The sequence below is a fragment of the Mesorhizobium sp. M0664 genome (assembly GCF_040320565.1).
Taxonomy (GTDB): Bacteria; Pseudomonadota; Alphaproteobacteria; order Rhizobiales; family Rhizobiaceae; genus Mesorhizobium.
Genome location: NZ_JAMYPW010000055.1, coordinates 1 through 40,449 on the forward strand (window position 1 = coordinate 1; position 40,449 = coordinate 40,449).

The following is a 40,449-nucleotide window of genomic DNA, read 5'->3' on the forward strand; positions in this document are numbered from 1 at the left end:
CCGGACATATGGACGCAAGCGATCGAAAACGACGCAAAACAACCGTTGCAGGCAGGGCGCCGTCCACATATGGATCCCAGGGTCTGCGCGACGTCGCTTCGCTCCTGCTCCGCCCTGGGATGACGAAGGTGTGGTGTCATATGCTAATCGCCAGCGTCGGAGATTGGCGGATGTAGCTGGTCGGCAGCGAACGTTTGCAGTTGCGACACTCCCAGGCGTTAACCCCAACGTTCTCAGATCGCCTGCTTTTTGCCATCCCTGGTCGGCATCAGGTCGACGCCGTTGACCTTGCCGATGTGCGTCGCCAGCATCGGCACGTACTGATCGGCGGGGCCGGTGGCGAAGGCGCCGGCGAAGGCGTTCTTGGTGGCGTTGCCGAGCGGGTTGGCGATGCCGGCAGCACCCGCCATCGATTCGAGATAGGTGAGATCCTTGAAGGCGTTGGCGATGGTGAATTTGTGCGCGTCGCGGTCGCCTTCCAGCGTCCAGCGCATGAAGGTCTGGTAGAAGCCGCAATCCATGCGGCCGTTGCGGATGACGCTGTCGAAGCGCGGCGGCGAGATGCCAACCTTCTGCGCCAGCGCCAGCGCCTCGGAATAGATCGCGGCGTAGCCGAGCGAGATGAAATTGTTGAGCAGCTTCATGCGATGGCCGTCGCCGGTATCGCCGATATGGACGATGCGCCCGGCCCAGGTTTCGAGCACCGGCTTCAGCCGGGCAAAGACCGCATCGGGCGCGCCGACCATGGCGTCGAGCGTGCCTTCCCAAGCCTCCTTCGGGGTGCGGCTGAGCGGGGCATCGACATAATCGACGCCGAGCCCCTTGATCTCGGCGGCCAGCGCCACCGTCGAAACGGGATCAGAGGTCGAGCAATCGACGACAACCGATCCCGGCTTCAGGCCTTCCTTGAGACCGCCTGGGCCGCGAATGATGGCTTCGACCTCGCGCGAGCCGGTGACGCAGATGAAGACGATATCGGATGCCGCCGCGACGTCGCGCGAGGTTGCCGCTTCCCTGGCGCCGCGGCCGAGCAGGTCTTCCGCCGGCTTGCGGTTCTTGCGGCCGAGAAACGTCAGCGGATAACCCTTGTCGACGATGTTCTTCGCGATCCCATGCCCCATCAGGCCAAGCCCGATGAAGCCGATCTTTTCGCTCGCGGCGGTCGTGTTCATGTCGTTTCGTCCTATTTGCAGTGATGGATGACGGCGCTGCACATTGCCGGCGAATTGTTGAAGCGGGTTTTTGCCGCATGCCATGGCAGGCGATTGCAGAGTTCGGTATTGTCTGACAATACACATGAATCTTAGGGAGAGCAAAATGACGAAGCGGATCATGTTCACCGGCGGCAGCGGCAAGGCCGGGCGCCACGTCGTGCAGTATCTGGTCGAGCAGGGCTGCCAGGTGCTCAACATCGACACCAAGCCGCTCGACAATCCCAAGGTGCGCACGCTGATCACCGACATCACCGACAGCGGGCAGGTGTTCAATGCGCTGTCGAGCTATATCGGCCTGCATGAATTCGACCCGTCGCTGCGTACGCAGCCGGTGGATGCCGTGGTGCATTTCGCGGCGATCCCGCGCATCATGATCACGCCCGACAATGAGGTGTTCCGCATCAACGCGCTCGGCACCTATAACGTCATCGAGGCCGCGGTGAAGCTTGGCATCCGCAAGGTGGTGATCGCCTCCAGCGAAACGACCTACGGCCTGGTCTTCGCCAACGAACCGCGCAACCCGACGCATTTTCCGCTCGACGAGCCGTACGACGTCGACCCGATGGACAGCTACGCGCTGTCCAAGGTCGTCAACGAGAAGACGGCGCGCGCCTTTGCGCTGCGCAGCGGCTTCGACATCTACGCCTTGCGCATCGGCAACGTCATCGAGCCGCATGAATATTCGCTGTTTCCGAAATGGTTCGCCGATCCAGGTTTCCGCAAGCGCATCGCCTGGAGCTATATCGACGCGCGCGACCTCGGCCAGATCACGCTGCGCGCCATCGAAAAGGACGGGCTCGGCTACCAAGTGTTCAACGCCGCCAACGACGACACCTCGTCCGATCTTCCGACAGCCGAACTCCTGAAGCGGTTTTATCCCGACGTGCCGGTCCAGGGTGAACTTGGTGAATACGAGACGCTGCTCTCCAACCGCAAGGCGCGGGACATGCTCGGCTTCCGGCCGGAGCACAGCTGGCGGAAATACGTCAAGACGGCCTGACGGGGGCAGCTGACGCGAAACCGGCACTGGGCCGGCCCCGAATTGCTCGTCATGACTCCAGGCTCACACCCGCTACTACCGATGCGCGCACACCCTACGTTCAGGTGTTCGCCGTCGGGTTCATCCATACGATTTCCCAGACGTAGCCATCCGGGTCTTCAATGTGGCGGTTATACATGAAGCCAAGATCCTGTGCTGGGTTGGGATCGGCGCGACCGCCCGCCGCGACCGCGCTGGTCAGTGTTGCATCGACGGCATCGCGGTTATCCACCGTGAGGGCGATCATTGCCTGGCTGTCGCGCCGTGCGTCGCCGATTGGGCGTGTGGTGAATTCGCGGTAGTGGTCATGGGTCAGCAGCATCACCCCGATCGTGTCCGAGAACATGAGCGAGGTGGATTTCTCGCCCGAAAACTGCGGGTTCACGGTGCCGCCTAGCGCCACGTAGAACGCCGTCGACGCCGACAGGTCACGGACAGGCAGGTTCACGAAAATCATTTTGGGCATCGATTTCGCTTTCTCCAGGGCTGCGCGCTGCGCTATTGTCTTGCTGCAATGTTAGTAGATGCAATGTATCTTGATTGCAAGATACATTTTGGCGAGGGAATATTTGCCATGGATCGCGCCGAGGCCGCAGCTAAGCAATGGGCCCGCGAGCGCCCCGATCTTCCGTCGTTACCTGTTGAAACGGCAGGTCGTCTGCTTGATGCCGCCGCGCGGGTCATCCGCGATCACATGAACCCGTTGCTCAAAGAAGCAGGCCTGAATGTTGGTGAGTTCGATGTGCTCACGCCGCTCAGGCGCGCCGGTGAACCCTATATGCTTTCACCTACTCAGCTCTACGAATCGGCAATGATCTCCTCGGGCGGCATGACCAGCCGCCTGGACCGGCTGGAGCGCGCCGGGCTGGTTGAACGACGCCCCGATCCCAACGACCGGCGTGGCAAGCAAATTGCGCTGACGACCGGCGGCAAGCGCGCGATAGACGATTTGATCGGTCCAATGGTGGCGCTCGAAGAGCAATTAATCTCCGTGCTGACGCCGGCGGAGCAGGAAACTCTTAATGCTCTACTTAAGAAATTGCTGACAGGCCTCTAATGCGACGCGCACCTCGCGCATCGTCCTACATTAGGTATAGCCTGGACTGTCGGATCCGAATATCCCCAGTCTGCAATCTGTCTAGAATCATAAACGTACTCTTGTGGGTCGTCTGGCGTCAAAGCTCTAAAGCCATCTCCATCCGGTTATACATCGAGAAAGCCGAAGCTATCAGCACAGACAGCTGGACATCTTGATCAGACGCGCCAGCACTGAGCGCAGCATCGATGTCACTCTTTGTCACGCTGAGCGCTTTGGCATCAAGCTTAACTGCAATCGCAATTAGCGTCGCGGGTGTCGCGGCCAAGCCGGTCGAGCCGGGCGACGACCAGCTCGTCGCCGGGTCGGAGAAAGTCGATGATAGTGGCAAGTTCGGCTCGCCCGTCACGGCTGGCACCGGAGACCTTTTCCGACCGAATGATGCCGCAGCCTTCGGCCGTCAACTTGGCGGTGTGCGTTTCGAGGTCCTGGTCGGGGTGCTGACGCGGGCGTAGCCAATTCGGCTCATGGGTGTCACCTCAAGGTTTAGGCCCGAGGGTAGACTGTCACAAATAGTCGATGTCAACCCAGATGTTACACAGGCTTTGCAGCTAGGTGTTACGTCACCTCAGGGCATATCCTGATCTTACTGTAAGCTGCTATGCGTCGGCTACCTCAAGAAGTCCGGCATGAATAGCGGGCACAATTAGCTTACTGGGACCACGAGCCTTCTCACCGATAATCTCCACTCGGTACTTGGCGCGGCTGACGGCCACATAGAGGCGGTTGTGGGCAGCATAGGACAAGAAATTTTTACTGCTTTCACTTTCGTCTTTGGAAGTCGGTGGAACACGGCCCCCGTCGATGCCCACTGCCACCACAGCATAAAACTCCAGTCCTCCCACATAGTCGGCATGGCCTATTACCACCTGACCGGATCGATTGGCAGCCTCTACCGCGCGCAAATCCCCGCGGCGTTTGAGGATAATGTAGGGTTTGTTCCGTTTCTCGGCGAACGCCGCTAAACTCTCCACAATCTTTTCGTCGAGTGACACAATCAGTATGTCACTCCGCCGACAACTCAAATCACTCTGGAGAATCTCGGTGCGGGCGAAAGCCGCCTCAATGAGAGCCTCGTCATTAGCCACGTTGAAATACCGCGGAATGGCAGCTAGCTTTTCATCGACGTCTGTAAACGCGGAACCAGCGGCCTCAACCGGATTATCAAAATTCGTGAAAAGCATCGCCCCCGAGGCAACAATAGAAAAAGACAAATTGACGATCTGAGTTGAAGATCGAAAAATCGTCTTGAATTGATTGCGTTCCTCCGTTCGATTCTCCTTAGACTGGGTTATGGCCGTACCAATCTCAGTCGTGGTCCATCCTCGATCGCCAACCGCCTGAGAGCGGTCTACCGAATATATAATTGGATAAGGTCCCTCAGTCTTGGTAAAATAGTGGAATAGATGCAACTCATTAATGTTAAATAGGTGGGTTTCGTCTACGAATATCGAATCGTAGCCATCGCGTACCCGCCTCCTGCGCCAAATAGGTGTATCTAGCTGTCCAATCGCAGTTAAGACGACGTCATCAGTATCGAACTGCCCAGCATCACCCAGTCTGGCCTGATACTTCTTAAAAACTGTAAATATAAATCCCTTGTCTGCTTCTGTTGAGACCGGTATTCCATACTTAAGCGGCAGGATTTTCTTATATTTGTCGAGGTCCTCCGAGGCGCGACCTTTGATAATAACACTAATTTCGTGCTGGAGCATCTCGGCGATTTTCCAGTTGTCTTCATCTCTTAAGAACGTCGTCAGTTCCGGCGACAGGAAGCGCTGATGTGAAGGGAGATCAATGGTTCTGGCTTCCTCGAAGGCTTCCGAGACGTAGAGAAGCTGAAGCTCTTTCGACTCCATCGCGTCTCGGTCGATAAACTCAGATTCGCTAATGTGCTGCCGCAACTGTTCTGCGCACAGGTCGCTTAGGGTACAAACCTTCAGCGAATGATTTGAGGACGACCGATCCCGCTCTGCAAAGTTAAACGGATCGATGACCGATAGAAACTCCTTCACCGAACTTCGCGTAGCATCGCTGTGAGTGACAAATACGATATGATTTGGCTCTTGGGCGCTTTCAGCTCGTGCAAGGGCGTGGATTGCCTTTAACATCAGGCAAAGCGTCTTGCCGGTGCCTGCGGCCCCTTCAATTCGGTGGGCACCGATGATGGGGGCCTCCACGAAAGCGCGCTGTTGAACTGTTAAAAGGGGCTGCCAATCTCCATAACTGCGAAATATGGATGTCGTCGCATCCCCATTGGCCTCTCCCAAATCAGACACCTGAAGTTGGTCGACCTTAGGCCCGTTGGGAACAGCGGCTCCTGCTAACACCCGTGACTCTTCCTTTATCGACGGAAGGTCGTCATAGGCCTTGCGGAAATTGGTGAGTTCGGCCACTTCCCGGACAGCATCCCCGGCTTCGTACCCCGCTTTGTATGCCAGCAGGAATTTCCCCGCACCACCGCGCTTAGCTAAGCGTTCAGCCATCGGTTCCCGCTCGATAACAACCCGGAAAGGAGTGGGCTTATACTGAAAAGGAAACAATACGACCTTGCTACTGCCGGATATTATCTTTTCAGAAAATGTTAGGCTCAGACCCTGCCAGAGTTTTTTTGCAAGACGAAGCAACTTCTGCACCGCAAACAGAGCCTCGAAATCATTTAATTGCTTGAAGAAATCTGCGGACTCTGCATCAACTACAAGGAATCTCGCGTCTCGAGAAATATCGGGAGAGACTATTGCCAACCCGTCCGCACTGCGGATCACTTTGATGTTCGCCGAAATGGCAAACTGGCTATCTCGACCGGCGAGAACGTTCAGAAATTCTTTTCCCTGCTCAAATTCTGAAGACTGAAGAAATCGGCTTGCGACGATCTCATCGATCGCCCCGGAGTCGAACATTATGTATTTCATCCAACTACCCTTTGGGAATCTGGAATGCGCGAACACACCGCGTTTATGTAGTCCCGATCGGCATCGGTCACGCCGATCCGACCGAACATCAGAGAAAAAGTTTGCAGAATATGCTCGATATCAGGCGAGGCGATTTCACTAATTGGCATAGAGAAATCGTCAACTTGAAACGAAATATAAGACGGCCAAGACAATGGACCTTGCGCGTCTAAGGTGCGGGCATCAGCACCCCGAGCTATAGTCATGGCTAAGCTGCGAGGAATAAAAGTGACTTCCCGCATAAGCGCTACATATCCGCGCGGCTCTTTCACCATCGAACACTCGTGACAAAAAATAATGACCACTCAGATTGTGGCGGATTAATTCTTCCAGCAAGCGCTTTTTTTGCGCGTCAAATTGCTTGTAGAGGTTATCGATACAAAGAGAGATATTTCTTTGGAAGGAGGCTAAAAATTCACAAACTTCGACGATGTCAAAGAATTGCTTCGCTGGCTTTTTCCCCTTGGAGTAATCATCCAAAAAAAAGCTATCAAATATCTGCCGTGGAGATTGAGAGTTCAAAAGACTCTCTGCAATTCCGGCCGTTTTAAGTGCTCCTTTCAATTTTCCGGTCGTATCGGCTGATGCACGAGAAAGCATTAAATCTAAACCATCAGTAACAAGCCAATCGTCCAAAGAGACAACCGGGACATAGTTCAACATAGGGAATTTCTCTTGGGCAAGGTCGCAGCGCGCGGTGATTATCAAGCCGAAAACTTGACGCCCGTCGTAACGTTCTGCTTTGGCGCATGTGAAAATTACGCCTTGGTTCAATCGACCGATTTTGGGGGAACGAAGTTCCATTGCCTTTGATAAGCCTCCGGAGATTCTAGGGATTTGGAATTTGCGACCGTGTCTAGACTATGTCAACGACTGCGCCGCCTAGTACCATGGGTGTGCCAATCCATTCCTACCGAAGGGACCGAGATCTAGAGCGCACTAGTTTTCCTGAAGTGCACTTTTCTTGCAATGAGCTGACGATGGGAAGTACGGCGACATGGCAGACCAACCAAAATTTCATCACTATCTACCCAGCTTCTATCAGGCCCAATTGGGCGGCGAAGACGGTCGGCTATTTCGGTACAGAAAGGTCTTTGGAGACAAAATCGACCGCTGTGGGTGTATCCGACGCAGTCTGGCGGTGAGGACAACCTTTATTCGGATTCCGCAAAAGCGCCCGACGGGGCGACAATGGGTTGAGAAGACCTTTATGTCGCCCCTCGATTCACAAGCGCACAAAGCCCCAAGAATGATTGGGACCGCGCCTCTGCCTCTGAATCAATGAGTCCTGACCCTACTTGTCTTTCCAGAATTCGGCCTGGAGTTGCGCCGCTTCATCGGCAAGCAGCGGGCCGATGACTTCAGTCGGACGCTGCCCGGCTTCGAAGACGATCCTGCAGGGCAGGTCGAGTGTGGGGTTCTCGACATGTGCGCCCGTCACCCGCTTGAGGTCGTGTTCGCTCTGGCCAAAGACGACCCGTCCAATGCCCGCCCAATAGATTGTCCCGGAGCACATCGCGCAAGGTTCGGCCGAACTGTAGAGCGTGCAGGAGGCCAGCTTTTCGAGGCTGACATTCATCCCTGCCCACGAGGCCAGCAGCCTTTCGGCATGAGCGGTGCGGTCGCCGCCGCCGGCTTTGTAAGCGTTGGGCTGCTCGCGCAACACATTGCCGTCCTTGTCAGCGAGCAGCGAACCAAAGGGATGTTCGCCGGCATCGCGGGCCTTGCGCGCGACTTCGAACGCCTGACGGAGCAGGCGCTCATCATAGGGGCGTTGTGGCATCGGCAGATCCTCCGGCAGCTGCAGCGGGATCTTTGCCGTCGTCAATCACTTCGTCGGCTTCCTCGCCTGTCGCAATGCGCATGACATGGACTGCGTTGCCGATCACATCGGAGGGCGCTTCTGGCCTCTAGGACCGGTTGGCATAGGCTGGCTTCCCAAGTGTCCGGGCATCATTCATGCAGTCGGCCTTTATAGCCTCATAGTCCGGGCCCTGCCGTTCAACCGAGCGTCCGTCATAATGGCGACCGCTAAATCGGTACACGCCAGCTGAGACCTCGCCAGAGGTAAACGTCCAACCTTCCAATGCGTCTTGATTGTGATCGCTCACGATTGCTCCCATGCTTTCCGGTAAGCATACAGGAGCTCAGCCCGATATGGGAAATGCATGTTGCATTCCGTCAAATTTCAAACTGAGACACTACCGGCCCCTGGCGTCACTGGCAAGCGTTGGGAAATCAGTGATATTGTCGCGCTGATCCAAGCCAAAGAGGCAGAGAAGCCTATGGTTCGCGGCCAAAAGCAGGGAGTGAGGACATTTGAAGTACGAGTGGGCGAACAATCCTCACTTGTTTATTCCAATAACAGCATGTGTCGTTGTCTTGGCCCTGAGTTTCGCAGCCATGTTCGTCGCACTCCTAAGCATAATTCTGCGCACCGATTTCTATGGGTCAATCGATGACCAGAACCTTCCATGGGGCGAACGACTGGGGAAGCGAGACGCAAGGCTTCGTGCTGGATTTTGGTCAGCGCGCTTCCTGATACCGCGCCGGGTGATTGCATATGGTGCTGTGGTGTTCTTCTGCAGCTTCGGTGCGGTTGAGCTTATTTTAACCGTCTTCGGCCATCCGTCTTGATCGAATTTTCAAACTGACCCACTCCCGCCCAGGCTCAAGCCTCGTTGCGGCTAGGGCGTTGAGCCAGCCAGATGCTGCCGATGACGAAAACGACGCCGGCGATTTGAGGCAAGGTCAGCGTCTGATCCAGGATTACCCATCCGAGCAGCACGGCGGTCACCGGGCTGAGGAAAAGCAGCGATGACACCACCGAAGATTCGAGTCGCGCAATGCCCCGGAACCAGAGGACATAGGTCAGCGCCGCACCGATCAGGCCGAGCCACACCAGTCCAAGCAGGTTGGCCGCGGTAGGGAACGGGATGGGTGGTTCGAAAAGCAGGACAACCGGAACGAGAAGGAGACCACCGGCAGTCAGTTGCCATGCGGTAAAGGCGAGCAGCGATGCTGGCGGCTGCCACTTGCGGCCCAACACGCTGCCGAAGGCCATTGAGGCCGCCCCGGCGAGGCCGGCGGCAACGCCGACCGCATCGAGCGTCGCGTTCGGGGTCAGCACCAGCAACGCGACACCGGCGATCCCGACAAGGGCGGCGACGATCGCCAACCGGCGGACAGGGCTGGCAAGCAGGGCAGCAGCGAGGAAAATCACAATCAACGGCTGGACCGACAGCACGGTCGCCGCGACCCCGCCCGGAAGCCGGTAGGCGGCGACAAACAACATGCTCAGGAAGATCGAGATGTTGAGGGCTCCGAGGACGAAACTGCGCAGCCACCAGATGCCCGTCGGCAATTGCCGGACGATCGCCAGCAGCAGCAATCCGGCGGGCAGGGCTCGCAGCATTGCGACCGTCATCGGCGAGAAGTTCGGCAGGAACTGCGTGGTGACGATATAGGTGCTGCCCCATATTGCCGGTGCGATGGCTGTAAGCAGCAGATCGGAACGGTGCGTCTTCATAAGATTTCCAGAACTTCGGCAAGAGGGCGGCGCGGCTTTTGCGGCCAGTTTCCGGGCGCGGCGCGGCCGACCGCGATGAGCATCACCGCCATTTCATTGCGCGCAAGGCCAAACTCGCGGGCCACGCCTTCGGCATCGAAGCCTGCCATCGGACCGGAGACGAGCCCCAGCGCTTCGGCCGCGAAAATCAGCGTTGCGGCGCCAAGCGTTGCCGAGCGCACGGCTTCGTCGCGGGCCGCTAGAGGATCGGCATATTGGGCGCGGGCGCCCTCCCGCCACCCCGAAGCCATATCCGCCGGCATGAAGCCGGCTTCGACGAACGGACGGAGCCTGGCATCGAGGGCAGCGTGGTCGGGCAGTACGCCGCAGATGATGAAGGTGACGGCTGCCTCCTGCACCTTGGCCTGGCCATGGGCGAGGCTGCGCAATCGTGCCTTTGCTTCCGGCGTCCGCACCGCGATGAACCGCCAATTCTGAAGGTTGTAGGCGCTTGGCGCTCGCGTTGCGAGACGTGCCAGCTCCTCGATCTCGGCGTCCGTCAATTCGTGCGAGGCATCGAACCGATTGGCCGACATGCGCCGCTCGATAAGGGAAATTGCGGGGTTGGTCATCATGTCATTCCGAAACTGAGAAAGTCGTTCGGGAAGCAGATAGAGAATTTACCAAGGAGCGATAATATGCAACAATTGCAAGACATTATTTACTGGAAGAGAATGGTGCGATGGATCGCCTGACGGCGTTGCAGGTTTTCCGCCATGTGGCGGAACTGAACAGCTTTGCCGAAGCCGGACGGCGGCTCGGTCTCTCGCCTCCCGCTATCAGCAAGAACATCGCCGAGCTGGAGGCGCATCTGGGGGTGCGGCTCATCAACCGGACAACGCGGCGCATGGCGCTGACCGAAGAGGGCAGGATCTACCTGGAGCATGTCACGCAGGGGCTCGATGCGCTGGCGAGGGCCGACCAGGTGCTCGGCCCGATCAAGACGGCGCCGAGCGGCACGTTGCGGGTCAGCGCGCCGATGACTGTCACGTTGACGCGGCTTTCGGCTGCGATCCCCGCGTTTCTATCGCGCTATCCCGATTTGAAACTCGATCTGCATCTTGACGACAGACGCGTCGATATCGTGCGGGAGGGATTTGACCTGGCCATTCGCGGCAGCGACAATCTCGAGGATTCCAGTCTGGTCGCCAGAAAGCTTGCGGTCATGCCGCACGTGCTTTGCGCAGCTCCGTCCTACTTCGAGGAGCATGGCCGGCCCAAAACGCCTGCCGATTTGAAGACGGCCAATTGCATCCGGTTCAGCCTCTCGGGGCATGCGGACATATGGGAATTCCGCAAGGACGGCCGCGCCGAGCGGATCGCCATCGACGGACGATATACGGTCTCGTCAAGCCTTGCCGTGCGCGATGCGCTGCGCGCCGGCTTCGGCGTCAGCCTGATCCCTTATCCCTATGTCGAGAGCGACCTTAAAGCAGGCCGGCTGCAATCGGCTCTGGATGATTGGGACAAGGTCGAAACCACGCTCTACGCGATCTATCCGGCACGCCAGCATCTTGCCCCGAAAATCCGCGTCTTCCTTGATTTCCTGATCGAGGAATTCAGCCGGAACAAAGAGAAACCGTTCGTGCCTCCCCGGCGTGAACGCTTGGCAAAGCGCGGTGTCGGCGAGGGGACGGAGGCGGAAAATCAAGCTGAGATATTGCCGTCGATTTCATCTCCTTGACACGCCTCCAAATCCGGACTTTGTGGAGCTATGCAGGACGCGAAGCCGAATAAGGGAAAGACAGCGGCCGAGGCGTTCGCCGAACGCACGAGCGGTATTCGCCGGGCCGATGCGGCGCGCATGCCGGGATCGAGCGTGCATGCGTCGCTGGCCAACGAGATCGGGCTGAGGATCGTGCGCGGCGATTATCCGCCGGGAACCATCCTGCCCAACGAAGCCAAATGGTCAGAGACCTTCGACGTCAGCCGCTCGGCGGTGCGCGAAGCCATAAAAATGCTGATGGCGAAGAGCCTGCTGTCGTCACGTCCCAAAATCGGCAGCTGGGTCGAGCCTAAGGAACGCTGGAACCTGCTCGATCGCGACGTGCTGGCCTGGTATGCGACCTCGCCGGACCGCGAGGTGTTCCTCAGGACCGTGCAGGAATTCCGCCACATCATCGAGCCGGAGGCCAGCGCCTTTGCCGCCATGCGACGCACCGACGAGCAGATGGCCGAGATCAGCCAGGCCTGCCGCGAGATGGGCGAGGCGACCAACCTGCAGGAGCGCACCCGCGCCGACACGCGGTTTCACCTCGCCATCCTGCGCGCCTCGGGCAATGATCTGCTGGTGCCGCTCGGCGTGCTGATCGAATCGGCATTCGATCATCTGTTTGCTTATACCACGCGGGAACTCGACGATTTGCAGCATGCGCAGAGGCTGCATGAGGCAATCGAGAAGAGCATCCGCCTGCAGCGGCCGGACGCGGCGCGCAATGCGGTGCGCAAGCTGCTGGCCAATACCGACAGCGTCATCAAGTCCAGATAGCCGCCGCCACACATTCAAACAGTCGGATTGTGTCGGTGCGGCCGCCGATGGTGCGCGCTTGACCAATGTTTGCCGGCGAGGTTTCGGCACGAATGGTTCCCGTCAATCGATACGAATGGGTCTGTTTGACGAACCGGCTGCCGATTAGCTTCCAGATGCGCAAGTCGCTTGGGTCGACCTTAACAACAAGCATAGGGGAAATCGGCATGAGCATGAAAAATGGGCTATCGAAAATTGGCTTCCACGTCAGCCGGGTTGTCGCCATTTCGGCGGTGGCCTTGCTGCCGGTCTTCGGCGCAGCGGCCATGGCGCAGGACAAGGATATCTCGATCTATTTTGTCGGCTGTGCCGCACCGACGGGCTTTCATGGCTATCTGGCACGCGGCGCCGAGGAGGCCGGCAAAAACCTAGGCGTGAAGGTCACCTATATTTTCCCGGATCAGCTTACCATTCCAAACCAGGTGCAGAAGATCGAGGAGGCGATCGCCGCCCAGGCCAACGGCATCGCCATCTGCGCCTTCGCCGAGGATTCTTCCTATGCCGATGTCGCCGCGCGCGCCAAGGAAGCCGGCATTGCCTTCGGCAGCGCCGCCGCGCCGCCGTCCGGTTCGCAAGTGCGCGATCCCAACGATTTCTTCCTGTTCCGCACCGGATCTGATGAAGCGGCGGCGGGCAAGTTGACGGCGCAGCGACTGGTCTCGATGGGCGTCAAGGGCCGCGTCGTGGTCGCCAATCAACAGCCGGGCGACGCGAGCTGCCAGCTCAGGGCGACGTCGCAGATCGATGAGCTCAAGAAGGCCGGCATCGAGGCCGACTTCCTCGAACTGACCATGGATCCGGGCCAGCAGGCGGAAGCGCTGTCAAATTACCTGCGCGTGCACCCCGATACGGCCGCGGCCACGAGCACATGCGACGTGATCGATGGTTTCCTCTCCGCCAAGGCAGATAGCGGCCGGGACGACCTGGTGCTCACCGGCTACGACATCGTCGCGCAATCGCTCGATGCGATAAAGGATGGCCGGCAGGCGTTCACCATCGACCAGCAGCAGTTCTGGCGCGGCTACATGCCTGTGCTGCTCCTGACCCACTACCTGAAATACGGCCTGATCGAAGGTAATTACTTCCTGACCGGTCCGACGGTCGTCGACAAGGACAATGTGGAGCGCGTCTCGGCATTGGTGAAGGAGGGCTATCGCTGATGCACGCCGCCCAAAAGTCCATCAGTGGTTTTTGGACGACAGCAAAAACCTAGCACGCGTCCAGGACGGGCGGCCAAGCCGCCCGTTCGCCATCTTCGTGGCCACTCTTGTATCGGGGTGACGGCATGAACGAACAGCCCGGGCCGAATGCGGCCAACAAGCCTTCCTCCCGTGTGGTCGCCGGCGAGGCGCTGAGACGGCTGATGCTGCGGCCGGAGGCGACGTCGATCGCGGCCGTCGTCATCCTGTTCCTGGTCTTCACCGCGCTCAGCCCGCAGCTTTTCCCCACCAGGCTGTCCTACATCAGCATCATGGCCGTCGCGGCCGAACTCGGTATCGTCAGCGTCGGCGTCACGCTGCTGATGATCGGCGGTCACTTCGACTTGTCGGTGGGCGCGGTGCTCGGACTCACCTCGTTCGTCTGCGTGGTGCTGATGCGCGACTTCGGCCTGCCACCGATCGTAGCCGCGCCGGTCGCGGTGGCCGTCGGAGCCGCGCTTGGCTGGGCCAACGGCATGATCGTGGTCAGGTTCCGCATCCATTCCTTCGTCGTGACGCTCGGCACCATGCTGATCTGGCGCGGCATACTGATCGCGCTGACCGGCGGCTTTCCGATGACGGTCGCCATTCCGCCTGGATTCAAGGCCATAATGGCGGGTCCGCTGCTTGCCGGCTTTCGTATGTCGATGCTGTGGTTCCTGGCAATCGGGCTGGCAGGCACCTTCCTGCTGGCGCGCACCAGGTTCGGCAACTGGATCCAGGCACGTGGCCAGAACGAACAGGCGGCGCGCAATCTCGGCGTACCGGTGGACCGCGTCACCGTCATCCTGTTCATGATCACATCGGCGCTGGCAGCCATCGCCGGCGTCATCCAGGTTGCCCGCTTTTCCTCCGTCGACGCGTTGCGCGGCGAGGGCATCGAACTGCAGGCGGTAGCCGTTACAGTTATCGGCGGGACGCTGCTGGCCGGCGGCTACGGCAGCGTCATCGGCACCATTCTCGGAGCCGTCACCTTCGGCATGATCCAGGTCGGCCTGGTGCTGGCAGGCGCTCCCGGCCATTTCTTCCGCACGCTCACCGGCGTCATTGTCGTCGGCGCGGTCATCCTCAATACCTCGGTGGCGCGCCGCATCGCCAAATCCAGGCCGATGGGCGGCTTCAAGCGCGACAGCAGTGCTGCCGACGCGGCGATTGCCGGCAACGCCGCAACGGCGGAGACACGCCCCGCCGGCAGCCTGGCGAAGGAGAAGACGCGATGAGCGAGCCGTCTGGCCTGGATGCCCAGCGCGGGGTCCGGCTGCCGGCCGGCAGCGGCTCCGACGACCTGATCCTTCGCCGCCCTCCGGTCGAGCCGGTCGCTGCCGGCGCGGTGCCGGTGATCGAGGCTGTCAACCTGTCGAAAGGGTTCGGCGCCACGACCGCGCTGGTCGACGTGTCGCTAAGCGCCTATGCCGGACGCATCCTGGCGCTGCTCGGCGACAACGGCGCCGGCAAATCGACCTTGATCAAGATCCTGTCCGGCGTCTTCCCGCCGGACAGGGGAGAATTGCGCTTCAACGGCGAGAAGGTGGCTTTCGCCAACCCGGCTCAGGCGCGCGAACGCGGCATTGCCACGGTGTTCCAGGACCTTGCCGTCTGCGAATTGCTGTCGGTCACACGCAATGTCGTGCTCGGCCGCGAACCGCTGAAAGGTTTCGGACCGTTCAAATGGCTCGACATGAAACGCGCCGACGACATGGCGCGCTCGGCGCTGCATCAGCTCGGGGTGCGCTGGGAACGCGGCCTGGACGAACGCGGCGTCAACATCTCCGGCGGCGAACGCCAGTCCCTGGCAATCGCAAGAGCCATGTTCTTCGGATCGTCGCTGCTTGTGCTGGATGAGCCTACGTCGGCTCTGGCCGTGCGTCAGGCAGGCCGGGTGCTCGAGCACATTCTCAGGGCACGCGAGCAGGGCCAGGCGGTCATCCTGATCACCCACAATTTCCGTCACGCGCTCTCGGTGGCCGACGATCTGGTGGTTCTGGCGCAGGGGCGCGTGGCGGGCCGGTTCCGGCGTGACGAGATCGAGCTCGACGAATTGACCGACCTCGTTGCCCGTGTCGGGTGAGATGACAATGCAGCAGTTCAGGAGCAGGAAATGACCGTAAAGACCGCAAGGAAGCGTGTCGTCATCCACGAGGACGACGTCGGCATGAGCCATGGCGCAAATGTCGCGTTTTTCGAACTGTCGAAGTTCGGCACATGCAGTTCCGGTTCGGTGATGGCGCCATGCCCGTGGTTCCCGGAAGCCGCTCAGATCGCCGTCGCCAATCCCGATTTCGACCTCGGCGTGCACTTGACGCTGACCAGCGAGCAGAAGCCGTATCGCTGGCGTCCGCTGACCAACCCGCCCAAATCGGCTGCGATAACTGACGAGTTCGGCTATTTCTGGCCGACCGTACCGCAGGCGCGCAAAGCCCATCCCGATGCGGTGGAAGCGGAACTGCGTGCGCAGATCGAATGCGCCATCGCTGCCGGCATCGACATCACCCATCTCGACGCTCACATGGGCACGGCGCAGATGCCGGAATTCATCGCCATCTATCGCAAGCTCGGCCGGGAATACCGGCTGCCGGCGCTGCTGGTGAAGGACCTGTCGGGCTACAACCCGGCGAGCTATGCCGGTGAGCTGGACATTGCCCGCTACGATGCCGAAATCGTAAAGGCGCAAGCGGCAGGCGAACCGGTGTTCGACATCGTTTTGGAAACGCCTTGGGCGCGCAAGACGGATGCGCAGACGGCCTACCACGCGATGTTTGCCAGAATCCCGGAGGGGTTGAGTTTCCTGTCGCTGCATTTCAACACGGTAGGCGATTTCGAGGCGATCAATCCTCCGGATGCCCATCTGCGGACCGAGGAATACGCGTTGTTCAAGACGGCGCGCGTCAAGGCGTGGATCAGCGAGTTCGACATCGAAGTGATCGGCATGCGCGGCATGCGTGATGAACTGCGCGCCGCCAAGATCTGAAAGCCGACGATCTTATGAGGCCAGATGCCGCCGGGTCAGCCCGATCAGCAGCGCCTGGTCGCGGGCGGCGTGTTCGGGTGGGTTGACGACCGCATCGCCATTGACGATCGCTGCCCAGAAGCCACGCATCTCTTCGACGAAGGCTTCGGCGTAACCGGCACGCAAATCTTTCTTCGACAGCGTGTGACCGTCCGAGGTCGTCACCGTCAGCCGGGTCGGATGATGGTTGAGCCAGGGCGAGGGGAATTCGAGCTCGAGGCTGGCATCGTCGAAGAACAGCGTTATCCGCTCCTTGTAGTCGGCGAGCTTGGGCACGATGAGATGCGTCATGGTCCACAGTGCCTGCCCGTCCAGCAGCCTGACGGCGCCGTGGCCGCCGTCGCCATTGGCAAAGATCTGCGCGCCGGCGACCTCGCCGTCCGGCACGCCGAGCGCATCGAGCAGGCCATGTACGGCATTGACATCGTGAATCAAGGCCGAGCTGTAAGCGCCGGTAAATCCACGGAAAGCGAGATCGGTCAGATGCACGCCGACGGCCTCTTCGACCTGGCGCTTCTGCTTTGCGGCGACAGTGGCGACCATGTCTTGTGGGATATCGGTACCGCGCCTGTAGGGCTGATGGGCGATGAACGGCCAGGCGTCGGGATCGTTTACCTCCACCGAGACCGCGCGCAGCGTGCTCGATGTTCCAGGCAGCGAAGCGAGCGCCAGCCGGTAATTCGGGTCGAAGCGCTTCATATAGCCGACCTGAACGATTTTCCTGACGGCATCGCGCGCGGCGATGATCCCGGCGATTTCCGCCAGCGAATAGCAGAGCGGCTTTTCGCAAAAGACATGCAGGCCAACCGCCAGCGCCGCCAGCACCTGTTCGTGATGCAGCGGGTCCGGCGAGCCGATCACCACCGCGTCGAGGCGTTGGTCGAAGAGCTGGTCGATCGTTTCGAAATTGGCAATGCCATGGGTGTCGGTGACGAACTGCCGCGAAATTCTGGAGGGATCGGCGACCCCGACCAGCTCGAACAATTCACCAAGGCGCAGCAGATTGGGGATATGCTCGACCTGCGAGATCATGCCGGCGCCGACGACCCCGACGCGTATCCTGCTCATTGGATCATTCCCCGCAATGTCCGATTGTCTGCTCAAGCCGCCGCAGGCGACCGGTTGCCGATCTGGGCGAGCAGGCCGGCAATCTCCGCTTCGACCGCCTTCAGATCCTCACCGCCCGACATGATCGAGATGACCTCGTCGCGCGAGATTTCCGATTTGGCGTAGGTGCCGCGATTGCGGCCGCGGTTGAGCAGCGTGAAGGTGTCTCCGACCGGATAGGCATGGTGGATGTTGTGGCTGATGAAGATCACGGCCAAACCCCGCATGCGTGCTTCGATGATGAACTTCAGCACCATCGCCGCCTGGTGGACGCCGAGTGCGGAAGTCGGCTCGTCGAGGATCAGCACGCGCGCGCCAAAATGCACGGCGCGGGCGATCGCCACCGACTGGCGCTCGCCGCCCGACAGCGTGCCGACGGCCTGCGTCGGATCGCGCACGTCAATGCCGATATCGGCCATCGCCTGCCTGGCAATGGTGTTGGCGCGCTCCTTGTCGATGCGCGAGAAGGGCAGGCTGCTTTTGGTCGGCTCGCGGCCGAGGAAGAAGTTACGGGTGATCGACATCAGCGAGATCATGCCGAGGTCCTGGAACACCGTTGCCACACCGAGCTCCTGCGCGTCGCGCGGGCTGCGGAAGGTGACCGGCTTGCCGTCGACCAGGATTTCGCCCTTGCTCGGCCGATAGACGCCGGACAAAACCTTGATCAGCGTCGACTTGCCGGCGCCGTTGTCGCCGAGCAGGCAGTGGACCTCGCCCGGATAGACCTTGATGTCGATGTCCTGGAGGGCACGCACCGAGCCGAAATTGACGCTGACGCCGCGCAGTTCCATTGCCGGTTCGGTCATTTCGGCCGGTTCGGTCATTTGCCGCCTCCGCGGCCGAGCGCCTTCAGCCTGATGTAGTTGTTGACCAGCACGGCCATCAGGATGACGATGCCGAGGAAGACCTTGAACCAGTCGGTGTCGATGCCGGTGTAGAAGATGCCCATCTGCACCAGCCCGAAGATCAGCGCGCCGAACAGCACGCCATAGACGGTGCCGTAGCCGCCGGTGAGCAGCACGCCGCCGATGACGGCGGCGATGATCGCCTCGAATTCCTTGAGCAGGCCGCGCGTGGTGTCGGCGGAGCCCGCCTCCATCACCTGGATGGTGGCAAGCAGCGTCGCCGCGCAGGCGGTGTAGACGAACAGGCTGATCTTGACGCGATCGACCGGCACGCCGACGTTGCGGGCTGCGATCAGGTCGCCGCCGGTGGCGAAGATCCAGTTGCCGTATTTCGTCTGGGTGAGCACGTAGCCGGCCAGCGCCGTCAGGCCGAGCCACCAGACGATCGACATCGGAATGCCGGCGACGAAGGGAATGCCGTCGCTGCGGGTGGCTATCCAGCCTTGAGCGCCCATCCAGTGGAACAGGCCGGTGAGCAGATGGCCGTTGAAAATGCCGGCCGTCGCCGGATCCGGTGCGCCTTCGAGTATGTAGGGGATCTGCGTGCGGCCGGTGACGGCGCGGGTGATGCCGATCGACAGTCCGCGCAGGATATAGAGGGTGGCGAGCGTGACGATGAAGGAGGGCAGGCGCGTCTTCACCACGATCAGGCCGTTGAGATAGCCGGTGAGCATGGCAACGGCGAAGGCACAGGCGATGCCGCCCCATAGCGGCAGGCCCCAGTACTTCACCGTCAGCCCGATGACGACACCGGCAAAGCCGACCATGGAGCCGACCGAAAGATCGAACTCGCCGGCGATGATGAGGAGTGCTGCCGCGGTGGCGACGATGCCGAGCTCCGCCGACAGCGTCAGGAAGGTCATCGATCCCTGCAGCGAATAGAGGTTTGCCGCGCCCGGCAGCAGCGCAAAGATGATGATCGTCGCAAGCAGCCCACCGGCGGCACCGGCTTCCGGCCGGCGCAGCCACTGGGTCAGCTTGCCGGTGCTGGCCAGCCGCTCGTCGGCGCCGGCGGCCCGCTTCGACGTCATGCCGAAGCGGTCGGTCGCCTTCAGTTCGCCCGGAGATATAGCCTTGTCTTCCACGACCGCCATTAGGCTCTCCAATCGCTCAATTCGCAATCTTCGAACGGATCGGGAGTGCGCTTGGCGCATTCTCCCGTTCCGTCGGAGCGCTTGCCTAGCGGATGCCCTCTTTGGCGAGCGCCAGGATCGCCTTGGCTTTTTCCGGCGAATCTATGAACAGCGGTCCGGTATAGGCGTTGTTCTGCGGCCAGAAGCCGTGCGTCGCCTGCTCGACCAGATAGATCACCGGCAGATAGCCCATCAGATATTGCTGGGCGTCCATGCCGAAGCCCATTTCGCCGGCGACGACAGAATCGAGGACCTCCGGGCTGATGTCGAATGTGTAGAGCTTGAGCTTGCCGAACAGTTCCTTGTCGCGGAACATCGGGATCAGCGGGTTGGCGGCGGTGGCGCCAAGCGCAAAGACGGCCTGCGTGTCGGGATGCGCCGACAGATAGGCTTCCGTGCGGCGCTGGATGTCTGCGGGATCCGGCGCCACGGCCAGAACCTCGGTGCCGCCGCCGGAGGGCTTCAGCCCGTCATTGAGGCCCTGGCAGCGCTGGTCGAGGCTGACATTGCCGACCTCGTGGTTGATACAGACGACCTTGAGCGTGCCTTCCTTGGCCAGCCGCTCGCCGGCCTTCTTGCCGGAATCATATTCGGAAACGGTGCCGACATAGAGCGTCGTGCCGAGCTCGGCGCCTTCCTTTTCGCCGGAATCCAGAACCACCATGGGAATATTGGCGGCAAGCCCGGATTTGACCGATTTGCCGAGCGCATTGGCGTCGGCGATGGAGACGGCGATACCGTCCGGCTTGGTGGCGATTGCGGCGTCGAGAAGCCGGGCCTGCTCGACCACGTCGAAGACCTGCGGCGCGTAATATTCGACCTTGGCGCCGGTAAGGGCGGCCGCGTCATCGACGCCGCGCTTGACCACCGACCAATAGGGATCGGACGCCGACCCATGCACCACGAAGGTGATGCGGACGTCCTTCGGATCCTTGAGACCCGCAGCATACGCAATGCCTGTCATCAGGCCCGCCGAAACGAAGACGCCCAATGCCACTTTCAGAAGAGTTTTCATCTTATTCTCCCATTTGTCGTTGCAGTTCCAATCCCTCTGGCGCCGTTTTCCGGCCGCGACGATCGGCTCACGTTGCGGATCGGGTGGCCGCTTTGCGGGCCTTTGCCGACGCCGATCGCTGTTCGCCCACGTTGTTGCCGCGGGCTGTTGTTGATGATCGCCCGGCCGAGAGCGCTGCGCGAAGCTCCTCGCGCAACGGCTTCATGCCGATGACATCGATCGGCTGTGCGGCGAGCCAGTCGCGAAAGCCCTGGTCGCGGAACAGCTCGTACTCTTCGGTGCGGATATAGGCGGAGCGCGGCTCGATAAGCTCGAGTTCACCGGGCGCGTTGCAATGCAGGCAAAAGAAGGTCAGGCCGTCGCGCACACCGTCGATGAGCGCCTTGTAAGCCGGCTCGATCGGCCTGGAGCGCGGCCGGCCCCAGGTCGTCTGGATGGCGGCGTCGAAAATGGCAAAGCCGCCGGCACGGGCCAGCGCCACGCCGCGCTGGAACGCCTCCTCGGTGACGCCGACCAGATTGTCGTTGGGGGAATAGGCGGACAGCGTCTTGGTCAGCAGCACCGGCAGCTGATATTCGAGCCCGAGCTTGATGTAGATGTTGCAGAATTCCGGCGACAATGCCGCTCCCATATGCGCGTCGAGGTGGGTGACGTCGATGCCGGCGCGATAGGCGGTGTCGATCTGGGCGCGAAGCTCGGCCTCGACCGCCTGCGGCACCGCCTTGCGGCGCGTGGTCGCCACATCGGGCCAGAAGAAGCCGAACTCGTCGGTCAAGCCGGCCGCCCGCGACGGCGCGGTCAACGGCCGCCATTTGTAGTGCTGCTTCTCGCTGTTCAGCGTCAGGTGGACGCCAAGGTCGACGGCAGGGTTGGCGACGGCGCTTTCGGCCATTTCGAGGAACCACGGGCACGGCACCATCACCGCGCCGGAACTGCAGACACCCAGCCCGCTCAATTCGAGGAAGGCGCTGTTGGCGCCGTGGCACATGCCGACATCGTCCTCGTGGAGTACGATCCGTTTTCTGGAGCCGGCGGCGTTCACGAACGGCCGCCTTTCCGCCGGCACGCCGGTTTCGAGGGTCTTCCAAAGTGTGTCCCGTATTTCATGGAACCAACCGTTTGCCCAACTGGCCGGAATGGAACGCCGAAACCTGCCTTTCCGACAGGGCCACTTTGGCGAATTCGGATGGGTACGATTTGCCTGCCGGCTGAGACACTTAGCTGCCGATTCCCCCAATCACGGTTCAAAACCAGTCACAGGAACCGTCTTCCGGGCGCAGATGGCTTGGTCGAATAGCGGCGGAGTGGTTCTTTCAAACCGTGCCGACAAGCCTACAGCTGTCCACACCATCAAGCGACCACATTATCAAGTGACCCACACTATCAAGTGACTGGAGGCCTGTCATGTACATCGCCGGCGAAGAGGAAATCGAAGCCATTGCCAGGGTGATCCGCTCGGGCGCGCTGTTTCGTTACGGCAGGGACAGCGAATGCGACCGTTTCGAGGCCCGCTATGCGCAGCATCTTGGCGTCGAGCATTTCGCGCTGGCCGCAAGCGGCACCTATGGGCTCGCCGCCGGCCTGATCGGCCTCGGCATCGGCCCGGGGGACGAAGTGCTGGTGCCGGCGCACACCTATATGGCGACCGCGACCGCGGTGCTTTCGGTCGGGGCCATTCCCGTCATCGTCGACATCGACGAGAGCCTGACCATCGATCCCATCGCCCTGCGCGATGCCATCGGGCCGCGCACCAGGGCGGTCATCCCGGTGCATATGTGGGGCGCGGCCTGCAACATGAATGCGATCATGGACATTGCTGCCAAGCGCGGCTTGCTGGTGCTGGAGGATGTCTGCCAAGGCATCGGCGGCGGCTATGAGGGCCGCAAGCTCGGCTCGATCGGCCATGCCGGCGCCTATTCCTTCAACTACTTCAAGAACATGACCTCGGGCGAGGGCGGCGGTATCGCCACCAGCGACCCGAAAGTGGCAGAGCGGGCGCGCTGCGCCATCGACCCTTGCCATTTCTACTGGCAGGGCAGAAGCGACAGCATCAAACCCTTCGCCGGCATCGGCGCGCGTGCTTCCGAACTGATGGGGGCGATGCTCAACGTCCAACTCGACCGGCTGGACGGCATCATCGAGGCGATGCGAGCCGAGAAGAAGACGGTGCTGGCCGGTACCCGCCACCTTAGCAATCTTGGGCTGACGCCGTCGCCGATGAACAGCGCGGACGACGATTGTGCCGCACAGGTGATGTACCTGCTGCCGAGCGAGCAGGCGGCGCAGACTTTTTCGAAGACCATTCCGAGCGTCGTTGCCGGCAAGACCGGCCGTCACAATTTCACCCAGTGGGACCAGGTGCTGATGCATGAAGGCGCGCATCACCCGGCGCTCAATCCTTACGCACTGCCCGAGAACCAGGGCCTGCGGCTGGATTATTCCGACGACCTCGGCAAGCGCTCGCTCGACATCCTCAACCGCACCGTGATGGTCGCCATGAACCCGGCGCACAGCGATACCGACATTCAGGACATGATCCACAACATCGATGCGGCGGCGCGGGTGGCGCTGGAGAATGCTTCGCTCGATGATATCGAATTGCGCAAGGCGGCACCGGTTGATCTGCAGAAGTTCGACAGTGTGAACTAGACCAGATCCGGCGCGGTTTGCTACCCTGCGGTCGAGTTCCTTGTCCGGTGGCCGGCCGAGGATTCTGGCCGGCATAACCGGCTGCCAAAAAATCCGCGGGCCCGTGTCGGATAGGCCGGGCTCCGCTCGTCCTAGGGGGCATCGATCACCAACACGGAGGATTAACGATATGCCCGGCACCGTACGGTTGCACCGCGTTCTGACAACCAGCCCGGAGAAAGTCTACCGCGCGTTCCTCGAAGCGGATGCACTTGCGAAATGGCTTCCGCCGAACGGCTTCACCTGCACGGTTCATCATTTCGAGGCGAAAGTCGGCGGTGCGTTCAAAATGTCCTTCCGCAACTTCACCACCGGCGACAGCCACTCGTTCGGCGGCGAATATGTCGAGCTCGTGCCCAATGAGCGACTGCGTTACACCGACCGGTTCGACGACCCCAACCTGGCCGGCGAGATCGAGGTGACCGTGACATTGAAGAAAGTGTCGGTCGGCACCGAAGTGAATATCACGCAGGCAGGTATCCCAGACGCCATCCCGGTTGAGGCCTGCTATCTCGGCTGGCAGGAGTCGCTGCGAAATCTGGCGAAGCTCGTTGAACCCGAGATCAACCAGTAAGGTAAAGCGCTGCGCTGGCGGGTTGGCGTCGCTAACCGGAAACCCAGGGATGACGCCGTTCTTCCCACCCAACATGCGCCGGGGCCGGAAAGGCGGGATCGGCGAAGCAGCCGACCGCGACGGCGATCCATTCAGGCTTTCGCTCGGGCTCCCAGAAGACGCTCGAGCCGCAGCCCGGGCAGAAATGGAAAGTGACGTGGTGGCCGCTCCGAGCTGACCGCCTGTAGGTCCTGGCGTCGCCTCTGGCTTCTACCTTGTCGCGCGCAAAGAAGGCGGCGACGCCCTATGTGCTGCCGGTCCGTTTCTGGCAGTCGAGGCAGTGGCACTGTGCGACCAGCTGCGGCTCTCCGTTACAGGAGATCCTCAGTTGCCCGCAGGCACAGGATGCGGTTCTCATGGCAATCCTCATGGTTCAGATGAATGCGTTGCCCGCCAATACCGGCGGTGGGCATGCTTCTGGTTTTCGGGGAGGTTCGGCCTTGGGAAGCGCGCTTTGCGCGAACGCCGAAAACAAGGACCGACGCCCCATATTCCTAATCACTGCGGGCGACCGACTCAACCCCGCGGTGAACGAGATGGAGAGCCTGGCTCTAGCTTCTATCCAATCTTAGGAACGCGGCGCGCAACGCCAGAACGGCGCGCAGGATCTGACGTTCGTCCATCGCCGCATAGCCGAGCAGCAGGCCGTGCTCGGGCTCAGTGGAATGATAGTTGATGGAGATGCCCTGAACGTCGAGCCCCTCCTTGAGGGCGGCGGCGACCACGTCGCTGTCCTTATAGGGCCTGACGAAGCTCGCCAGCAGCTGCATGCCGGAATCGTTTTCCGTGACGATCAGCCATTCGGCCAGATGCTCCTGGCACAGCTTGACGAAGTTCGCCTGCCGGCGCGCATAGAGCCGGCGCATGCGCTTGAGGTGCGTGGCGAAATAGCCCTGCATGATGAAGTCGTTGACCGTTGCCTGCAGGATCAGCGGCGCGAACTGGCCGGTGATGCTCACCGCCCGGTCGAACGGAACCGACAATTCGCGCGGCACGATCAGATAACCGATGCGCAGCGCCGGAATCAGCGTCTTGCCGAAGCTGCCGATATAGACGACGCGGTCGGCATGGTCGAGCCCGCGCAGCGCCGGCACCGGCCGGCCGCGGAACCGGTATTCGCCGTCATAGTCATCCTCGACGATCCAGGCGCCGTTGCGTTCGGCGATGTCGAGCAGTTGCAGCCGCTCCTCGATGCGCATGATGGTGCCGAACGGCCATTGGCAGGATGGCGTCACATAGATTAGCCGCGGCGGCGGCAGCTCCGGATCGGCAAGATGCCAGCCGCGCCGGTCGACCTTCAACGGTGCCAGCTTGGCGCCGCTGGCGAGAAAGGCGCTTTTGGCGCCGAGATAGCCGGGCTCTTCCATCCAGACATGGTCGCCTTCGTCCATCAGCACGCGCGAGACCAGATCGAGCGCTGCCTGCGCACCGGTGACGATGATCACCTGGTCGGCGGTGCAACTGATGCCGCGCGACAGGCAGATGGTCGAGGCAATGGCCTGGCGCAGGCCGGGGTGACCGGCAAAGGAGAGATAACCAAGCAGACTATCGTCGCGGCTGCGTGCATTGCGCACCAGAAGGCTTGACCAGATGGTGAACGGAAACGATGCCGTTTCAGGCACGCCGGGATGGAAATTGATGACGCCGGCATTACGCGGCGGTTGCGGGCCGTTGACGATGGTCTGACCGCGCCGCGACAGCTTTTGCGGCGCTGCCAGTCCGGCGCGCAGGGATGCCAAGGGGCGGTTCTGCTGGATCGGCGCCACCCAGGTGCCCGATCCGGCACGCGCCTCGATGAAACCTTCGGCAAGGAGCTGGTCATAGGCGGCGATGACCGTGTTGCGCCCGACCTTCAGATCTTCGGCCAGCGAGCGCGTCGACGGCAGCAACGTGTTCTGCGGGATCTGGCCGTCAAGGATGAAGCGTCGCAAGGCGCCGTAGATCTGCCGGTGCATCGGTTCTTCCGAGGCGCGGTCGACCGACATGATGTCGAGGGAGAGGCGCATGTGGTCGGGCAAGGCACTATCCCCCGACGAACCGGGCGGCGCGGGCGATCTTTTCCTCGTTGAGCCGGCAGACGGTGTCGAGCACCAGTCGCCTGGTTTCGGGACGGATCTCGCGGCTGTTCTTCAGCGCGCGATGCACGGTGGCGGCACCGAGTTCCGCCTTCTCGGCAATCTCCCGGATGGTGCAAAGCCGTTCCATGCCAAGCGCAGCTTCGAAAGCCATGTCGCTCCTCCTCGGTTGCATCAAGGCACGGCTTCCAGCCGGCCTCAAGCTTGAAAGTCGGGGTTTGCAATCCAGAGCCGGGATTCTGCGATCCGCGCCGCGCAGGGAGCAAGGCGGCGCGGATCGCCGGGCGCTTTCGCGTCGCTAACCCCATCGAGGCGCGCGCCCATCGTGTTCCCCCGGCTCGCAAATGCGGGCCGGTCAGTTTGCCTGCCGCGTCGCCACTTCGAAGCCGGCCTCGCGGGCGGTGGCGAGCAGCGAGAAATAGCCCTTGCTGGCATAGGTCAGCGGATGCGCCTTGGCCGGATCCTGCTCGGCTTCGACAACGAGCCAGCCTTCATAGCCGCGCGCGGCGAGGGGTTTCAGCAATGACAGGAAATCGATCGAGCCGTCGCCGGGCACGGTAAAAATGCCGTCCATTACCGCCGCCATGAAGCTCATGTCCTCGCGGCGTGCCCGTTCCAGCACCGCTCTGCGAACGTCCTTGCAATGGAAATGCACTATACGGTCGAGATGCCGTTGCAGCAGCGATTGCGGGTCGCCGCCCGAAAACAGGCAGTGGCCGGTATCGAACAACAGGCCGACGCTTCGGCCCGTCGCCGCCATCAGCCTGTCGACTTCATCGTCCGTTTCGACGATGGTGCCCATGTGGTGGTGGAAGGCCATGCCGACCCCGAATGCGGCCATGCGGTCGGCGAGGGCGGTCAGTTTCACGCCATAGGACGGCCAGTCGCCGTCGGCGAGGCGCGGACGCTCGGAGATCGGTGCGAAAATGCCGTCATGGCGACCGCGCGAGGTGTCGGCGTAGACGACGATCCTGGCGCCAAGGTCGCGCAACAGCTGAAGATGTGGGGTGATCGCCGCGAATTCCTCGTCGACCGTGCGGTCGAGAATGCGGCCATCATACCAGCCGGAGACGAGTTCCAGGCCATAGGAAGACAGGAGCGGCCCAAGCACTTCGGCCTGGCGCGGAAATTTGCCGCCGAGTTCGGTGCCGCGGTAGCCGGCCAGCGCGGTTTCCGACAGGCAGGTGTCCAAGGACGTATCCCCGCCAAGCGCCGGAACGTCGTCATTGCTCCAGGTAATAGGATTGATGCCGATCTTGACCGTCATGACGCCAGGCTTTTGCGGGCTTGGGAATACAAGCCGAGCCTGCAGACTGGCGACAAAGAGGCCCTGTCACTAGGTCCAGTTCAGCCGAATTTGGCAGAACCAATCAATGGAGACCGACCCTAATCTTCCTTTGGGCGGCCAAAAAGGGCGCGCAGCTCGTCTTTGGCGTCCTCCAGCACTTTCTTCTGCGCCGCCGGCAGGTTCTTGCCGGCGCGGTTGATGTAGAAATTCAGCATCGACATGGCGGATTGAAACGGCCCTGCCTTGCGTCGGTCGCTGTGCTCGGCCGATCGCTTCAAAGAGGCGGCGATCTTCTTGGGATCGTGGGATTCGAAGATGTGTTCCTCGAGGTCCAGCGCTTCGCTGTGCTCGGTGACGTCGGCGGACCATTTCCGTTGCGCGGTCATGGCAAACTCCTTCCACTAGGTCGTTGCCGGAAAACGCCTTATGGCGCACCCCTGTTCCACTTCGGCCCGAATCCCTGGAGCCACGGATTTGCCTGTCGTGGCGCTGCTCGGCGATGCGAATGCGCCGATAGTGGTCAGAACCGCCGATTCAAGAACTGCGGACAGGAAACGCTCTTGACCCCAATCGTCTCAAGCCAGGCAGGAAGTTCCGGCATCGACAGTGCCTATGCCTGGATACGGCTGGGCATCTCGATGCTGCTGGCAACGATCGGCGGGGTCGGCATGTGGGCGGTGGTCGTGGTGCTGCCTGCCGTGCAGGCAGAATTCGGCGTCGATCGCGCCGCTGCCTCGATGCCCTACACCGCGACCATGGTCGGCTTTGCCGCCGGTAATGTGCTGTTCGGCCGCGCCATCGACCGCATGGGGTATTGGATCCCGGCGCTGATTGCCGCGATTACACTTGGCGCCGGCTTCCTGCTGGCGTCGCTGACCAGTTCGATCCTGCAGTTCACCCTCGTCCAGGGCCTGTTGATCGGCGTTGGCTCGTCGGCGATCTTCGGGCCGCTGATCGCCGACATCTCGCACTGGTTCAACCGGCGCCGCGGCGTCGCGGTGACGGCTGCCGCATCCGGCAACTATCTCGCCGGAGCGATCTGGCCGACGGCGATGCCCTATGTCATGCAGGCGCAAGGCTGGCGCTTCACCTATGCCGCGATCGGCGCCGTCTGCCTGGTCACCATGGTGCCGCTGATCCTGCTGCTCCGGCGCGGCGCACCGCCCCAGGCGGCTCCGGGATCGCCGGGGAGCCGCGTGGTGCAGCCGATCTCACTGTCGCCGGCGGCCTTGCAGGCGCTGCTCATCGTCGCCGGGCTCGGCTGCTGCGTGGCGATGTCGATGCCGCAAGTCCATATCGTCGCCTATTGCATGGATCTCGGCTACGGCGTGGCGCATGGCGCCGATATGCTGTCGATCATGCTGGCGGCGGGCGTAGTCAGCCGGCTTGGCTCCGGCTTTCTTGCCGATCGCATTGGCGGCGTGAAAACCCTGCTGATCGGTTCGGTGCTGCAATGCCTGTCGCTGCTGTTCTATATCCCGTTCGACGGGCTTGCCTCGCTCTATGTCGTCTCGCTGGTCTTCGGCCTGTCGCAGGGCGGCATCGTGCCCTGTTATGCGATCATCGTGCGCGAATATATGCCAGCCAAGGAGGCTGGCCAGCGCGTCGGCATCGTCATGATGGCGACCATCTTCGGCATGGCGATTGGCGGCTGGATGTCGGGCTGGATCTACGACCTGACCGGCTCCTATGCCGCCGCGTTCCTCAACGGCATTGCCTGGAACCTGCTGAATATTTTGGCCATGGTGCTGCTGCTGTGGAAGGCCCGGCGCAGCGCTGCTGTGGCGGCCTGAAGCACAGCGGTACGGATACAGTCTCTCCGGCCGTCGCTTGACAATAGCCGAAGGCTGCGCGACGCCAGACAAGGTGTGGCAACGGGCCAGTTTGGCATGGCAGCAGTTTCAAAAACGCTGAACATCGTTTCACGGTCGCGTGTGGGCGGTTGCCCGGCGTCCGGACGAGTACGGTGATCAAGCCGCGCTCACGCCGCGGCGGCGGCCGCCCGACCATCGCCGACGTCGCCCGCAAGGCCGGCGTCGGCGCCATTACCGTATCGCGCGCCCTGCGTGAGCCGGGGCGTGTCTCGGAAGATCTGCGCCGCCAGATCGAGTCGGCCGTGAACGAGCTCGGCTATGTGCCCGACCCGAATGCGCGGGCGCTGGCTTCGGCGCGCGCCGAGGTCTTTGGCGTTCTGGTGCCGTCGCTTACCAACAACGTCTTTGCCGAAGTGGTGCGCGGCATCTACGACAGCCTGTCGGACGGCCCTTTCCGGATTCAGCTCGGCAACACCCACTATTCCGGCCTTGAGGAAGAGCGGCTGCTGCAGGTGTTTGGCCCGCAACGCCCGGCGGCGCTGATCGTGGCCGGCATCGACCAGACGCCGGCCTCGCGAAAACTGCTGGAAACGGCAGGCTGTCCGGTGGTGCAGGTGATGGAGACCGGGCCCGATCCGGTCGACATGATGGTCGGTTTCTCACATTTCGAGGGCGGCAAGGCGGCTGCGGAACATCTGATCGAGGCAGGCTATCGCCGGATCGGCTTCATCGGTGCGCGCATGGATCCGCGTTCGCAGCGGCGGCTTGCCGGCTATCGCGCGGCGATGGAGGCGGCCGGCCTGTGCGATCCGAGGCTCACCACCACGACGCCGGTGCCCTCCAGCGTCACCCTCGGTCGCGAATTGTTCCGCGACGCGCTGGCCAAGGTGCCGAGCCTCGATGGGGTGTTCTGCAACAATGACGATATCGCCCTCGGGGTGCTGTTCGAATGCCATCGCGCTTCGATCGCCGTGCCGAAGACGATCGGCATCGTCGGCTTCAACGATCTCGACATGATGGAGGTGGCGTTTCCGTCGGTCACCAGCGTTCGGACCTATCGTTACGAGATCGGCCGGCGGGCGGTCGCCATGGCGCTTGCGGCGATCGAGGGCAATAGGCCGGAGTCGCGCGTTGTCGACCTCGGCTTCGAACTCAAGCGGCGTGAAAGCACGGCGCGCTGAAAGCTCGAAAAAAGGGTCCGGCGATCCGGTAGTATTCGAGCACCATCGCGATGCGCCGGAGGTGTTCGAGGAACTGAGTAGGTCTCGGACACCTACGCAGGCCAGGGTCCATGAACATCTGGGCGACTTCCTATGGGAAAATCCGGAGGCCGAACCGCTTCATTGAGGCGCATAGTTCTCCAGACGGCAAGGTCGTTCTTGGCCCAGTTCTCCACAATCTGGCGGTCTTCATCGGAAAGAAGGAGCGCAAGGCTCGCCAGTACATCGAATACGCCAGCTGAGTAGCCACGGCGGTACATGTGTTCCAGTTTTGGATCAATATGTCCTTCCATCATTGGCTCCCCACATCCAGCGTTGTTCTGCGCAAAGCGACGAAACAGTAATGCGTTTCATAGACGCTGTCGCCGTTTTGGATGCAACGGATCGACGGGTGGCGCAGGTGTCGTCGCGACCTCGGCTTCGAACTCAAGCGGCGTGAAAGCACGGCACGCTGAAGCGCGCTTCAACGCAATGGCGCTTTACACTACGTCATGGTAGCGCTACCAGTTATCGCCGGGCAGTACTTCGCTCAGAGGATGGGGGCTGTTTATTATACATAAGCGACAGCTCATGCTTGTTTATTATGTATAATATGATAGTTTTTGCGGGACTAGCCGGGCAGCAAAGGAGGGGATCGGGTCGGCATTCGGCCACCTGAACGCGCGACGGGTACGGCGGGAGGTGCCGGGCCGGAAAAAGCGCAAATTCATCGGCGTAACAACAAACAAAACTGCAACTGGGAGGAATATCGATGATCAAGTCACTCGTTGGCGGTATCGTTGCCGCCACTGCTTTCGTCATGCTGAGCTCGTCGGCGATCGCCGATCCTGAAATCGTCAAGGGGCCATCGGCCGAGCCTGACTGCTTCGCGCCCTGGTCGGCCGATACGCAGTTCTTCAAGTTCCCCAAGAAAGACGGCCCGTACCGCATCGCTCTGGCCAACGGCTATATCGCCAACACATGGCGCATCCAGATGGTGCAGACGGCAAAGGCCTATGCAGCGCAGCCGGACGTCGCGGCCAAGCTCAAGGAATTCAAGGTGGTCTCGACCGGCGAAGACGTGCCGGCGCAGATTTCGGCGATCAACAATTTCATCGATTCCGGCTATGACGCGATTGTCGTCAACGCCCAGAACCCGACCGCATTCGGTCCTGTCATCAAACGGGCCAAGGAAGCCGGCGTGGTGCTGGTCGCCTTCGACAACATCCTCGACACCAAGGATGCCATCAACGTCAATGTCGACCAGAAAGGCCTTGGCGAATTGTGGGGCAACTGGCTGGTCAAGCACGTGCCGAACGGCGGCAAGGTGCTGGAAGTGCGCGGCGTCGCCGGCACATCCGTCGATACCGACCGCCATAACGGCATCCACGAGGTTCTCGACGCTTCCGGCAAGAAATGGGATGTCACCGAGGTCGTCGGCAAGTGGGATGACGGCGTTGCGCAAAAGGCTACGGCCGATGCCATTGCCACCAACGGCCCCTTCGACGGCATTACCGGACAGGGCGGCGATACCGGCATCGTGCAGGCGATGATCGATGCCAAGCATCCGTTCGTGCCGTTCGGCGGCGAGACGGAGAACGGCTTCCGCAAATTCTGCGCCAAGTTCGCCGCTGACGGCCTGAAATGCTCGTCGGCCGGCACCGGCCCGGCGCAGGTCGCGGTTGCCATCAAGACGGCGATTGCAGCACTTGAAGGCCAGGTCGTGCCGCAAGCGGTCAAGCTGCCGCTGGCGATCGTCGAGGATCCGAACTTCAAGGCAGGCCAGGACTACTTCCCCGACCAATCCGACAATTTCTTCGTCGGCAATTCCTTCCCGACCTGCGGCATCAATTTCACGGCGCAGGAAATCATGGGCCAGAGCAAGGAAAACCAGTAAACTCCGACAGCCCGACATCCTGATTGCCAAGCGCCTGGGGAGGGCCGATGGACGGTGCGGTTCCGCTCTTCCGCATGGAAGGCATATCCAAGCGCTATGGCGGCGTGCGGGCGCTGGAGAAGGCCGAACTGTCGGTCACTCCAGGCAGCATCCACGCCATTCTCGGCGAGAACGGCGCCGGCAAATCGACGCTGATCAAGGTCATGGCGGGGGTCGTCGCGCCCGACGAGGGCCGCATGATGCTGGACGGAAGCGAAGTTACCTTCGCTTCGCCGGCCGCTGCCAACCAGGCCGGCATCGTCTGCATCTTCCAGGAACTGTCGCTCGTCCCCGAACTCAGCGTTGCCGACAACATCGTCATTTCCGATCCGCCGAAGCGTTTCGGCATGATCGACCGCAAGGCGCAGCGCCGCATCGCCGAAGAAGCCCTGGCTCGCGCCGGCGCTTCCGATATCCATCCGCTGGCGCTGGTCAAGGATCTTCCCCTTTCAAGAAGGCAGATGGTCGAGATCGCCAAGGCACTGGCGCGCAAGCCACGCATCCTGATCCTCGACGAGGCGACCTCGGCGCTGACCGCGGCCGACGTCGCCAGAGTTTTCGCCGTGTTGAAGCGGCTGCGTTCGGAAGGGCTGGCGCTGCTCTATATATCGCACCGCATGAACGAGATCGCCGAGCTGGCCGACCAGTGCACGGTGTTCCGCAATGGCCGCAATGTCGCCAGCTACGCGGCCGGTACAAAAAGCGACAACGAGGTCGTCGAACTGATGATCGGGCGCGAATACAGCCACATCTTTCCGCCCAAGCCCGCGCGGGCGGCTGCCGCAGCCACGCCGGTTCTGGAGGCGCGCAGCCTGTCCTGGACGGATCGGCTGCACGATGTCTCGCTATCGGTCGGGGCGGGCGAGGTGGTCGGGCTTGGCGGCCTCGACGGCCAGGGCCAGCGCGAATTGCTGCTCGCCTTCTTCGGTGTGCTGCGTGGCCTGTCGGGCCAGATCCTGATCGACGGCAGGCCGGTGGCGATCGCCAGCCCGGCCGCGGCGCGCGACGACCGGATCGGCATGGCGCTGATCCCGGAGGACCGCAAGACCGAGGGGCTGATGCTGCCGATGACGGTGCGCGAAAACCTCTCATTCGCTGCCCTCGACCGGCTGTCCAGGGCCGGCATCATCGATCGCGCCGCCGAGCAGCGGCTGATCGACGATATGGTGGGTCTCCTGGCGATCAAGACCGCCGGCCTCGACATTCCGGTCGGCGCGCTATCCGGTGGCAACCAGCAGAAGGTCGTCATCGCCAAATGGCTGATGCGGCAGCCGCGCATCATCCTGCTCAACGATCCGACGCGCGGCATCGACGTCGGCACCAAGCAGGAGCTCTACCAGTTGATGCGCAAGCTTGCCGACCAGGGTGCGGCGATCCTCTTCTATTCGACCGACTATGACGAGCTGATCGGCTGCTGCGACCGCGTGCTGGTGCTCTATGACGGCGCGGTCAAGCGTGAACTGGTCGGCGCCGAAATCACCGAGCGGGCCTTGATCGCCAGCGCGCTCAACATTCACGAAGAGATGCCAAAGCAAGGAGCGGACGCGTGAAGGATTGGCGCTACTGGCTTGCCGAACAGCGCGGAACGCTACTGGCGTTCGGCATCTTCGTCGTCATGTTCGTCATCTACACCTCGAACCATCCGGCGGGCTTCACCGCCAACGTCGTGCAGACGGCCTCGAACAAGGGCGTGCTGCTCGCCTTCGTCGCCATGGCGCAAACGCTGGTGGTGATCACCGCCGGCATCGATCTCTCGGTCGGGATGATCTTCACCCTGACCAACTGCCTGGCGTCGTGGCTGGTCGTCGGCACCGGCATCGAGACCGCCGTCGGCGTCATCGCCGTGCTCGGCACCGGGCTGCTGTGCGGGGCAATCAACGGCGCCATCGTCATCTATGGACGCCTGCAGCCGATCGTCGCCACTATCGCCACCGGTGCGGTCTATTTCGGCATTGCGCTGCTGCTTCGGCCGTTTCCGGGCGGCTCGGTCAATGAAGGGCTCGCCGATGCGCTGACCGGGCGCCTGTTTGGTATTGTGCCGGCGAGCCTGGTGGCGCTGCTGGCGGTCGTGCTTGTCGTCTGGGTGCCGTTCAGCCGGTCGGTGCTCGGCCGCGCCGCCTATGCGGCCGGCTCCTCGGAGATGGCGGCCTACATGTCCGGCGTGCCGATCCGGCGTGGAAAGTTCGCCGCCTATGCGCTTGCCGGTCTGCTTGCCGCGATCGGCGGGCTGTTCCTGACGTTCTTCACCTATACCGGTGATGCGGCCTATGCCAGCGGCAACGCCTATACGCTGTTTTCGATTGCCGCGGTCGTGCTTGGCGGCGTGTCGCTGTTCGGCGGCAAGGGCAGCGCCATCGGCGCGATCTTCGGCGCGCTTGCCTTCCGCACCATCGGCGACCTGCTGTTCGTCTTCGATTTCGATCCGCTCTGGCAGCCCCTGTTCCAGGGCGTCATTCTGCTGATCGCGGTCAGCCTCGGCGCCTTCGCCCTGTTTCGGGTCCGCAACCGGCTGGAGTGGTTCCTGTGAGCGAAACGACTGTGAGTGGTCTCGCCGGCCGCATGCCGAAATTCCTCCGCCGCGCCGACCCGGCGGTGCTGACGGCGTTCGCCTGTATCGTGCTGCTGCTGTTCCTCGGCAGCCTCTATTCGCGCAGCTTCCTGTCGCCTGAATACCTTTTGCAGCAGCTCAAGGTGGCGTCGTTTCTCGGCGTCATCGCGACCGGCATGATGCTGGTCATCCTGCTCGGCCAGATCGACCTGTCGGTGCCCTGGTCGGTGGCGGCCGGCGCGATGATGGCCTGTGCCGCGGCCGCATACGGCCCGGTCGGCGTGGCGCTTGCCATTCCGTTCGGCATCTTCTGCGGTGTTCTGATCGGCATCGTCAACGGCATCGGCGTTGCCTATCTGCGCATTCCCTCGATGATCATCACGCTTGCCACCAACGCCGTCGCGCAGGGGCTGATGGTGGTCTATACGGGCGGTTTCTCGCCGCAGGATTCGGCGACCGGTGCGATGCGCTATCTGGCGACCGGCTTTGCCGTTCCTGCCGTGCCCAACGCCGTCCTCATCTGGGCGCTGATCGGCGCCGCAATGGTGTTCGTGCTGACCCGCACCGGCTTCGGCCGCACCGTTTACGGCATCGGCAATCGCGAGCGTGCCGCCTATCTTTCCGGTATCGACACGCGGCGCGTGGTGATGATCGCCTTTGCGGTTTCGGGCGGGCTCTCCGCCTTCGGCGGCGTGCTGTTGGCCGGCTATGCCTCCAAGGCGGCACAGTCGATGGGCGACGCCTATCTGCTGCCGTCGATCGCCGCGGTTGTGCTCGGCGGCACGTCGATCCTCGGTGGGCGCGGCTCCTATCTCGGCACAGTCGCCGGGGTAATCCTGATCACGCTTCTGCAGTCCATTCTCTCTGTCATGCAGATGCCGGAGGCGGGACGGCAGATCATCTACGGCGTCGTCATCGTCGCCATGCTGCTGCTCTATGGCCGCGCGCCGGCAAGCCGCTGACCTGCATGACCGGCAAAGACGTGGCATATAAGCCGCCGAGCACTGTTCGAACGATACCCGCCATCGTGGTGATGGGGGTTGCCGGCTGCGGCAAGTCGGTTGTCGGCGAAGCGCTTGCAGCGGCATTGGGCGCCGTCTTTATCGAAGGCGACAGGCTGCATCCGCCCGAAAACGTCGCGCGCATGGCGAGCGGCCAGCCGCTCACCGACGCGTTGCGCGAAGGCTGGCTCGACGCGATCGGCCAGCGGATGGCCGCGTCGGTCGCAAGCGGACAAGGTGTGGTCGCCGCCTGCTCAGCGCTGAAACGCAGCTATCGTGATCGTCTGCGCGGCTTTTGCGCGGATATCGTTTTCGTTCACCTGGAGATCGACCCGGCAACAGCAAAACAGCGCGTCGGCAATCGCAAGGGTCATTTCATGCCGGCAAGCCTGGTCGACAGCCAGTTCGCCACGCTTGAGGCGCCGGCGGCGGACGAGGCGGCAATGACCCTGGATGGCACGCGTCCGGTCGCCGACACCGTCGCGACCGCCTTGAGCCTGCTCGCGCGCTAGATTTGCGACGTCAGTTCGACCGGGAAATCGTCATTGTCGGCGTCGCGCATGGCCGCGAGGCTGCGGTTGTCCAGCACCTCGGCGATCGCCTGCCGGACCTCCAGCATCATGTGCCGGACCTGGCAGGTCGCCTCGTCGCAATCCTCGCAGCGCTGGTATTGCGTGCGGCTGGCGCACGGGATCGGCGCCAGCGGCCCGTCGAGGACACGCACGACATGGCCGATCTTGATCTCGGAAGCCGGCCGGGCAAGGCGGTAACCGCCTTCCTTGCCCTTGCGGCTCTGGACGAAGCCGGCGTTACGCAACTCGCCCAGGATGGCATCCAGGAATTTCTTGGGGATGTTATTGGCGACCGCAATGTCGTTGACGAATGCGAGCTGGCCGACCGGCAGGCCCGACAGATGCACGAGGGCCTTGAGGCCGTATTTGCCTTTTTTGGTAAGCATGCCCCGAGTCAACCCATGAAGCCCCAACCACCTGCGTCTGGCGGCTGTTTGTGTGCAAATCATGACGGTTTGATCACGCGAAGCCGTTCGCGAAAACAAGCCGTCCGTTCTCACGGTAGGCACAAACGCGTTGATTCTTTGTAACGTTTTGGACGGAATGCGCCCGGAAAGTGCCAGAAATCACCTTTCGCGGCGCGAAAGCAAAGAAGCCGGCAAAGCCGGCTTCTGTCAAAGTTGGAACATCGCCTCAGCGGCTGCCATAAGTCTGGTCGAGCAGGCCGCCCGCTGCAAAGTGCTCGGCCTGGACCTTGGCCCAGCCGCCGAAGACCTCCTCCACCGTCAGCAGGCGGACATCGGGAAACTCAGCCTTATATTTGGCGGCGACCGCCGCGTCCCGGGCCCGCAGGCCGTTGCGGGCGGCGATGTCCTGGCCCTCCGGTGTATAGAGGAAGTCGAGATAGGTCTTGGCGAGATCGCGCGTGCCATGCTCGTCTGCAACGGTGTCGACGATCGCCACCGGAAATTCCGCCAACAGGCTGACCGAAGGCGTTACCTGCTCGAACTTGTCCTCGCCATACTCCTTGCGGACGCCGCGCGTTTCCGACTCGAAGGTGATGAGTACGTCGCCGATTTCGCGCTGCACGAAAGTGGTGGTCGCGGCGCGCCCGCCGCTGTCGAACACCGGCACGTTGTTGAACAGCTTTGTCACGAACTCCTTCACCTTGGCATCGTCGCCCTTGAAGGCTTCCTTGGCGTAGGCGGTGGCCGCGAGATAGGTGTAGCGCGCATTGCCCGATGTTTTCGGATTAGGGAAGATCACCTGGACGTCGTCGCGCACGAGATCGTTCCAATCCTTGATGTGCTTCGGATTGCCAGCGCGCACCAGGAAGGAGGGCAGCGAATAGAAAGGCGAGGCGTTGTCCGGAAAGTCCTTCTGCCAGTCGGCGGAGATGAGGCCCTTCTTGACCAGGAAGTCGATGTCGATGACCTGGTCGAACGTGACCACGTCGGCGCCGAGGCCTTCGGCGATGGCGCGTGCTTGTGCCGAGGTTCCGGCATGCGACTGATCGATGGTGACGCCGGGGTGGCCGGCGACGAACGCCTTGTTGACCTGCGCAAACAGTTCGCGCCCGACATCATAGGAAGCATTGAGCAATTTGTCGGCCGACCAGGCTTGGGAGGATGCGAGGAAGAGGCCGGCCAACGTGGCGATGCCAAGCAAAAATCGCTTCATGAAAACAGGCTCCAATGCATGAGCTTAATGCCGGACCATAGCGGCAAGGCATCGTGCGCGACGAGGCACGCAGAGCGGCCGCTCCACGTTGTCGATAGAAGAAATATTCCCGCTGTGGGCGATTTCTGGTTTTTTCTTTCAAGCAGAGTCTCAGGACAGCTTGGCAGCGGCGCCGATGCCGTCGGCGTGCACGATGGTTCCCGGCCGGCCAACGCGGTGCAAGGCGATTGCATCGCCGCCCTGTCTGGCATATACAAATAGTATATACAAGGGAGATGTTGTCATGTCTCAACACCGCCATTCAACAACCCCGCCGAAGGAGGCGAAGCTGTTTCGTAACAATCGCAGCCAGGCGGTGCGCATTCCCGTCGAGTTCGAACTTCCCGGCGAAAAGGTCTTGATCAGCCGTGAAGGCGACCGCCTGATCATCGAGCCGGTCCGCAAACCTGGCCTCACCGCACTGCTCGCGCAATGGGCGAAAGAGCCGCCGCCCGGTGCCGAGGAAGACTTTCCCGAAGTCGAGGATATGCCTGTCAAATCCGAGGAATTTTTTTGATGCGGTTCATGCTGGACACGAACATTGTCAGCGACATGATCCGAAATCCGGCCGGGAAAGCCGCAAGCGCTGTCCTGCGCGTGGGAGATGCCGCCGTGTGTACCAGCATCGTGGTCGCGTCGGAACTGCGATATGGCTGCGTCAAGAAAAGATCAGCCAAGTTGCACAAGAAGGTCGAGGAATTGCTGGCTGAGATTCCCGTCTTGCCGCTCGATGTGCCGGTGGATGCCGAGTACGGCGCGATTCGCGCAGAACTGGAAGGCAGGGGCCAGACCATCGGCCAAAATGACCTTTTTATTGCTGCCCACGCCCGTGCGCTTGGAACTACCCTGGTGACCGCCAACACCGGGGAGTTCAACCGGATCAACGGCCTGAAGGTCGAGAACTGGCTGGTGTAGCGCCTGATAGAGGATCAAGCAGCCGGAAAAAGCTTCCAGCGCCGCGGCCTGAAAGCCACGCGACTTTTCTGCGCCGCCGGATGATCGACGGGCAATTCGATCTCGACCCGCTGACGTTCGCCGCCGATTTCGAGCTCGACCCGCCTGGTGCCGGCGACGCGGCGGCTGGCGGCGACCGTGCCGGCGATGCAGCCGTTGCATTCTTCCACCAGATCGACGTCGTGCGGGCGGAAGAACAGCGTCGCTTCGCCTTGCGGTGCGTGCGGCGCGGAAAGCCCGATCGGCCGGTCGGCGATCCAGACCTGGCCGTCCTCGACCTTGACCGGAAGCGAACTCGATTCGCCGATGAAGCCGTAGACGAAGGGAGAGTTCGGCGTGTCGTAGATCTCGTCGGCGGTGCCGACCTGCTCGATGCGGCCCTGGCTCATCACCACGACACGGTCGGCAAGCTCCAGCGCCTCTTCCTGGTCATGGGTGACGAAGACCGTGGTGTGGCCGGTGGCGTCGTGGATGTCGCGCAGCCAGCGGCGCAGTTCACGGCGCACCTGCGCATCGAGCGCGCCGAACGGCTCGTCGAGCAAAAGCACGGCCGGTTCGATCGCCATGGCGCGGGCCAGCGCCACGCGCTGGCGCTGGCCGCCCGAAAGCTGTGCCGGATAGCGTTTTTCCAGACCGGAAAGCTGAACGAGGTTGAGGAGTTCCGAGGCGCGGCGGCGGATTTCCTTCGCCGACGGGCGTGACGGCCCGTGCCGGACCTTGAGTCCGAAGCCGATATTGTCGGCAACCGTCATATGGCGAAACAGCGCGTAGTGCTGGAAGACGAAGCCGACATTGCGCTCCTGAATCGACTTTTGGGAGGCATCCTCTTCGCCGAAGAAGATCTTTCCGCGGGTCGGCCGCTCCAATCCGGCAATCAGCCTGAGCAGCGTCGTCTTGCCGGAACCGGACGGGCCCAGCAGGGCGATCAGTTCTCCCGACTTGATGTCGAGCGAAACGTCGTGGAGGGCCGGAAACCGCTCAAACTCCTTGCGCACGTTGGCAACGCGAACTTCCATGCAAATCCCTTTTGTAGTTGATGCATGCCGTTATCCCAAAACCGGTTCCCACTTTTGGGCGACATCAAATCTTTGTTTTATGCATGTCGTTGTCCAAAAACCGCTACACACTTTTGGGCGACATGCATTTGTCAGTGTCCGCGCGTCGCGGCGATCTCGGCGCCGTAGCGCATCTCGAGAAGTGTTTTCAAGACCAGCGTGACGAGCGCCAGGCCGGCAAGCAGCGAAGCGACGGCAAAAGCGGCGGCGGCATTGTACTCGTTATAAAGGATTTCGACATGCAGCGGCATGGTGTTGGTCAGCCCGCGTATGTGGCCCGACACGA

39 protein-coding genes and 3 pseudogenes are annotated in these 40,449 nt (G+C 61.7%); 20 read left to right on the forward strand and 22 right to left on the reverse strand.

Annotated elements, in window-relative coordinates:
- Positions 1 to 233: 233 nt before the first annotated feature.
- Positions 234 to 1,172, reverse strand: coding sequence for an NAD(P)-dependent oxidoreductase (locus NKI39_RS29950; RefSeq protein WP_352836350.1), 939 nt, complete (start codon positions 1,170 to 1,172; stop codon positions 234 to 236).
- A 145-nt stretch (positions 1,173 to 1,317) separates the two neighbouring features.
- On the opposite strand from NKI39_RS29950, the gene NKI39_RS29955 reads away from it, so the two are divergent.
- Positions 1,318 to 2,214 carry an NAD-dependent epimerase/dehydratase family protein gene (locus tag NKI39_RS29955; RefSeq protein WP_352836353.1) on the forward strand — a complete coding sequence of 299 codons (897 nt, stop codon included), beginning with the start codon at positions 1,318 to 1,320 and terminating at the stop codon, positions 2,212 to 2,214.
- A 100-nt stretch (positions 2,215 to 2,314) separates the two neighbouring features.
- Here the strand turns inward: NKI39_RS29955 and NKI39_RS29960 are convergent, their stop codons facing one another.
- Entirely contained in the window at positions 2,315 to 2,719 is a 405-nt protein-coding gene (locus NKI39_RS29960; protein WP_352836355.1) for a VOC family protein, read from the reverse strand.
- A 108-nt stretch (positions 2,720 to 2,827) separates the two neighbouring features.
- Between NKI39_RS29960 and NKI39_RS29965 the strand changes: the two genes are divergently transcribed.
- Entirely contained in the window at positions 2,828 to 3,310 is a 483-nt protein-coding gene (locus NKI39_RS29965) for a MarR family winged helix-turn-helix transcriptional regulator (protein ID WP_352836358.1), read from the forward strand.
- Between the two features lie 287 nt (positions 3,311 to 3,597).
- Here NKI39_RS29965 and NKI39_RS29970 read toward each other — a convergent pair.
- From NKI39_RS29970 to NKI39_RS29995, 6 genes and pseudogenes are all read right to left on the reverse strand, one after another.
- Positions 3,598 to 3,818: pseudogene (locus NKI39_RS29970) on the reverse strand (recombinase family protein); the annotation flags it as partial.
- A gap of 130 nt (positions 3,819 to 3,948) precedes the next feature.
- Positions 3,949 to 6,261: a UvrD-helicase domain-containing protein gene (locus NKI39_RS29975; protein WP_352836361.1), complete on the reverse strand. Its 2,313-nt coding sequence runs from the start codon at positions 6,259 to 6,261 to the stop codon at positions 3,949 to 3,951.
- A 222-nt stretch (positions 6,262 to 6,483) separates the two neighbouring features.
- Positions 6,484 to 7,104 (reverse strand): hypothetical protein, encoded by a 621-nt coding sequence (locus tag NKI39_RS29980; RefSeq protein WP_352836364.1) that lies wholly within the window; start codon positions 7,102 to 7,104, stop codon positions 6,484 to 6,486.
- A gap of 490 nt (positions 7,105 to 7,594) precedes the next feature.
- On the reverse strand, positions 7,595 to 8,083 hold the full coding sequence (locus tag NKI39_RS29985; protein ID WP_352836413.1) for a nucleoside deaminase: 489 nt from the start codon (positions 8,081 to 8,083) through the stop codon (positions 7,595 to 7,597).
- Positions 8,084 to 8,971: 888 nt separating this feature from the next.
- Positions 8,972 to 9,829: an EamA family transporter gene (locus tag NKI39_RS29990; protein WP_352836367.1), complete on the reverse strand. Its 858-nt coding sequence runs from the start codon at positions 9,827 to 9,829 to the stop codon at positions 8,972 to 8,974.
- Positions 9,826 to 10,440, reverse strand: coding sequence for a nitroreductase family protein (locus tag NKI39_RS29995; RefSeq protein ID WP_352836370.1), 615 nt, complete (start codon positions 10,438 to 10,440; stop codon positions 9,826 to 9,828). Before NKI39_RS29995 ends, NKI39_RS29990 begins: the two co-directional genes overlap by 4 nt.
- Positions 10,441 to 10,550: 110 nt before the next feature.
- On the opposite strand from NKI39_RS29995, the gene NKI39_RS30000 reads away from it, so the two are divergent.
- From NKI39_RS30000 to NKI39_RS30025, 6 genes are all read left to right on the forward strand, one after another.
- Positions 10,551 to 11,552 (forward strand): LysR family transcriptional regulator, encoded by a 1,002-nt coding sequence (locus tag NKI39_RS30000; RefSeq protein ID WP_352836373.1) that lies wholly within the window; start codon positions 10,551 to 10,553, stop codon positions 11,550 to 11,552.
- A 30-nt stretch (positions 11,553 to 11,582) separates the two neighbouring features.
- Complete coding sequence (locus NKI39_RS30005; RefSeq protein WP_352453268.1) at positions 11,583 to 12,356, forward strand: FadR/GntR family transcriptional regulator; 774 nt, start codon at positions 11,583 to 11,585, stop codon at positions 12,354 to 12,356.
- A gap of 206 nt (positions 12,357 to 12,562) precedes the next feature.
- Positions 12,563 to 13,555, forward strand: a complete 993-nt coding sequence (locus tag NKI39_RS30010) for a substrate-binding domain-containing protein (protein WP_352542459.1) — start codon at positions 12,563 to 12,565, stop codon at positions 13,553 to 13,555.
- 125 nt (positions 13,556 to 13,680) lie between these two features.
- Positions 13,681 to 14,814 (forward strand): ABC transporter permease, encoded by a 1,134-nt coding sequence (locus tag NKI39_RS30015; protein WP_352836376.1) that lies wholly within the window; start codon positions 13,681 to 13,683, stop codon positions 14,812 to 14,814.
- Positions 14,811 to 15,662: an ATP-binding cassette domain-containing protein gene (locus NKI39_RS30020; RefSeq protein WP_352836379.1), complete on the forward strand. Its 852-nt coding sequence runs from the start codon at positions 14,811 to 14,813 to the stop codon at positions 15,660 to 15,662. Before NKI39_RS30015 ends, NKI39_RS30020 begins: the two co-directional genes overlap by 4 nt.
- A gap of 30 nt (positions 15,663 to 15,692) precedes the next feature.
- On the forward strand, positions 15,693 to 16,562 hold the full coding sequence (locus NKI39_RS30025) for a polysaccharide deacetylase family protein (RefSeq protein WP_352836382.1): 870 nt from the start codon (positions 15,693 to 15,695) through the stop codon (positions 16,560 to 16,562).
- A gap of 12 nt (positions 16,563 to 16,574) precedes the next feature.
- Here the strand turns inward: NKI39_RS30025 and NKI39_RS30030 are convergent, their stop codons facing one another.
- The 5 genes from NKI39_RS30030 to NKI39_RS30050 all read right to left on the reverse strand — a co-directional run bounded on the left by NKI39_RS30030 (position 16,575) and on the right by NKI39_RS30050 (position 21,803).
- Positions 16,575 to 17,669, reverse strand: a complete 1,095-nt coding sequence (locus NKI39_RS30030) for a Gfo/Idh/MocA family protein (protein WP_352836385.1) — start codon at positions 17,667 to 17,669, stop codon at positions 16,575 to 16,577.
- A 32-nt stretch (positions 17,670 to 17,701) separates the two neighbouring features.
- Positions 17,702 to 18,514, reverse strand: coding sequence for an ATP-binding cassette domain-containing protein (locus NKI39_RS30035; RefSeq protein ID WP_352684808.1), 813 nt, complete (start codon positions 18,512 to 18,514; stop codon positions 17,702 to 17,704).
- A gap of 14 nt (positions 18,515 to 18,528) precedes the next feature.
- Positions 18,529 to 19,644, reverse strand: coding sequence for an ABC transporter permease (locus tag NKI39_RS30040; protein WP_352836416.1), 1,116 nt, complete (start codon positions 19,642 to 19,644; stop codon positions 18,529 to 18,531).
- 148 nt (positions 19,645 to 19,792) lie between these two features.
- On the reverse strand, positions 19,793 to 20,761 hold the full coding sequence (locus tag NKI39_RS30045) for a rhizopine catabolism ABC transporter substrate-binding protein (protein WP_352836388.1): 969 nt from the start codon (positions 20,759 to 20,761) through the stop codon (positions 19,793 to 19,795).
- Between the two features lie 67 nt (positions 20,762 to 20,828).
- Positions 20,829 to 21,803, reverse strand: a complete 975-nt coding sequence (locus NKI39_RS30050; protein ID WP_352836391.1) for a polysaccharide deacetylase family protein — start codon at positions 21,801 to 21,803, stop codon at positions 20,829 to 20,831.
- A 362-nt stretch (positions 21,804 to 22,165) separates the two neighbouring features.
- Here NKI39_RS30050 and NKI39_RS30055 point away from each other — a divergent pair, with 362 nt between their 5' ends.
- Together NKI39_RS30055 and NKI39_RS30060 are read left to right on the forward strand one after the other, a co-directional pair.
- On the forward strand, positions 22,166 to 23,410 hold the full coding sequence (locus NKI39_RS30055) for a DegT/DnrJ/EryC1/StrS family aminotransferase (protein ID WP_352836393.1): 1,245 nt from the start codon (positions 22,166 to 22,168) through the stop codon (positions 23,408 to 23,410).
- 169 nt (positions 23,411 to 23,579) lie between these two features.
- Positions 23,580 to 24,023 carry an SRPBCC family protein gene (locus NKI39_RS30060; RefSeq protein WP_352542451.1) on the forward strand — a complete coding sequence of 148 codons (444 nt, stop codon included), beginning with the start codon at positions 23,580 to 23,582 and terminating at the stop codon, positions 24,021 to 24,023.
- Between the two features lie 31 nt (positions 24,024 to 24,054).
- On the opposite strand, the pseudogene NKI39_RS30065 reads toward NKI39_RS30060, so the two are convergent.
- The 5 genes and pseudogenes from NKI39_RS30065 to NKI39_RS30085 all read right to left on the reverse strand — a co-directional run bounded on the left by NKI39_RS30065 (position 24,055) and on the right by NKI39_RS30085 (position 27,811).
- Positions 24,055 to 24,432, reverse strand: a pseudogene (locus NKI39_RS30065) (GFA family protein).
- A 181-nt stretch (positions 24,433 to 24,613) separates the two neighbouring features.
- Positions 24,614 to 26,080, reverse strand: coding sequence for a rhizopine catabolism transcriptional regulator MocR (mocR, locus tag NKI39_RS30070; RefSeq protein WP_352836395.1), 1,467 nt, complete (start codon positions 26,078 to 26,080; stop codon positions 24,614 to 24,616).
- A 4-nt stretch (positions 26,081 to 26,084) separates the two neighbouring features.
- A complete protein-coding gene (locus NKI39_RS30075) occupies positions 26,085 to 26,291 on the reverse strand; it encodes a LacI family DNA-binding transcriptional regulator (RefSeq protein ID WP_352453276.1) in 207 nt (68 codons plus the stop codon).
- A 201-nt stretch (positions 26,292 to 26,492) separates the two neighbouring features.
- A complete protein-coding gene (iolE, locus tag NKI39_RS30080; protein ID WP_352836398.1) occupies positions 26,493 to 27,404 on the reverse strand; it encodes a myo-inosose-2 dehydratase in 912 nt (303 codons plus the stop codon).
- 119 nt (positions 27,405 to 27,523) lie between these two features.
- The gene (locus tag NKI39_RS30085) at positions 27,524 to 27,811 is read right to left on the reverse strand and encodes a DUF3175 domain-containing protein (RefSeq protein ID WP_352684759.1); all 288 of its coding nucleotides are present in this window, start codon (positions 27,809 to 27,811) and stop codon (positions 27,524 to 27,526) included.
- Positions 27,812 to 27,985: 174 nt separating this feature from the next.
- Between NKI39_RS30085 and NKI39_RS30090 the strand changes: the two genes are divergently transcribed.
- From NKI39_RS30090 to NKI39_RS30125, 8 genes are all read left to right on the forward strand, one after another.
- A complete protein-coding gene (locus NKI39_RS30090; RefSeq protein ID WP_352491068.1) occupies positions 27,986 to 29,218 on the forward strand; it encodes an MFS transporter in 1,233 nt (410 codons plus the stop codon).
- A 173-nt stretch (positions 29,219 to 29,391) separates the two neighbouring features.
- On the forward strand, positions 29,392 to 30,420 hold the full coding sequence (gntR, locus tag NKI39_RS30095; RefSeq protein WP_352836401.1) for an HTH-type transcriptional regulator GntR: 1,029 nt from the start codon (positions 29,392 to 29,394) through the stop codon (positions 30,418 to 30,420).
- Positions 30,421 to 30,530: 110 nt separating this feature from the next.
- On the forward strand, positions 30,531 to 30,701 hold the full coding sequence (locus NKI39_RS30100) for a hypothetical protein (RefSeq protein ID WP_352836404.1): 171 nt from the start codon (positions 30,531 to 30,533) through the stop codon (positions 30,699 to 30,701).
- 509 nt (positions 30,702 to 31,210) lie between these two features.
- A complete protein-coding gene (locus NKI39_RS30105; protein WP_352473506.1) occupies positions 31,211 to 32,335 on the forward strand; it encodes a sugar ABC transporter substrate-binding protein in 1,125 nt (374 codons plus the stop codon).
- A gap of 47 nt (positions 32,336 to 32,382) precedes the next feature.
- Positions 32,383 to 33,924 (forward strand): sugar ABC transporter ATP-binding protein, encoded by a 1,542-nt coding sequence (locus tag NKI39_RS30110; RefSeq protein WP_352456244.1) that lies wholly within the window; start codon positions 32,383 to 32,385, stop codon positions 33,922 to 33,924.
- The gene (locus NKI39_RS30115) at positions 33,921 to 34,901 is read left to right on the forward strand and encodes an ABC transporter permease (protein WP_352465245.1); all 981 of its coding nucleotides are present in this window, start codon (positions 33,921 to 33,923) and stop codon (positions 34,899 to 34,901) included. The genes NKI39_RS30110 and NKI39_RS30115 overlap by 4 nt, the downstream gene beginning before the upstream one ends.
- On the forward strand, positions 34,898 to 35,884 hold the full coding sequence (locus tag NKI39_RS30120) for an ABC transporter permease (protein ID WP_352465244.1): 987 nt from the start codon (positions 34,898 to 34,900) through the stop codon (positions 35,882 to 35,884). Before NKI39_RS30115 ends, NKI39_RS30120 begins: the two co-directional genes overlap by 4 nt.
- Before the next feature lie 71 nt (positions 35,885 to 35,955).
- On the forward strand, positions 35,956 to 36,435 hold the full coding sequence (locus NKI39_RS30125) for a gluconokinase (protein ID WP_352836419.1): 480 nt from the start codon (positions 35,956 to 35,958) through the stop codon (positions 36,433 to 36,435).
- Here the strand turns inward: NKI39_RS30125 and NKI39_RS30130 are convergent.
- Both NKI39_RS30130 and NKI39_RS30135 read right to left on the reverse strand, forming a co-directional pair.
- Positions 36,432 to 36,881 carry an RrF2 family transcriptional regulator gene (locus NKI39_RS30130; protein WP_006202816.1) on the reverse strand — a complete coding sequence of 150 codons (450 nt, stop codon included), beginning with the start codon at positions 36,879 to 36,881 and terminating at the stop codon, positions 36,432 to 36,434. The genes NKI39_RS30125 and NKI39_RS30130 overlap by 4 nt on opposite strands.
- A gap of 247 nt (positions 36,882 to 37,128) precedes the next feature.
- Positions 37,129 to 38,115, reverse strand: a complete 987-nt coding sequence (locus tag NKI39_RS30135; RefSeq protein WP_352836407.1) for a sulfate ABC transporter substrate-binding protein — start codon at positions 38,113 to 38,115, stop codon at positions 37,129 to 37,131.
- Positions 38,116 to 38,398: 283 nt separating this feature from the next.
- Between NKI39_RS30135 and NKI39_RS30140 the strand changes: the two genes are divergently transcribed.
- A complete protein-coding gene (locus NKI39_RS30140) occupies positions 38,399 to 38,671 on the forward strand; it encodes an antitoxin (RefSeq protein ID WP_352473543.1) in 273 nt (90 codons plus the stop codon).
- Entirely contained in the window at positions 38,671 to 39,069 is a 399-nt protein-coding gene (locus NKI39_RS30145; RefSeq protein ID WP_502898634.1) for a type II toxin-antitoxin system VapC family toxin, read from the forward strand. The genes NKI39_RS30140 and NKI39_RS30145 overlap by 1 nt, the downstream gene beginning before the upstream one ends.
- 14 nt (positions 39,070 to 39,083) lie before the next feature.
- Here NKI39_RS30145 and NKI39_RS30150 read toward each other — a convergent pair whose 3' ends face one another.
- Both NKI39_RS30150 and cysW read right to left on the reverse strand, forming a co-directional pair.
- Positions 39,084 to 40,124 (reverse strand): sulfate/molybdate ABC transporter ATP-binding protein, encoded by a 1,041-nt coding sequence (locus tag NKI39_RS30150; RefSeq protein WP_352465240.1) that lies wholly within the window; start codon positions 40,122 to 40,124, stop codon positions 39,084 to 39,086.
- Between the two features lie 131 nt (positions 40,125 to 40,255).
- Positions 40,256 to 40,449, reverse strand: a pseudogene (gene cysW, locus NKI39_RS30155) (sulfate/thiosulfate ABC transporter permease CysW); the annotation flags it as partial.

Coding starts and splice junctions, on each gene's coding strand:
- NKI39_RS30010 (WP_352542459.1), top strand. CDS start 12,563: ATGAGCATGAAAAATGGGCTATCGAAAATTGGCTTCCACGTCAGCCGG.
- NKI39_RS30075 (WP_352453276.1), bottom strand. CDS start 26,291: ATGGCTTTCGAAGCTGCGCTTGGCATGGAACGGCTTTGCACCATCCGG.
- NKI39_RS30035 (WP_352684808.1), bottom strand. CDS start 18,514: ATGACCGAACCGGCAATGGAACTGCGCGGCGTCAGCGTCAATTTCGGC.
- NKI39_RS30020 (WP_352836379.1), top strand. CDS start 14,811: ATGAGCGAGCCGTCTGGCCTGGATGCCCAGCGCGGGGTCCGGCTGCCG.
- NKI39_RS30100 (WP_352836404.1), top strand. CDS start 30,531: ATGAACATCTGGGCGACTTCCTATGGGAAAATCCGGAGGCCGAACCGC.
- NKI39_RS30040 (WP_352836416.1), bottom strand. CDS start 19,644: ATGACGTCGAAGCGGGCCGCCGGCGCCGACGAGCGGCTGGCCAGCACC.
- NKI39_RS30000 (WP_352836373.1), top strand. CDS start 10,551: ATGGATCGCCTGACGGCGTTGCAGGTTTTCCGCCATGTGGCGGAACTG.
- NKI39_RS30105 (WP_352473506.1), top strand. CDS start 31,211: ATGATCAAGTCACTCGTTGGCGGTATCGTTGCCGCCACTGCTTTCGTC.
- NKI39_RS30005 (WP_352453268.1), top strand. CDS start 11,583: ATGCAGGACGCGAAGCCGAATAAGGGAAAGACAGCGGCCGAGGCGTTC.
- NKI39_RS29955 (WP_352836353.1), top strand. CDS start 1,318: ATGACGAAGCGGATCATGTTCACCGGCGGCAGCGGCAAGGCCGGGCGC.
- NKI39_RS30015 (WP_352836376.1), top strand. CDS start 13,681: ATGAACGAACAGCCCGGGCCGAATGCGGCCAACAAGCCTTCCTCCCGT.
- NKI39_RS30045 (WP_352836388.1), bottom strand. CDS start 20,761: ATGAAAACTCTTCTGAAAGTGGCATTGGGCGTCTTCGTTTCGGCGGGC.
- NKI39_RS30130 (WP_006202816.1), bottom strand. CDS start 36,881: ATGCTTACCAAAAAAGGCAAATACGGCCTCAAGGCCCTCGTGCATCTG.
- NKI39_RS30085 (WP_352684759.1), bottom strand. CDS start 27,811: ATGACCGCGCAACGGAAATGGTCCGCCGACGTCACCGAGCACAGCGAA.
- NKI39_RS29985 (WP_352836413.1), bottom strand. CDS start 8,083: ATGCCACAACGCCCCTATGATGAGCGCCTGCTCCGTCAGGCGTTCGAA.
- iolE (WP_352836398.1), bottom strand. CDS start 27,404: ATGACGGTCAAGATCGGCATCAATCCTATTACCTGGAGCAATGACGAC.
- NKI39_RS30110 (WP_352456244.1), top strand. CDS start 32,383: ATGGACGGTGCGGTTCCGCTCTTCCGCATGGAAGGCATATCCAAGCGC.
- NKI39_RS29995 (WP_352836370.1), bottom strand. CDS start 10,440: ATGACCAACCCCGCAATTTCCCTTATCGAGCGGCGCATGTCGGCCAAT.
- NKI39_RS30150 (WP_352465240.1), bottom strand. CDS start 40,124: ATGGAAGTTCGCGTTGCCAACGTGCGCAAGGAGTTTGAGCGGTTTCCG.
- NKI39_RS29990 (WP_352836367.1), bottom strand. CDS start 9,829: ATGAAGACGCACCGTTCCGATCTGCTGCTTACAGCCATCGCACCGGCA.
- NKI39_RS30030 (WP_352836385.1), bottom strand. CDS start 17,669: ATGAGCAGGATACGCGTCGGGGTCGTCGGCGCCGGCATGATCTCGCAG.
- NKI39_RS29965 (WP_352836358.1), top strand. CDS start 2,828: ATGGATCGCGCCGAGGCCGCAGCTAAGCAATGGGCCCGCGAGCGCCCC.
- NKI39_RS29975 (WP_352836361.1), bottom strand. CDS start 6,261: ATGAAATACATAATGTTCGACTCCGGGGCGATCGATGAGATCGTCGCA.
- NKI39_RS30125 (WP_352836419.1), top strand. CDS start 35,956: ATGGGGGTTGCCGGCTGCGGCAAGTCGGTTGTCGGCGAAGCGCTTGCA.
- NKI39_RS30135 (WP_352836407.1), bottom strand. CDS start 38,115: ATGAAGCGATTTTTGCTTGGCATCGCCACGTTGGCCGGCCTCTTCCTC.
- NKI39_RS30055 (WP_352836393.1), top strand. CDS start 22,166: ATGTACATCGCCGGCGAAGAGGAAATCGAAGCCATTGCCAGGGTGATC.
- NKI39_RS30025 (WP_352836382.1), top strand. CDS start 15,693: ATGACCGTAAAGACCGCAAGGAAGCGTGTCGTCATCCACGAGGACGAC.
- NKI39_RS30060 (WP_352542451.1), top strand. CDS start 23,580: ATGCCCGGCACCGTACGGTTGCACCGCGTTCTGACAACCAGCCCGGAG.
- NKI39_RS30140 (WP_352473543.1), top strand. CDS start 38,399: ATGTCTCAACACCGCCATTCAACAACCCCGCCGAAGGAGGCGAAGCTG.
- NKI39_RS29960 (WP_352836355.1), bottom strand. CDS start 2,719: ATGCCCAAAATGATTTTCGTGAACCTGCCTGTCCGTGACCTGTCGGCG.
- NKI39_RS30145 (WP_502898634.1), top strand. CDS start 38,671: ATGCGGTTCATGCTGGACACGAACATTGTCAGCGACATGATCCGAAAT.
- NKI39_RS29950 (WP_352836350.1), bottom strand. CDS start 1,172: ATGAACACGACCGCCGCGAGCGAAAAGATCGGCTTCATCGGGCTTGGC.
- NKI39_RS29980 (WP_352836364.1), bottom strand. CDS start 7,104: ATGGAACTTCGTTCCCCCAAAATCGGTCGATTGAACCAAGGCGTAATT.